The organism is Dechloromonas sp. HYN0024 (genome assembly GCF_003441615.1).
Lineage (GTDB): Bacteria > Pseudomonadota > Gammaproteobacteria > Burkholderiales > Rhodocyclaceae > Azonexus.
This window is the reverse complement of sequence record NZ_CP031842.1, coordinates 1,045,249-1,102,919: the sequence shown is the minus strand read 5'-3', so window position 1 is coordinate 1,102,919 and position 57,671 is coordinate 1,045,249. Positions and strand designations below refer to the sequence as shown.

Here is a 57,671-nt window from a genome sequence, read left to right as displayed (position 1 = left end):
AGTGCTCGATAACAGCCATCAGGCGAGGTGGCAAAACTGCTTCATGCTCGGCCAGCACGGCTGGCAAGCGTTTGATGATGGCCGGGCCTTTCGGTAAGCTGATCCCAAATTCCAGCAAGAAGGCGTGGATCTGGTTAGTCGTCGACGTCCGATCCCGCACCAGCGCCTCACGCACGCGATGCGTCGCCGAGATGGTCTGCTGGCTTTCATTGCGCGGACTCACAAAACGCATGTTCGGTCGGCTCGCCGCTTCGCAGATCGCCTGCGCGTCGGCAAAGTCATTCTTGTTGCCTTGGACGAACGGCTTTACAAACTGCGGTGAAATCAACTTCGCCTCGTGACCCATCGCCGATAGGCGCCGGGCAATCCAGTGCGCACCCGCACACGCCTCCATCACAACCCGACAAACCGGGAAATTGGCCAGCTGCGTCAGCATCTGGCTACGCGAAAGCTTCTTGCGAAATACCATGCGACCTTGGGCATCCTGCCCATGTAAATGAAAACAATGCTTTCCAAGATCAATGCCAATGAGGGTAACCGTGTTCATGATGATCGCCTCCAAAAGAAAAAATCCCCACTCAGCTTACCGCTGGTGGGGATCGGGCTGACTATCTCATTAAACCGCCGGACCAGCCGGCGGTTTTGTTGGCGACAATCAATTTCAGTGATGTTCGACGATTGGTCTGGGCGAATGGGGAATAATCGCTTCCGGCGCATCGTCAAGCACCAGTTCCGGACGATCAGCCTCGTCGCTGGTTTCATCATTGAGCACGGCCGTCAGGCGATCCGAATCCAGCGCCTTGCACCATTTGGCGACCACCAGGGTGGCCACACTGTTGCCGATGAAGTTGGTCAGCGCCCGTGCTTCGGACATGAAGCGGTCGATCCCGAGAATCAGGGCCAGCCCCGCGACCGGCACAGTACCGACGGCCGACAGGGTGGCTGCCAGCACGATGAAGCCGCTACCGGTCACCCCGGCCGCGCCCTTGGACGTCAGCAACAGGATGGCCAGCAGGGTCACCTGCTGGGTCAGATCCATCGGTGTGTTGGTCGCCTGGGCAATGAACACGGCAGCCATGGTCAGGTAGATCGAGGTGCCATCAAGATTGAAGGAGTAGCCGGTCGGGACGACCAGACCCACCACTGATTTCTCGGCACCGGCGTTTTCCATCTTGGCCATCAGACGGGGCAAAGCCGACTCGGACGACGAGGTACCGAGGACCAGGAACAGTTCTTCCTTGATGTACTTGATCAACTTGAAGATCGAGAACCCGTGGAAGGCGGCAATACTGCCCAGCACCCCGACGATGAAGATGACGCAGGTCAGGTAGAAAGCACCCATCAGGCTGGCCAGCTGGGTCAGGCTACCCAGGCCATGCTTGCCGATGGTGTAGGCCATGGCGCCGAAGGCACCGATCGGGGCGACCTTCATGATGACGCCGACGATACCGAACAGCACGTGGGACAGCTTCTCGATCAGATCGAAGACCGGCTTGCCGCGCTCGCCGAAGGAATGCATGGCATAACCGAAGAGGATGGAGAAGAACAGGACCTGCAGCATGTCCCCCTTGGCAAAGGCATCGACAACGCTGGTCGGGATGATATTGAGCAGGAAATCGGTCGTCGATTGCATCTGACCGGGCTGGGCGTACTTGGCGATGCCCTTGGTGTCGAGCGTCGATGCATCGACATTCATGCCGACCCCGGGTTGCCACAGATTGACCACGACCAGGCCGATGACCAGGGCGATCGAGCTGACGATTTCAAAGTAAAGCACGGCCAGGCCGCCGGTCTTGCCGACCTTCTTCATGTCTTCCATGCCGGCGATGCCGACAACGATGGTACAGAAGATGATCGGCGCGATGATCATCTTGATCAGTTTGATGAAGCCATCGCCCAGCGGCTTCATCGCAGCGCCGCTTTCAGGGTAGAAATGGCCAAGCGCGACACCGATGATGATGGCGACGATGACCTGGAAATACAGACTCTTGAATATCGCTTTTTTGGCCATGAAACCCAATCTCCTTTGGTGAATTTTTTCTGGAATATCTGAACTCGGCCCCGAGTATCCAGAAATTCGCTGCGGCGCACCATTGTGGTTATCCGAATTGTGGAAACCCACAATGTCAGTTCGCGCAAGGGCGTGATGTAACATTCCCGCATGATCGATGCTCGCCCCTCCCTGCCTTCCAGCGCCCGCCGACTGCGCTGGCTGCTGGCCCTGCCAAAACTGGGCATCGTCCTTTTGCTGGCCTCGCTGCTGACGCTACTCTGGCTGACCCACCAGAATGAAATCGACGAAGACCGGGCTACACTGATCAAGGACGTCCTCTGGCTGGAACAGAACATCCGCTTCCACCTCAATGGCAACGAAGAACAGTTGCAACAACTGGCTTCCGACCTGGGTACGCAGACTGACAGCAAGGGGTTATTTCAGCTGCGGGCGGCTCATCTGCTGAAAAACAACCCGGAAATCTCACAATTCCTGTGGTTCGACGCGAACCGGAAGGTGATCGACGCGCTACCGACAGCACGTCTCCCCGACCAGGAAATCGCCGCCTTCGGCCCCCCGGTCACCGACAAGGCCTTCGAACTGGCGAGTCGTCTGGGCAAACGTTTTTACAGCGAACCGTTTTTCCTCGATGGCAACCGTGCCTTTATCGAAATCCTGGTCCCGGTTTTTGCCAAACAGGAGCTGAAAGGAATGCTGGTTGCGGTCTATCCACTCGACACCCTACTCAGCAATCTGGTTCCGTGGTGGTTTACCGAAAAATATCAGGTGGTCATTGTCGACAACAATGACGTTCAATATGCCGCCAAGAGCAACATCCAGGGCAAGAGTACGCAGAGTTACGAGATTCCCTTCGACCCACCTGGCTACGGCATGGAATTACGGGTCACCAGTTATCAGAGCGCTGACAAATCCCTACCCCGACTGCTTACCCTGGCCATTATCGCGCTGGCCGCCGGCGTTTTCTGGAGCCTGTGGCTGGTTCGCGACCTCATGAAAAAGCGCTCCCAGGCCGAAGAAGCGCTCCGGGCCGAACATGCATTTCGTGCCGCCATGGAGGATTCACTGACCGTTGGCATGCGTGCCCGCGACCTTAACGGCCGGGTCATTTACGTCAATCCGGCCTTTTGCAAGATGACCGGGTTTTCCCCGGACGAACTGGTCGGCAAAACGCCGCCGATGCCTTACTGGGTGCCGGAGCAAATCGATGAAACCTTCGCCATGCACCAGATTGTCCTGGCCGGCAATGCACCACCTGACGGCTTCGAGATCAGCTTCATGCGCAAGAACGGCGAACGTTTTGACGCCCTGGTGTATGAAGCCCGGCTGATCGATGGCAACGGCCGCCATACCGGCTGGATGGCCTCCGTGCTCGACATTACCGAACGCAAGCGGACAGAAGAACTGGCCCGCCTGCAGCAGGAACAACTGCAATTCACGTCGCGCCTCGTCACCATGGGGGAGATGGCGTCGACCCTGGCCCATGAGCTGAATCAGCCACTGGCCGCCATTGCCAGCTACAACACAGGCTGCCTGAATCTGCTCGAGCGCCCCGATTGCCAGCCGCAGGATATCCGCCCCGCCCTTGAGAAAATCGGCGTCCAGGCACAGCGGGCCGGCAAGATCATCCGCCGCGTCCACGACTTCGTCCGCAAGAGCGAACCCAAGCGCGCACCTTGTGCGCTGGCCGAGGTGTTCGAGGATTGTCTCGGTTTTGTCGAGGCCGATGCGCGCAAGCGGCACATCCGCATCGCCTGCGAAATCCCCCAGCTTCCCCCCATCCCGGCTGATCGCTTGATGCTCGAGCAGGTCATGCTCAACCTCATCCGCAACGGCATGGAAGCGATGGCCCCCACGCCAGAGGCCTGGCGCGTCCTGAGCATCGACGTCGTCCCGAGCGACAACGAAGTACGCATCAGCGTCAGCGACAACGGCAGCGGCATCGCCCCGGATATCCGCGACAAGTTGTTTACGGCCTTCTTTACCACCAAGCCCGAGGGGATGGGCGTCGGCCTGTCGATCTGCCGTTCGATCATCGAATTCCATCGTGGCCGGCTGTGGGCAGAAGACAACCCCCACTCACCGAGCGGAAGCGGTACGATATTCATCTTCACCCTGCCGCTGGAAACCGAATGAGTACCCCGCAAGCCCACCTGGTCGATGATGACGATGCCATTCGCGATGCTCTGGCCTGGCTCCTGACCTCGCGTGGGATTCCCGCGACGGCTTACGACTCGGCCGAAAGTTTTCTCGCCGCCTGGACACCGGCCATGCGCGGCTGCATCGTCCTCGACATGCGGATGACCGGCATCAGCGGGCTTGACTGCTTCGATCAGTTGCTCGAAAAAAAATCAACCCTGCCGGTCATCTTCCTGACCGGCCACGGCGACGTACCGCTGGCCGTCAGCACGCTCAAGAAAGGCGCCTTCGATTTCTTCGAAAAGCCGCTCAACGACAACGAACTAGCCACCCGCATCGAAGAGGCCATGGCCCTCGATGCCCGGCAGCGGGCAGCCAACGCCTCGGTCGACTCGGTCAAGGCTCGCCTGTCGACCCTGACCACCCGCGAGCGGCAGATCATGGATCTTGTCCTGCTCGGCAAATTCAACAAGGTCATCGCCGACGAACTGAACATCAGCATGCGCACCGTCGAGGTGCACCGGGCCAATCTTTTCGACAAAATGCAGGTCAAGACAGCCGTCGAACTGGCCAATCTGCTGAAACCCTGATGCTGATGCTTCCCTACCGCTTCTTTTTTCGCTAGCATCACAGAATATTCATGTCGCCAACCAAGGCGCAATATCCCCGATTCGTTCCACCCATTCCATGAGGCAACCATGAGCGAGCATATTCATTACGTAACCGACGACACCTTTGAAGCGGAAGTGTTGCAATCGCAGCAACCCGTTCTCGTCGACTACTGGGCCGAGTGGTGCGGCCCGTGCAAGATGATCGCTCCGATCCTTGACGAAGTCGCCAACGAATATGCCGGCAAGCTCAAGGTCGCCAAGGTCAACATCGACGACAACCAGGCCACGCCTGCCAAATACGGCATCCGCGGCATTCCGACGCTGATGATCTTCAAGAACGGCAACATCGAAGCAACCAAGGTTGGCGCACTGTCCAAGTCGCAACTCGCTGCGTTTATTGACAGCAACCTGTAATCTCCGTAGTCTCCCCTCCTGAAGGTGCGTCCTGCACCTTCAGGCAGATGCCTCCAGCCAAGCGCCCAGGCATCACTCCCCACCCAAAAGCTATCCAGCTCTTGCGCCCCGGTTTCGGGCAGCAGCCCGGCCCCTAATTGACTGGCGCCACACACTCCTACATGCAACTTTCCGAACTCAAAACACTACACGTCAGCAAATTGCTCGACATGGCCACCGAACTGGCCATCGATAACGCCAACCGGATGCGCAAGATGGAGTTGATCTACGCCATCCTCAAGGCCAAGGCCAAGAATGGCGACACCATCTACGGCGATGGCACGCTGGAAGTCCTTTCCGACGGTTTCGGCTTCCTCCGTTCGGCCGACACCTCCTACCTGGCCAACCCGGATGACATCTACGTCTCTCCGTCACAAGTTCGACGCTTCAACCTGCGCACCGGCGACACCGTTGAAGGTGAGATCCGTACGCCGAAAGATGGCGAGCGCTACGTCGCCCTGACCAAGCTTGATCGCATCAATGGTTTCCCGCCGGAAGCCAACAAGAACAAGATCATGTTCGAGAACCTGACGCCGCTGCATCCGACGCGTCACCTCAAGCTCGAACGCGACATCAAGTCGGAAGAAAACATCACCAGCCGCGTCATCGACATGATCGCCCCGGTCGGTTGCGGCCAGCGCGGCCTTCTCGTCGCCCCGCCGAAGACCGGCAAGACCGTGATGCTGCAGAACATCGCCCACGCCATTACGGCCAACCATCCGGAAGTTGTGCTCATCGTCCTGCTCATCGACGAGCGCCCGGAAGAAGTCACCGAAATGACCCGCACGGTCAAGGGCGAGGTCGTTGCCTCGACCTTCGACGAACCGGCCACCCGCCACGTCGCGGTGGCCGAAATGGTCATCGAGAAGGCCAAGCGTCTGGTCGAACACAAGAAGGATGTGGTCATCCTGCTTGACTCGATCACCCGCCTCGCCCGCGCCTACAACACCGTCCAGCCGGCCTCCGGCAAGGTGCTGACGGGCGGCGTCGACGCCAATGCCCTGCAGAAGCCGAAGCGCTTCTTCGGCGCGGCACGCAACATCGAGGAAGGCGGCTCGCTGACCATCCTCGCCACGGCGCTGATCGACACCGGCTCGCGCATGGACGAAGTGATCTACGAAGAATTCAAGGGTACCGGCAACTCCGAAATCCACCTCGACCGCCGCATGGCCGAGAAGCGGATGTACCCGGCGGTCAACGTCAATCGCTCCGGCACCCGCCGCGAAGAACTCCTGCTCAAGCCCGACGTCCTGCAAAAGATGTGGGTCCTGCGCAAGCTCTGCTACCCGATGGACGATCTCGAAGCCATGGAATTCCTGCTCGACAAGGTCAAATCGACCAAGGGCAACCAGGAATTTTTTGACGCCATGCGCCGCGGCTAACAAAAAATGTTGCAAGCCGGTGATTATTCACCGATAATAACCGGCTTCCCAGATCGGCCACATCCGCCGGTCGCTTGACTAAGGACTAGAAGATGAAAGCCAATATCCATCCGGATTACAACGAAATTCAGGTGACCTGCTCCTGCGGCAGCACCTTCACGACCAAGTCGACCATGAAGAAAGCCCTTCACGTCGAAGTTTGTTCGCTCTGCCACCCGTTCTACACCGGCAAGCAAAAGATCGTCGACACCGCCGGCCGTGTTGAGCGCTTCAACCAGAAGTTCGGCGCCATGCGCGGCAAGGCCGCTGCCTGATCTGCCCGGATTACGGTATAAAAGGCAGCCTGATGGCTGCCTTTTTCATTTCTGGCCGACATGCCTGATTTTCTCGTCCTGATTCGCGACACCCTGCGCCGCGGTATTCGCCTGCCACCGGCTGGCTGGGTGCTCGCCGCCATTCTGGCTTTCTATGTCTTGGCCGGCCTGTTCGGTCGCGACCCGTGGAAGGGCGAGGACGCCATCCATATTGGTGCCGCCTGGCATATGCTGAATTTTGGCGACTGGCTGTCCCCCGACCTGGCCGGCCGCCCCTTCCACGAACCGCCGCTCTATTACTGGAGCGCCGCACTGACCGGCATGCTCTTTGGCAGCTGGTTGCCGCTGCACGAAGCCATGCGCCTGGCCAGTGGCATCTGGGTGGCACTGGCCCTGATGGGACTTTATTACGCCGGCCGCGAACTGTATGGCGAAGATCATGCCGCGGCTAGTCCGCTGCTGCTCGCCGGCAGTGCCGGCCTGCTCTTCCATGCCCACGATGCGCAACCAATGCTGATTGCGCTGGCTGCCTACAGCGGTGCCCTTGGCGGCCTTGCGGCGATTGGCCGCAAGCCCCGCCTGACCGGCATTTTCTATGGCCTCGCCATCGCCGCCTGCCTGCTCGGCACCGGCATCGCGCCGACTCTGCCGCTGCTCGCCATCGCCCCTATCGCCTGGTGGCTCTCGCCCGACCGGCCCAAGGCCTTGCACACCCTGCTCATCGGCTTCGCCATTGCGGCCGTACTTACCCTGCCCTGGCCCCTGCTCCTGCTCAACCTGGAACCGGCCCGCTTCCACGGCTGGCTGGCCACCGAACTGGCACCGCTGAATACACCATTCTCGGTAGTCGGTGGCGGCCGCTTCATCGCCATGCTGCCCTGGTTTGCCTTCCCCGCCTTTCCGCTGGCGATCTGGACGCTACGGCTGCGGCGCCGCGAGATCAAAGCGCCGGCCCAGTTGCTGCCGCTCGTCTTCCTGGTCCTCACCCTGCTATTGCTGGCCTGGGCCTTCCGCCCCCGGCAGATTCCCGCCCTGCTCCTGCTGCCGCCGCTGGCCCTGCTCGCCACGCCCGGCGCGCTGGCCCTGAGGCGCGGCGCAGCCAATGCCTTCGACTGGTTCGCCATGTCCACCTTCAGCCTGTGCATCGGCATTGTCTGGCTGGGCTGGTCGGCCATGGTCCTCGGCTGGCCGGAGCAGATGGCCAAACGGGCCCTCGTCCTGCGCCCCAGTTTCGTCGGCCACTTTGACCTACTGGCGCTGATCATCGGACTGGCAGCCACCGCCTGGTGGGTCTGGCTGATCATCACCGCCCCGCGCTCGCACTACCGCAGCCTGACGCACTGGACACTCGGCTGCACGACGCTGTGGCTACTGGCAACAACCCTGATCCTGCCGTGGTTCGACTTCAACAAGTCTTACCGCCCGGTTGCCCAGGCGATTGCCCAGGCTTTGCCGCCTGACCATGGTTGCTTGGCCGAACGCGCCCTGAACGACACCCAACTTGCCTCGCTGTCCTACTTCGTCGGCATTGAACCGGTCGCCGAAGAATCAAAGGCCGGACAGGCCTGCAACTGGCTATTGGTCGTCGGCGACACCCGGCGCGAACTGGCGGCCCCCAACAGCAAGTGGACCAAGGTCTGGGAAGGCAACCGCCCCGGCGACCGCAAGGAAACATTCCGCCTTTACCGGCACTGACCGAAGGTCCGCTGGGCCCGATATCGCTGCATTCTGATGTGACTGCTCCTCGGCCATTGCGGCCATTGGCCTAATAATCAGTGTCGGGCAGCAATCTGCCGGTAAGCCGTCCCCCATCGGCAACGTGGCTCGAAGGTCAGCTTTCCTGGCTGGCGAAGGCGAACTCTGACCCAAAGCTGAAGTACCCTTTTTGGAGCCGGCGGCAGCAGTGCAGCGAAAGCACCCATCCGGATACTATGGTGAGAACATAGGGTAAGATTGACTTGCGAAATATGGCCTCACCAACTCCCACAACTCCAATTAGCAACATGGCACACCATGCTCTGGGCTGGAGCGTTATCGTCAAGCAAATGCTCGTCGGCGGGATGGCCTACTTTCTCCTCGCCAAGTTTGGAATGGCGCTTTTCTCGCTGCAACCCAGCAATATCACCTTGTTGTGGTTGCCATCGGGAATCGGTCTCCTGATGTGCCTAGCCGGCAGAAACAGGGCGTTACCTTTCATCTTCCTTGCAAGTTTCGCCGCAAATTTCCACGGCATGGCATTGCCATCCCTGGGCCTGCAAATACTGCATACCATGATTGCAGCCTTTGCGGATTCTTTCGCTGCCTGGTTTGCGGCATTCATGTTGCGTCGCCACCTGCCATTTGGCCTGTCGAGGCCGTTTGATTTGATTCCATTTACGGTCTTTGTCTGTGTCATCCCTACGCTGGTTTCGGCTTCCTTCCTGGCAGGCAATCTGGCGCTGGGGGGCTACATTGCGTGGACGCAAACGGTGAATTTCATACTGATGCTGCTTGTGGCGGATAGCCTTGGAATCCTGCTTTGCTATCCCATGCTGGAGGCTTGGAAAAAGCAGCATCGAATTACCTCCGCTGAAATCCTGCCTTGGCTGTTGCTGACCGTCGGAATATTGACGATTGTCCATCTGGCGTTTGCTTGGATGCACGCCATGATCTTCCTGCTTATCCCGGCTTTTTTGTACATGGTTTTCAGAAAGGGCCATGTGGGAGAGCACCTGACCCTGACCATGGCCGCGTGCCTGATCGTCGCCGAAGCTTCGCACAACCTGGGCCCCTTCCAAATTGCCAATGCCGAGCTAGGCCGGCAGATGCTGGTATTTTTTCTGTTCTCTACCGCGATGACAGTGACCGGCATGTGGCTACAGCAGCAGCAACTCCTCGCCAAGCAAGCCCTGATTGAAGACCAGAACGTGCAACTCTCCCAAGCCAAGGAAGCCGCAGAGGCCGCCAACATCGCCAAGAGCAACTTCCTGGCAAACCTGAGCCATGAAATGCGCACACCATTGCACCAGATACATGGCATGGCTCAACTTGTAGGTAGGGAACCGCTGTCACAAAAGCAAATGGACAGGCTTCACAAACTGGAAGTCTCCTGCGTCCGCATGACGGATCTTGTTGATGCGATTTTGGAGTTCACGCGCATCGATTCCGGCATGACAGCCGCGCAGGAAGCGCCGTTTGCACTTGAAGACCTTTTAAGCGGCGTGGCCTCGATGGTTGAAGAACAGGCCGCCAGCAAACAGTTACGGCTCATGGTCGAAAGTACTGACTTCCCAAGCCGTATGATCGGCGATGTGCGCCTAATCAGAATGGCCTTGTTCAATTACGCCAACAATGCCGTCCGATTTACGGAGCATGGCAGCGTAATATTGCGGGCCCAACTGATTGAAGAGAACGCGCTGTTGGGGGTCGTTCGTTTCGAGGTGGAAGACACAGGCATCGGCATTTCGCCAGAGAATGTCACACGTTTGTTTTCAGTCTTCGAACAGGTTGATAACTCACCAACGCGCAAATTTGGCGGCCTGGGTGTCGGGTTGGCAATGACCCGAAAAATTGCGGTGGTGATGTCCGGCGATGCCGGTTGCGAGAGTATCCCCGGCAAGGGCAGCATATTCTGGTTTACGGTCAGGTTGCGGAGAGAGTGATTTGAGTGGCAGGCCGATTTTTTGCCTGTCATTGAACCGCGCATGATTTGAAGGGCAGCATGAGGTCGGTTGCACGCGTAGGTTGAAGAAGTTGTGACGTCTCTTCCCAGCCTATTTCCGCCATGGCCAGTGAAAACCTGACACGCGGGTCATGGCCTACAGCACGCTTAAGTCATCCTACCCCAGAGCAGCCATTCCCTTGCTGGCAGAACATATGACTCCGATCAACAACCAAGGAGTCAAAGATGGAAACCATTAACAAACGCGAAGCTTGGAACCAGGGAAAGCTCCTCGGCCAGAAGCCACCGCTTACGCCCAAGGATATCTGGGCCATCCGCCTCCACCTCCAGAATGCACATGCGGTCCGGGACCTCGCTATGTTCAACTTAGCCATCGACAGCAAGATTGCGTGGCTGCGATCTTGTCAGTTTGCGGGTGCGCGACATCACCCACGGGAACCCGGTGCTATCCCGTGCCAAGGTGATGCAGAGAAAAACGCAGCGGCCAGTGCAGTTCGAACTGACGGAGCCAACAAGGGCAGCGGTGTCCGCCTGGCTGGAAAAATCTCACCTGCGAAGCGATCAGTTCCTGTTTCCAAGTAGGGTTGCAAAGTCACCCCCATGTCTCAACGCGCCAATATGCACGGATCGTCGGCCACTGGGCAAAGTCTGCCGGCTTGGACTCGTCGGCCTACGGGACGCATTCCATGCGGAGAACCAAGGCTACCCTGATCTACAAGCGCACGAAAAGCCTGCGGGCCGTTCAGTTATGACTTGGCTGAGGTGCCCCCCATAAACAGTGCCACGGGGAATTTAGTAAAGTCCGTTTTCGAGAAGGAGAATGGACTTGAAGAAGCGGTTTTCAGAAGAGCAGATCATCGGCTTTTTGCAGCAGGCAGAAGCCGGCATACCGATCAAGGAACTGTGTCGGCAACATGGCTTCAGTGACGGATCGTTCTACAACTGGCGAGCGAAGTTCGGCGGCATGTCGGTTCCAGATGCCAAGCGTCTGAAGGAATTAGAGGCCGAGAACGGTCGGCTTAAACGTCTGCTGGCCGAATCGATCCTCGATGCGGAGGCACTCAAGGCTGCTTTAGGCCGAAAACGCTGAGCCCCCAGCAAAAGCGTGAGGCAGTCATGGTGATGCGTGAATCGACAACGATTTCCGAGCGCCGTGCCTGCCTGCTGGTGGGTTTGTCGCGCACGGTCCTGCATTACGAATCGACGGCACAGCCAGAGAATGAGCAATTGCAGGCAAGACTGGTTGAGCTAGCCAGCGAGCGTCGCCGGTTCGGCTATCGCCGTCTGCATGCCTTGGTTCGCCGTGAGGGCGTTCAGGTCAATCACAAGCGTATCTATCGCCTCTACAGCGATGCCGGCCTATCGGTTCGGCGCCGCAAGAAGCGACATGGTGTGGCCGTCGAGCGGCAGGCGCTGGAATTGCCGTCCTCACCGAACCAGGTCTGGTCGATGGATTTTGTCAGTGACGCATTAGCCAATGGCCGCCGGATCAAGGTGCTGACCATCGTCGATGACTTCAGCAAGGAGGCCATCGATCTCGCTGTCGATTTCGGAATATCGGGACATTACGTGACCCGGGTGCTCGATCAGGCTGCGCGTTTCAGGGGCTATCCCAAGGCGATCCGGACCGATCAGGGACCGGAATTCACCGGCAAGGCGTTGGACCAATGGGCCTACCAGCACGGCGTGCAGCTCAAGCTGATCCAGGCTGGCAAACCGACGCAGAATGCGTTCATCGAGAGCTTCAACGGCAGGTTTCGGGATGAATGCCTGAACGACCATTGGTTTACGAGCTTGCCTCAGGCTCGTATCCTGATTGCCGCTTGGCGCCGCGACTACAACCAGCATCGGCCGCATAGCTCACTGGATTACCTGACGCCCGCAGAGTTTGCAGCCAAGCACCGATCCAGTGATCCCGACGATCCTGTCGGGAAAGGATGTCTTTAGAAGTGCAAACCAAGGACTTTTACTAAAACGCCCTTGGCACTAAATCCGGGGGCACCTCACTTTTAAATAGCCAGGCTGCCAAATCTCATGAACATATCCGCTGACCGCCCAATCGGTCAAAAGCAGCTTGTTATAGCATTCGATGAGCCGTAATTCGAGTTGTTGTTTCACTTTTGGGTTTGGCCAGATATCTGATGCAAATTATTGCCAGAGCAAGATTGATTCATGAAATGCCGCAATGGCTGCATCCCAAGATACAAATGTTGATGTGCTGAACGGCATTTTTCTGAAGCGATTAATTCCCCCTCCGCCAGCCAGAGTTCTACATTTTCCGGAAAAATTTGCCTCAATTCCCCAATCCTCCCCGACGGGAGGTAGGATGGGTGGGCGCTTGAGTCAAACTCCTGCATTATCTAGACTTTGTATACGGAGACAGCAGTTCGAAGCTCGATAGACAAGCAGTCCAATTGTGTGGCCGTTTGGCTATTGGCGTTAGCCTCTATATTGTTGCTCTCAGTCATCTGAGCAATTTTTTCTACGCTCACTGCTATTTCCCGAATGGCTGAATCTTGTTCGCCAAGTGCGGATGAAATGTTCTGCACGTTCCCAGCTACCTCGCGTGAACCTTGTTCGATTTGGTGCAGTGCTTTCTCTGTGCGATTGACCAGAGCCAAACTTGCGTCAGCTTGTTCGTTGGCTTGAGCCATGGCACTCACTGCGCCCTCAATTCCATCCTGAATTTCGCTAATCAAACCACTGATTTCGCCCGTTGCTAACCCAGTACGTTCCGCAAGTTTCCTGACCTCGTCAGCAACGACGGCAAAGCCCCGCCCCTGCTCCCCTGCACGGGCAGCTTCAATGGCGGCATTTAGTGCTAGTAGATTGGTTTGATCTGCTATATCCCTGATGACTTGTATAATGTGACCAATCTTCTTTGAGCTTTGATCGAGTAGCTTAACGCTAGATCCAGATTCTCCAATCAAGCGTGCAACGAGGGTCATGTTATGCACTGTTTCAAGCATGACGGCGAGCGCATTTTCGGTGTCTTCGCGCGCACTATTAACTACACACGCCACAGTATGGGCATGTGTAGATGTTTCACCAATACTCACAGATGATTGCTCAACGGCGGCTGCAACTGCCTCAGTAGCACTTGACTGAATAAAAGAGCTTTCGCCGACATGTTGGCTCGATAAGGATAGGTCATGAGCTACGCGGGTAATTTGGTCGCTTGAGCGCTTAGTGTCTACAATAATGTTCCGGAATTTGCTTACAAGTTGGTTGAAAGCTTTGGCGGCTCGCACCACTTCGCTAGCACCATATTCTGGAACCGTCCCGCTAAAGTCATTATTGGCAATCGATATCTCAGCAAAGCTGGCCATTTCACGTAAAGGAACTCCTATACTACGGGCAACCCAGAGGGACACGAGGGCCGTCAAAATTATTGCTAAAATCCCAAGCGTGAGTGTCGCAAGAAATGCAGTTCGACTGGCCTGTAATAGTTCCTCTGCTTCAGCCTCAATGGCTGCAGTGATTAGTTTCTCGGTTTCATACATGCCATCAATCTTGGACGTCATAGTCTTGAACCATGCGCCAGGTTCAACGCCAAAACCACCTTGTAGCGAATTATTTATCAACACTGATCGTAATCGCGCTACCTCTTTGGCAGCATCCCCCGACATAACGGATTCCAGCGCAGCCCTTTCCGCAGCGCCCGCAATGCTCCGGAAGTCGTTTAGGTAAGCATCCTGTTGATGGAAACGGGAAAGAATCTCCATCAGTTGCGGTAGATCTACCCGATCGGCGGCGAAGGCTGCTGTTACCAGTGCTCGCTCCTGACCTGCACTTTCTTTTGCTCGAACAAAGCTCAGGTAGGCGATCATCTTCTTTGAAATCAGGGCATTATGATTAAAATCAACACCCAAATTCATGCTGCCAATCAGATTGCCAATCGCTTTCGTGTAATAGGCGATTTCATCGGGCACAGGCAACGCTAGCTGGTTGGCACTTTCTCGCAAACTGGATATGTCATACAAACTTCTTTGAGACTCGGAGAGCGATTTTGCTAGCGCCGGCATCACATTTGAATCGATGTTGTCAGCCTTTTGTTTATAGATCTCTAGAAGATTGTCGGTCTTTTCTCGGACACTTGGCAGAACATCTGCAAATTTACGCCCTTTCGATTGAAGATATCCAGCAGTCGATCCGCGCTCAACTTGAAGGGTATGGATCAGGTTACCTGCGCGGACAGAAACCTCCATGAGATGGAGCGTCTGTCGACTATTTTTATAAGCCACGTATGCCTGCTGGACTTGCAGGGCCGCCGAAAGAATCAATCCAATTAACGGCATTGCAACCAGCAAAATCATCCGCTGGAATACGGACGTTGAATTCATTTTCTGACTACCTGATTAGGATTGATCGTAATTGGTTATTGTTGAATCTCAGAATGCACATCACCAGACTACAAGAGTTCCAAGGAGATTCTTTGCTTAATATTAAAAATTCTACAAGTGTGACAAACAGAGGTGGCCCCGCGCAGTTGGACAGAAATTCGGTTTTCTTAAGTGATTTCTCTGCGGGTTAAGCCGCTGCGGCGAGCAGCGGCTGGTTGAAGTAAGCCGTATCCGGGGTGAGCCCGTCAAGGGATGAATGCGGGCGGCGCCGATTGTAGAAATCGAAATAGCGCGCCAGCGCCTGCCTGACATCAGAAACGGTCTCGTAGCCGTGTAGGTAGATCTCCTCATACTTGACCGATTTCCAGAGTCGCTCAACGAAGACGTTGTCCCGCCAACAGCCCTTGCCATCCATGCTGACCTGAATGCTGTGTTCCTGAAGCAGGCTGATGAAGGCCGAGCTGGTGAATTGGCTGCCTTGGTCTGTATTCATGATTTCCGGTGAGCCATATTTCATGATTGCTTCTTCCATTGCATCGACGCATGGATCGGCCGTCAGGCTGTTCGATAGGCGCCAAGCCAGTACCCGACGGGTCGCCCAGTCGAGCACCGCGCTCAGATAGACGAAACCCCGGCGCATGGGGATGTAGGTCGTATCCATCGCCCAGACCTGATTCGGACGGTCGATGGTCAAACTGCGCAGCAGGTAGGGGTAGATGCGGTGCGCCTGGTTGCGCCGACTGGTATTGGCCTTTCGGTAAATGGCCTGGATGTCGAGTTTCTTCATCAGCGTGCTGACATGCTTTCGGCCGATCTCATGCCCCTCCAGCTTGAGCATGTCGCGGAGCATCCGTGCCCCGGCAAAGGGATGTTCCAGATGCAGTTCATCGATCCGTCGCATCAGTTTCAGATCGCTCTCTGACGTCGGCTGCGCCTGGTAATAGACCGAGGATCGCGACAGTTCGAGCAACTGGGCTTGCCAGCTAGCAGTTATTCAGGAGCAGAAACGCGCAAGTTGTTGCTATTAGTGCGGATACGATGGAATCACAAGGATGCTAAATGACGTGAGAGTATCCCGTTCGGTTCTCAGTAGCAATTGCGAATCACACAGACCGCTTCAGTGTCTGCTAATGAGAAAATTCTCGGGTGGCCGGTCATGGCCGAAAGCTCCTATTGATGAGCCTGCCGCAAAGCGGTCGCACGTTTTAGCCGTCCGACCGCCTGGGACTGGTATTTAAATTTCAGTCTGCTCCGAGATTTCTAGCGCGTCATCCACCTCAATACCAAGATATCGAACGGTGCTCTCCAGCTTGCTATGCCCGAGCAGCAGTTGAACCGCACGCAGATTTTTCGTTCTCTTGTAAATCAGCGTTGCCTTGGTTCGCCGCATGGTGTGCGTGCCATAGACAGTCGAATCGAGCCCAACAGCAGCGACCCATTGATGGACGATTCGGGCGTACTGTCGGGTCGAAACATGGGGCGAATTGGATAGCCGACTAGGGAACAAAAAATGTTCGGACTTCAGCCCCGCTTTCGTGATCCAGGCGGCAACAGCACCCCTGGTTGGCTCTGTCAGCTCAAACTGCACTGGCCGTTGGGTTTTTCGTTGAACAACCATCGCTCTCGCGAGTATCTGATTGCCGTGTGAGATATCACGAACGCGCAAATTCACAAGATCGCAGCCTCGCAGCTTGCTATCAATTGCCAGGTTGAACATAGCAAGGTCTCGAACCTGATGGGCGTTCTGTAGGTAAATTCGGATCGCCCAGATGTCCTTTGGCTTCAGCGGTGGCTTCTGGCCGACTAGCGTGCCTTTATTCCAAGGCTCCCGGTGTTGATCGGATTCCATGTCAGACTCCTTCTGTTGTTGATCGGAGTTTGATTGTTATCCTGCGGGTCCAACGTCGGCTTACTGGCGGAGATGCGTACTCACACAATCGGCCATAACCCGCCAGTGGATTTTCTGCTCCAATCCGGCCATTCAAATTCGCAGTCGCTCCAAGCAGCCATTGGCCCGAGGGTGGCGAAATTTTCTACCTAGCTGTCAGCAATGCAGTGTCGAGCCGTTCACGGTTCCATAAGCTGGATGTTTGAGGGGCTGCATATTGAGTCAACCTGCCACTCCAACGTGGCTGGATTTTATCCATGCGCGCCCCAGACTCCGCACAAATTTGGTGTTGTCGGCACAACAACGGTGCGTAACACTTGAGTTAGATTAATTAAACACTCATGTAATCAATCTATTGTTTGCTTGGCGTGCTAATTGCTTTGTTTTAAATTAGTAGCGAAAAGCCACCAGTGAGGGTGACTTGGCCAGATAGGTCTTTTGTGACAACGATGTCATGCGCTGAAATAATTTTTGCACCTTTGGTGCGCGCAACGTTGGAGTCACACATGAGCAAACCTCGTCTCGTCCTCATCGGTAACGGCATGGCCGGTGTTCGCACCGTGGAAGAACTGCTGAAGATCAAGCCGGATCATTACGACATCACGATCTTTGGTGCTGAACCGCACCCGAACTACAACCGCATCCTGCTTTCACCGGTGCTCGCCGGTGAAATGACCATTTCGGAAATCGTCCTCAACGAACTCGACTGGTACAAGGAAAAGGGCATCAAGCTCCATACCGGCAAAAACATCGCCAAGATCGACCGCGTCAAGCGCAAGGTGATTGCAGATGACGGTACCGAGGAAGAATACGACCGCTTGCTGGTGGCGACTGGTTCGACCCCGTTCATGTTGCCGATTCCGGGTAATGATCTGCCCGGCGTCATTGGTTATCGCGACATCAAGGATACCGACGAGATGATCGAAGCCGCCAAGCTGCACAAGCATGCAGTGGTGATCGGTGGCGGTCTGCTCGGTCTGGAAGCGGCCAACGGCCTCAAACTGCGCGGCATGGATGTGACTGTGATCCACCTCGGCCCGTGGCTGCTGGAGCGCCAGCTTGATGAAATCGCCGGCAAGATGCTGCAGAAATCGCTGGAAGATAAGGGTTTGAAATTTCTGCTGCAGAAACAAACTGAAGCCTTGATACAGGGCGAATCCGGTCGCGTTGCCGCAATTCGTTTCAAGGACGGCATGCAGATTCCGGCGGATTTGGTGGTCATGGCTGCTGGCATCCGCCCGAATTACTCGCTGGCCGAAGCATCAGGTATCTATTGCAATCGTGGCATTGTGGTCAATGACACGATGCAGACCTACGATCCGAAAGTTTATGCAGTTGGTGAGTGTGTCAGCCATCGCGGCATCGCCTATGGTCTGGTCGCGCCGCTCTTTGAACAAGCCAAGGTTGCCGCGAATCATCTGGCGGGCTACGGCATCGGCCGTTACACCGGCTCGGTGACCTCGACTAAATTGAAAGTTACCGGTATCGACCTGTTCTCGGCCGGCAACTATATGGGCGGCGAGGATACCGAAGAAATCGTTCTCAACGACCCGTATGGTGGCGTGTACAAAAAACTGGTGATCAAGGACAACAAGCTGGTCGGCGGCGTCATGTATGGTGACACGGCGGATGGCCCGTGGTACTTCCAGCTGCTCAAGGATGGCCGTGATATTCACGACATCCGTGATCAACTGATTTTCGGCCAGTCATTGGTTGGCGACGTGGGCCATGCCGGCAACAGCAAGGCCGCTTCGATGGCTGACAGCGCCGAGGTTTGCGGCTGTAACGGCATCACCAAGGGCACCATCGTCCAGGCGATCAAGGCCAATGGCCTCTTTACGCTGGACGAGGTAAAGAAGCACACCAAGGCGGCGTCCTCCTGCGGCTCCTGTGCCGGCCTCGTTGAACAGATTCTGGCTTCGACCATCGGTGGTGCTTACACCCCTGCAGCTTCTGACAAGAAGCCGATCTGCGGTTGTACCGATCATTCGCACAAGATGGTGCGCGATGCCATCCTCAACCAGCACCTGACCAGTAAGGAATCTGTCTTCATGTCGCTGGAGTGGAAAACGCCGAACGGTTGCGACAAGTGCCGCCCGGCGGTGAACTACTACCTGATTTCGACCTGGCCGCACGAAGCCAAGGACGATCCGCAGTCGCGCTTCATCAATGAACGCGCCCACGCCAACATTCAGAAGGACGGCACCTATTCGGTTGTGCCGCGTATGTGGGGTGGCCTGACGACCCCAAACGAGTTGCGTGCCATCGCCGATGCCGCCGAGAAGTACAACGTGCCGACCGTGAAAGTAACGGGCGGCCAGCGGATTGACCTGCTCGGCGTCAAGAAGGAAGACCTGCCGAAAATGTGGGCTGACCTTAACGCCGCCGGCATGGTTTCCGGCCACGCTTACGGCAAGTCGATCCGCACCGTGAAGACCTGCGTCGGCATGGAGCATTGCCGTTTCGGCACACAGCTGGCGATGTCGATGGGCGTCAAGCTTGAGAAGATGTTGTTTGACATGTACGCCCCGCACAAGGTCAAGCTGGCGGTTTCTGGTTGCCCGCGCAACTGCGCCGAGGCTGGCATCAAGGACGTTGGCATCATCGGCGTCGATTCCGGCTACGAGTTGTACATCGCCGGCAACGGCGGGATCAAGACCGAAGTCGCGCAGTTCCTGTGCAAGGTGACGTCGGACGAGGAGGTGATGGAATATTCCGGCGCCTTCCTGCAACTGTACCGGGTTGAGGGCTGGTATCTGGAACGCACCTGTCATTACCTGGAGCGCGTCGGCATGGATTACGTCAAGGGCAAGATTGTTGAGGATGAAGAAGGCCGCAAGGCGCTCTACGCCAGCCTGCTCGACTCACTGAAAGATGCCAAAGACCCGTGGGCGACGTCGCGCGAGCCGGAAGCAATCAAACAATTCATCCCCATCGTGCCGGTTGCGGTCAACGCCTGAAAATTGCCAAAAATCGAGGAATAAAAATGAGTAACTGGAAACTGATTTGCCCGCTGGAAGACATCCCACAACTCGGCTCGCGCATCGTCAAGCCGGCGACTGGTGGCGACATTGCCATCTTCCGTACCTCCGATGACCAGGTCTTCGCCATGCACGACAAATGTCCGCACAAGGGCGGCCCGTTGTCGCAAGGCATCGTCCACGGCAAGCGCGTGACTTGCCCGTTGCACGGCTGGAATATCGGTCTGGAAGACGGCCATGCTGTCGCGCCGGATGTTGGTTCCTGCACCAAATTCGAAGTGAAGCTGGAAAACGGCCAGGTTTTCCTGGCGGTTTGAAGCAAACATAAAAACATAAACTTAATTAGAGAGAATAACCATGGCCTATCTAGCACCTAGCGAATTCGTCACCAAAATGATCGACGCCGGCGAATCAAAAATCTTCATGTCCACCCGCGATACCCTGATTCGCGCCTTCATGGCCGGCGCCATTCTTAATCTCGCGGCAGCCTTTGCAGTTACTGTCACGGTTCAGACCGGCCAGCCACTGGTCGGTGCGATGCTCTTCCCGGTTGGTTTTATCATGCTTTACCTGCTCGGTTTCGATCTGCTCACCGGGGTGTTCACGCTCTGCCCGCTGGCCCTGATCGACAAACGCCCCGGCGTCACCATGAAGGGTATCCTGCGCACCTGGGGGCTGGTATTTACCGGTAACTTTGCCGGTTCACTGACAGTGGCGGTGCTTATGGTGATCGTCTGGACCTTCGGTTTCTCAGAGGCACCCAATGCCATCGCGCAAAAAATCGGCCATATTGGTGAGGGTCGTACCCTTGGCTACTCGGCACACGGCACCGCCGGCATGCTGACTATCTTTACCCGTGGCGTGCTGTGCAACTGGATGGTATCGACCGGCGTTGTCTGCGCGATGATTTGTACCAATGTCTCGGGCAAGATCATGGCCATGTGGATGCCGATCATGGTCTTCTTCTACATGGGTTTTGAGCACTCCGTCGTCAATATGTTCCTCTTTCCTACCGGTTTGATGATGGGTGGTAACTTCACGCTAATGGATTACCTGATTTGGAACGAGCTCCCGACCGCGCTGGGTAATCTCGTTGGTGGTTTGTTTTTTGTTGGCCTGACGATGTATTCGACTCACGTTCGTACCGCACCGAAGCGTAACGCCTACTAATCTGTCGGCTGTATTTCAAGACCCCTGCCCGTGAAGGACAGGGGTTTTTCCATTCTTTTTTCGCTGATCTCATGAGCCGCCAACTAAAAATCACCGCCGGGCAGTATTCCGCTAAAGGTCGCAAGGAAATCAATCAGGATTTCCATGGCGTGCTCGTGCCCAGTGGGCCGCAACTCGCCAGCAAGGGCATTGCCATTGCGTTGGCTGACGGCATCAGCAGCAGCGATGTCAGCCAGGAGGCGGCGCAGGCGGCGGTTACTGCTTTTCTCGAAGATTATTACTGCACTTCGGATGCATGGTCGGTCAAAACCTCGGCTGAACATGTGCTGGGCGCCACCAATTCCTGGCTCTATTCGCAGACCCAGCAAAGCCAGCACCGCTACAACCGCGAGCGCGGCTATGTCTGCACCTTCAGCGGCATTATCATCAAGTCGCGCACGGCGCATCTGTTTCATGTCGGTGATGCCCGCATCTACCGCCTGCGCGGAACAGCGCTTGAGCAGCTGACCGAGGACCATCGCGTCCGCGTTTCATCAGCGCAGAGCTATCTGGCGCGTGCCATGGGTATGGATAAGAAGGTTGAAGTTGATTACCAGGCGATTCCGCTGGAGGAGGGCGAGCTGCTGGTGCTGGCGACTGATGGTGTTTATGAGTTCATTGATGCAGCTTGCGTCGCGGCGGCTATCGAAGGTCGTGCCGGCAATTTCGATCTGGCGGCCAAAGCCGTTGTCGAAGAAGCCTTGAAGCGAGGCAGCGGCGACAACCTGACGATTCAGATCATCCGTATCGACGAACTGCCAACGCCCGAATCCAACGAAATGTTCCGCCAGCTCTCTGAATTGCCTTTCCCGCCGCAACTCGATGCGCGGATGGATTTCGACGGCTACCGGATCGTGCGCGAAATTAAGGGTAGTGCGCGCAGCCACATCTATCTGGCGATCGATAGCGAAACTGGCGAAAACGTCGTAATCAAGACGCCCTCGGTCGACTTGCAAGCCAACCCGGCTTATCTCGAACGCTTTCTGATGGAAGAGTGGATCGCCCGGCGCATCAACAGCCCGCACGTGCTCAAGCCATGCTCGCAAACGCGCAAACGCAACTACATCTACGTTGTTACCGAATACATCGAAGGCCAGACCCTCGCCCAATGGATGATTGACAACCCCAAGCCAGACCTGCCCACCGTGCGCGGCCTCATCGAACAGATCGCCAAAGGCCTGCAGGCCTTCCACCGCCTCGAAATGGTCTATCAGGATCTGAAGCCTGACAACATCATGATCGACAGCACCGGCACGGTGAAGATCATCGATTTCGGCGCAACGCGGGTTGCCGGCGTCATGGAAATTGCCACACCCATCGAACAGATCAACTTGCTCGGCTCTGCCGCCTACGCCGCGCCGGAATATTTCCTCGGCGAAAACGGCTCGTCGCGCTCAGACATCTTCTCGCTCGGTGTCATCGCCTACCAGATGCTTTCCGGTAAGCTACCCTACGGCGTCGAAGTTGCCAAATCGCGGACTAAGGCAGCACAAAGGAAGCTCGCTTATCAAACCGTCCTCAACGAAGAGCGCGAAATTCCCGCTTGGATTGACGATGCCATTCGCAAGGCTGTCGAACCCGCCCCATTCGCTCGTTACGAGGTGCTCTCCGAATTCGTCTTCGACCTGCATCACCCGAACCAGGAGTTTCTAAATAAAACCAAACCGCCGCTGATCGAACGCAATCCGGTGATCTTTTGGAAGAGCGTTTCCTTTGTGCTGTTTTTGGCGTTGGTTGGCGTCAGCGCCGTACGTTTTCACTGAATTGACGGTTTTGCCACTGCGCTGGCAGGTATGGCTTGATACTCCATTTTGCCAACGCATGTAGCGGTGTGAGGAATCGCAGGCTATCCCGCATTTGTACTCTCACGACTCAAAAATAATTATATCGGGGTAAAACAGAGAAAATTTCCAGTACGGCATGTGCCGCGTCCCCCCGGCCATTCAAACCCTGCTAGCGACAGCAACCGCTGCGTAGGAGCTGATAAAGGGGGCGAAACCAGCAATCCCGATTCAATGGCCGCTTTCCATTTTTATGCCTCCTAGCCAAGGACTGTTTTCATTTTCGTCCAACGTCAGCTCAGGGTTGCGGATTCAACCGGTGGATGCAACGGTTTGGTAAAAACGTTGTGCCGGTGTTTCGTAGTTTAGTGTTTTCCGAGGGCGCTCATTCAGTTTCCGGGCAATGGCACTCAGCTTCGCTTGCGAATAGGGGGACAGGTCAATTCCCTTTGGGAAAAACTGGCGCAACAGTCCATTTGTATTCTCATTCGTTCCACGTTGCCAAGGGTGATGGGGGTCGCAGAAATAGACTTGGATATCCGTCGCCAGCGTGAATCGCTTGTGGCCAGCCATTTCCTTGCCCCGGTCCCAGGTCAGCGATTTGTAGAGCTCTTGCGGCAACTTACGAGCGTTTTTGATCAGGGCGTTGGTGACGGTCCCGGTATCTTTGCCGGAGAGCTTGACCAGCATCAGGTAGCGCGATTGACGTTCGACGAGCGTCGCAATCTGACTGTTCTTGCTGCCGCACAGCAGATCACCTTCCCAGTGCCCCGGCACCGCCCGATCATCAGCCGTGGCCGGCCGTTCGCTGATTGACACAGCATCGACGATTCGGCCGTGATCGCCAGTCTTTTGTGTGTGATGGCGAGAGCGGCGCATGGCTCGCGTCCGCCGCAAATACGCCAGCAACTCCTTCTTCAGAGCGCCTCGGGTTTGAATATAGAGGGTGCGATAGATAGTCTCGTGTGACACCTGATGACTCGCATTGTCTGGGTTGGTCCGCTTGAGCCAGCCAGCAATCTGTTCTGGTGACCACAGCGAATGCAGCTTGTTCGCCACTATATGCGCCAGCTCAGGGTTCTCAGCCAGTTTGCAAGGCTTGGGGCGAAGTGCCCGAGCCCAGGTTGCCTGGTCGGCTTGAGTCGCTCGGTAACACTCCCGGCCACCATTGCGGTTGACTTCACGACTGACGGTGGACGGCGCTCTCCTCAATTGAGTAGCGAGCGCACGGATGGAACAGCCCGCAACTAAACCTCGCGAAATATCTTCCCGGTCGGAAAGTGTCAATGCCCGTTTGGAGCGACATCGCAGTGCCGGAGTTATCCCGCCAGTCTCGGCCAGGATTCCCTGAACCGATGAGTGATTTCGATCAAAGAGCTGGGCGATTTGTTGTAGTGAGTCGCCCTTGCGCCAGCGTTCCCACATCAGCGCCTTCTGGCTATCCGTGTAATAGATCCGGGTTCTCTGTTTCATTGGCAACACTCCTTCTGCTTACGCAGATTCTAGTGTGTTGCATCCACCGGTTGAATCCGCAGTACGAAGCTGTCATTTACCGTCTCAGAATGGCAATGGCCGGTCTGCACACAGAACCGGCCATTTTTCATTGAGTTCACCACCGGCCGCTTTGGCCGAACAGCCGAATACCAAAAACACAAAGCCCGGCAAATGCCGGTAATGCCGTTCAGTTAAGGATCTTTTTTCAGATATTTAGCGGGATAGCGATTTGGCAGGGCTTTAACGACACGGGGGCATTGACGCCCCCGTCGTTTTTCCACGATGGCGAACTGAAGCTGTATGCGTAAGCGCAGCAGATGTGCAGGTAGTTTTCCTGGCGCCATCCCGGCAGCCCAGATCATTTCACTTTGCAGGATGTGCAAGGCGCGTAGGAAGCTGAGGCCCGTCGGTTCCACCTTGGCCTGAATGGCCGCCTTGGCCATTTCCAGACGGACGAGATTGTAAGCAATCAAAGCGCCCCAGACTTCTTGTTCAACCCCTGACGGTTGCTGGCTACGAAAGGTCAGCGCCGTGCCGAGCATGGACTGTTTGAGTTCGCGATAACTGGTCTCTATTTCCCAGCGCCGACGATAGCACTCGGCCAAATCTGTTGCCTTGAAGCGGCGTCGGTCCAGCAGGGAGGTGAGCAGAACCCGTACCTTGCCATTCGCCGAAACGATACGGATCGCACGCGCTGTCCAGTATTCGGGCAGCGATGGAGCTTGGGTTCGGGCCTGCGGCGACACCCGCATACGCACAACGCCATCCTCCGCCGTCCCGGATAGTAATTCCCACTTCGTATTGGATTTGGCGGGAATCAGGTAGTGCCGCGCTTCTCCTGCCAAACTAAGGCCCAAGAGGATTTCTGCGCTGAGAAAGCCGCGATCAAAAATGGTCAGAGAATGATCGGCGATGCGCTCGACCAAGGTCTTGGCGTACAACATCTCGTTCTGGCCGTACTGCCCGAAGGCCATATCGGCGACCAGATGCGTCGGAATAGCCGTGATGCTCACGGCCCGAACCTGCGGATAGCTGGCCACCTTGCCACTGGCGTACGACTGGGCTCCGAAATGTGCCCGGTTCTCGGCACTGTCTGGCACGCGAAAGGTGGTGCCATCCATGGCCCACAGAGAGAGCCCTTTCCAGGCATGCCGCTCGGCGTCTTGGGCACACCAGACACTGGCTGTTTGGCTGAACAAATCTTCCATCGGCGCCACACCCAAACGTTGTCTGGCCTGCGTCACCGCACTCTTGCTGACGGCCGACTCCTCCGACGAGGGGAGCGCCAAATCCAGCGTCGCCAATACTTCAGGCATCGATTGGTGTCTATACAGCGCCAGGGCAATTACCAGCCATACAACTTGTTCGGCAGGAAGTCGCCGTCGCCGGATACTGGCCGTTCCCGTCGCCTTGAGCGCCTGTTCAATCCACGCCAGCGGCAAATGTTCAGCCAGCCGGTCAAGTCCGGCTACTGGCAGAACATCCGTCGTTGCGTGAAGTTGGCTCGATAGCATCGAGCCAGAAGTTAACAGCCTTAGCTAATGTTTACAATAGCTTGCGTACAAAATAAAAATGCCGTTCAGGCTTAACTGAACGGCATTACGGCAAATGCCGGGCTTTGTTCACCTACGTGCGACAGGCTATTTAACGCCAGATCACCAAGACATTGCGCGATCAGCCCTTGAGGAAATGCTCGCGGTAATACTTCATTTCGTCGATGGACTCGTAGATGTCGGCCAGCGCGGTGTGCTTGCTCTTCTTCTTGAAACCCTTGTAGATCTCCGGTTGCCAGCGCTTGCACAGTTCCTTTAGGGTACTGACATCAAGGTTGCGGTAATGGAAGAAGGCTTCCAGCGTCGGCATGTAGCGGGCCATGAAGCGGCGATCCTGACCAATTGAATTGCCGCACATGGGCGAATGACCGGCCAGCGAGTATTTCTTGAGGAATTCCAGCGCTTCGGCTTCGACCTTGGCTTCGTCCATTGCCGATGCCTTGACCTTGTCGATCAGGCCAGAACGTCCGTGGGTTTTCTGGTTCCAGTCATCCATGCCGGCCAGCGTCTCGTCCGACTGATGGACAACCCAGGCGGGCGATTCGGCGACCATTTCCAGCTCGGAATTGGTCACCACCATGGCCATTTCGATGATGCGGTCGCCGTCCGGGTTCAAGCCGGTCATTTCCATGTCCAGCCAGACGAGGTTGTTTGCATTGCCTGCCATATAATTGCCCGAATCCTTGAAAACCGCGATTTTCGCACAGCTTTGGCCCCTCATTCGTGACTCCTGATTTCACCCTGATTTTTCTTGTTTTTTTCACCCTGACCCTGGTCACCCGGCTATGGCTGAAGATGCGCCACATCCGTTGCGTCGCAACGCACCGCAGCGCCGTACCGGCCGAATTTACCGAACGCATCACTCTGCCTGACCATCAGAAAGCCGCCGATTACACCATCGACCGCAGCCGGACAGCGATCGCCGGTCTGTTCATCGAGTCCCTGCTGCTCCTTGCCCTGACCCTCGGTGGTGGCCTCGCCGCCCTGCACGAGTTCTGGTCGCTCCGGCTCGACGGCCTGCCCTATGGTCTGGCGATGATTTTCAGCTTGACCTTCATTTCCGGCCTGGTCGACCTGCCGCTGTCGCTCTACAGCCAGTTCGTCATCGAGGCGCGGCATGGCTTCAACCGCATGACTGCGGGCCTGTTCTTCGCCGATTTGCTCAAGCAGACCCTCCTCGGACTGGTCATCGGCGCCCCGGTGATTGCCGCCGTACTCTGGCTGATGGGCGCCATGGGTCAATACTGGTGGCTGTACGTCTGGCTGTTCTGGAGCGGTTTCAACCTGCTCATCATGTTCATCTACCCGACCTGGATCGCGCCGCTTTTCAACAAGTTCTCACCGCTCGACGATGGCGAGATGAAAACGCGCATCGAAGCCCTGCTCATCCGCTGTGGCTTCCGCTCGTCCGGCCTCTTCGTCATGGATGGCTCGAAGCGTTCCAGCCATGGCAACGCCTATTTCACAGGTTTCGGCAATAACAAGCGCATCGTCTTCTTCGACACGCTGCTCTCCCGCCTCGCGCCGACCGAAGTCGAAGCCGTGCTGGCCCATGAACTCGGCCATTTCCGCAAGAAACATGTGGCCAAGCGCATGGTCCTGATGTTTGCCGGTTCGCTCGCTTTCCTCTGGCTGCTCGGTCAGTTGATCGATGCGCCATGGTTCTACGCCGGGCTCGGCGTGCCGGCCCAGAACACAACACTGGCGCTGATCCTCTTCTTCCTGGTCATGCCGGTGTTCACCTTTCCGTTAACACCGCTGATGAGCCAGCTATCACGCCGCCACGAATTCGAGGCCGATGCCTACGCCGCCCAGCATGCCGCCGCCAGCGACCTCATCCACGCTCTGGTCAAGCTTTATCAGGACAATGCTTCTACCCTGACCCCCGACCCGCTACACTCGCTGTTCCACGACTCTCACCCGCCGGCTGCCCAGCGCATCGCGCACCTGCAACTTCAGGAGAAACCTGCATGAAAACGACCATCTCGCTTCTCATTGCCGCCCTGATTGCCGGACCGGCACTGGCCGAACCCTGGGGCAGCGCCGACCCCAAAGCAGGTCACGAACACCATGAAAAAGCCTGTGTCGCATGCCACGTTCGCCTCTACGGTGGCGATGGCAGCAAGATGTATACTCGTGAAGGTCGCCTCCTGATGACCCAGCTCGATGTCCTGCAACGCGTCGCCACCTGCAATTCGCAGGTCCGGGCCGGCTGGTTCCCGGAGGAAGAAGCCGAAGTCGCCGCCTATCTGAACCAGCAATACTACCGTTTCAAGGACTAGCCTCGTGCTCACTACCTGCCGCCCGACCCCATCCGTGAACACCGCCTGATGGAAGGCCGTGTCATTGCCGCGCACGGCCGCCAGTATGTCGTCGAACTGGCCGATGGTTCCCGCCTGCCCTGTTTCCCGCGCGGCAAGAAAAGCGAGATCGCCTGCGGTGACCGCGTCGACATCAAGCAGACTTCCGATGACCAGGGCGTCATTGAAGCGATCCAGCCACGTACCAGCCTGCTCTACCGCTCCAACGAAATCCGCCAGAAACTGATCGCCGCCAATGTCGATCAACTGGTCATTGTCGTCGCCACCGAACCGGCCTTTTCCGACGAACTGATCATCCGCGCCCTGGTTGCCGCCGAGAGCGAGGACATCAAACCGCTCATCATTCTCAACAAGTGCGACCTGACCGACAAGTTGCCCGCCGCCCGCCAGCGTCTGGCCGCACTAGCCGCCCTCGGCTATCGCATTCTCGAACTCTCGGCCCTCGACCAGGCGGAAAATCTCCGCCCCTACCTGGCCAACCAGACCAGCGTCCTGGTCGGCCAGTCGGGCATGGGCAAGTCCACCCTGGTCAATGCCCTGATTCCCGAAGCCCGCGCCGCCACTCGTGAAATTTCGCAGGCCCTCGACTCCGGCAAGCACACAACAACGCACGCCACGCTCTACCATCTTGATGCCAACAGTCACCTGATCGACTCACCGGGCTTGCAGGAATTCGGCCTGGGACATCTTGGCCGCCATGAAATTGAAGCCGCTTTCCCCGAATTTCGCCCCTATCTCGGGCAGTGCCGCTTTCGTGACTGCCAGCACAACCGGGAGCCGAACTGCGCCCTGATTGCCGCCCTCGAGGCAGAACAAATCGACAAGACCCGCTTTGCGATCTTTCACCGCATCGCCGGAACTCAGCGTACCGCCTGACGCCTAATTCGTAACCACCAGACCGACGCCCCTACGGGTTTACCGCGGTAGCATTTTCATCGCCAAAAGGTGATAATTCTGTGAAATTCGCCACAAGCGACTGGAGACGAAAAAAATGAGCCGAAATCCGGCAACCATCCTCATTGTCGACGACACCCCGGAGAACCTCAGTGTCCTCGGCGAACTGCTGCAGCCCGCGTATCGGGTACGCGCCGCCAACTCCGGCCGGCGCGCCCTGCAGATTGCCCTTGGCAGCCCAACCCCCGATCTCATCCTGCTCGACGTCATGATGCCGGATATGGATGGTTACGATGTCCTCGCCGAATTGCGGGCAGCGCCGAGCACGCGGAATATTCCGGTCATATTCGTCACGGCGATGGACGGAACGGATGATGAAGAACGCGGCCTTGACCGCGGCGCCGTCGATTACATCACCAAACCGATCCGCCCCGCCATTGTCCTCGCCCGCATCCGCACCCAGCTCGAACTCAAGCAGGCACGCGATATCCTGACCAACCAGAACGCCTATCTCGAAGCCGAAGTAGCCCGCCGCATGGGCGAAAATCAGCTGATCCAGGAAGTCAGCATCCACGCCCTGGCCCGTCTGGCTGAAACGCGCGACCCGGAAACCGGCAAGCACCTGCGCCGTACCCAGGAATACGTACTGACGCTGGCCCGGGCGCTGCGCGAACACCCGCGCTTTGCCGGCTATCTCGACGAACGGACGATCAATGCCATCGCCCAGTCCGCCCCCCTGCACGACATCGGCAAGGTCGGCATTCCCGACCACATACTGCTCAAGCCCGGCAAACTGACGCCGGAAGAGTGGGAAATCATGAAGACCCATTCCGAACTCGGCAGCAAGGCCATCGGGCAGGCCGAAAGCGATGCCGACAAGCCGGTCGAGTTTCTCGCCATCGCCAAGCTGATTGCCCATTCCCACCACGAAAAATGGGATGGCAGCGGCTACCCCGACGGTCTGGCCGGCGATCACATCCCGATTGCCGCCCGCCTGATGGCGCTGGCCGACGTCTTCGACGCCCTGACCTGCAAGCGCGTCTATAAATCGGCTTTCTCACTCGATGACGCCTACGGCATCATCGTTGAAGGCAGCGGGTCGCATTTCGACCCGGACATCGTTGAGGCTTTTGTCCGGGAATATCCAAGCTTCACGGCGATTGCCCAGTCCTACGCCGAATAGACCATGTCCGCAGACCCCCTCCGTCATCATAGGAAGGCTCTTTACGGGGCGATTGCCCAGGTTGTCCTGCCCTATGTCGCGCTGGCCGCGCTATGGATTCTCATATCCGATCAACTGGTCGCCAGTCTGATTGAAGATCCGGTGAGACGGGTCACCGCCAGCATGATTAAAGGCTGGCTGTTTGTCGCCATCACCGCCGGACTACTGATGGTCCTGCTCCATCGCGTATTACGCGAAAGCCTGTCGCGCCAGACGATGGCCGAAGAGGCCCAGACAGCACTCGAGCAGGAACGCAGCCAGCTACGAAGCCTGGTCGACACCATTCCCGATCTCGTCTGGCTGAAAGACACTGATGGCGTTTACCTCAGTTGCAACAAGCGTTTCGAACAGTTTTTCGGGGCCAACGAAGCGACTATCCAGGGCAAGACCGATTTCGATTTTGTCGATCGTGAGTTGGCCACTTTCTTCCGCGCCAACGACCTCGCCGCACTGCAGGCCGACAGTCCGCGCCGCAACGACGAATGGGTCACCTTCGCCAGCGATGGCCACCGCGAATACCTGCAGACGACCAAGGCCCCCATCCGCGACCACACCGGAAAACTGATCGGCGTCCTCGGTATCGGTCGTGACATGACCGATACCCATGAATTGCAGGAACGCTTTGCCGTCGCCTTCAATGGCAGCCCGGCAGCCATCTCCCTGACCACCCTGGATAATGGCACCTATCTCGACGTCAACCCCCGCTACCAGGAACTGCTGGGCTGGACGCGTGAGCAACTGATTGGCCAACAGTCCACCAATCTGAGCTTATGGCCCGACCCCGAATCCCGACAGGTATGGCGCCAGAAACTGCTGGAAACCGGCTTGCTGCAGGACTACCTGACGGAATGGCGGCAAAGCGACGGAACCCCGATTGACATCAGCCTCTCGGCCGAGATCGTGCACCTGGGTGGCAACCCTTACATTCTTGCCTTTATTCTCGACATTTCCGAACGCAAGAGGGCGGCCGAGCAGATTAGCCAACTGCAGGAACGGCTGGCCATTGCCTTCCGTGCCGCGCCGGTCGCCGCCTGTATCACCCGCCTCTCCGATGGCAAGATCGTCGAGGCCAACGCCCGCCTGCTTGACGAATATGGCTGGCTCCACAGCGATCTGGTCGGCAAAACAACCCTTGAGGCCGGCCTATGGGGAAGCGCTGAAGACCGCTCCACGATGGTCGAGCTGCTGCGCCGCGATGGACGGATTACCGAGTTTCCGAGTGTTGGCGTCGGGCGCGATGGCCGCCGGCGGGAAATCAGTCTGTCTGCCGATACCGTCCAGATGGACGGCGTCCCGCATCTGGTGGTGTATATCGTCGATATTTCGGCCCGCACTGCCGCCGAACGCGCCCTGCGCGAGCGTGAAGAAATCTATCGCAGCATTGTCAGCAATGCCCATGACGGCATTTGCCTGATCGACCCGGAAACCCTGCGCTTCATCGAGGTCAACGATGGCGGCCTGCGCAGCCTGGGCTACACCCGCGAGGAATTCGCAGGAAAGACACTGACCGACATTCAGGCCGTTCTCACGGAAGCCCAGACGCACGATGCCATCACGCAAGCCCTGCAGGAAGGGACTGTGGTTATCGAGAACATGCACCGGCGCAAGGATGGCAGCATCCAGTTCGCCCGCATCTCGGCAACGGCGCTGACGGTTGGCGGCAAGCGACTGGTGAGCAGCATCTGGCAGGACATTACCGACGAAAAACTGATTGCGGCAGAACTGGCCCAGCATCGCGAACATCTTGAAGAACTGGTCGACGCGCGCACCGCCGAACTCGAGGCAGCCAGGCAGGTGGCCGAACTGGCCAGTCGTGCCAAGAGCGAGTTCCTGGCCAACATGAGCCACGAAATCCGCACCCCGATGAATGCCATCATCGGCCTTACCCATCTGGCCGAACATCATGCCCAGGACGCCGAACAGCTTGGCCGTCTCAACAAGGTAACCGACGCGGCGCATCACCTGCTGGCCATCATCAACCAGATCCTCGACATCTCGAAGATCGAAGCCGGCAAGCTCGAACTGGCCCCGGTCGACTTCATTCTCGCCCGCGTCCTCGACAACACCTGCGAACTGGTGCTCGACCGCCTCCAGTCGCGCGGCCTGACCTTCAAGCTCAGCGTCGATCCGGCCCTGCCACCGGTGCTCCATGGCGATCCCTTGCGGATTGGCCAGATCCTGCTCAACTACCTGGGCAATGCCATCAAATTTACCGAACGAGGCAGCATTTCGCTCGCTGTTGAATTGCTCATGGCCAAGGCCGAGACACTGGTCGTCCGGTTCACTGTCTCGGACACCGGCATCGGCATCCCACCCGAGCAGCAGGCCCGACTTTTCAAGGCTTTTGAACAAGCCGACAATTCAACAACGCGACGCTTCGGAGGCACCGGACTCGGCCTCGCCATTTCGCACCGTCTGGCCCATCTGATGGGTGGCGAAGCCGGCCTCACCAGCACCCCCGGCGAAGGCAGCCAATTCTGGTTCTCGGCCCGTCTTAAGGTCGGCACCACGGCTGGCGAGGCCCCCGCCATCACCTGTTCGGCCGGAGAGGCCGAACGCCTGATCCGAATACATCGCCCCAGGGCCCGCCTCCTGCTGGCCGAAGACAACCCGATCAACCAGGAAGTAGCCCTCGACCTGTTGCGTGGCATCGGCCTCGAGGTCGATCTGGCGGGCGATGGCAAAAAGGCCGTGGCGATGGCAGCCGAAACGGCCTACGACCTGATCCTGATGGACATCCAGATGCCGGTGATGGATGGTCTGGAAGCCACCCGCCAGATACGCCAGAGCGAAGGTGGTCGCCAAGTGCCGATTCTGGCGATGACCGCCAATGCCTTCGGTGAGGACCGCAAGCGCTGCCTCGAGGCAGGGATGAGTGACCACATTGCCAAGCCGGTCGACCCGGGCAGTCTCTATGCCGCCCTCATCAAGTGGCTGACGCCGGCCATCGTCACCAGCAGCAGTCCGCGCCTGCCGACCACACCGGCAGCCACACCCGACGACGCGATGCAGGCCACACGAGCCACCCTCGAACAGATTCCCGGCCTCGATGTCGCCTATGGCCTGAGCGCACTGCGCGGCAAGCTGCCCAGTTATCTGCGTCTGCTCGGCATTTTCCTGTCCACACATGGCAAGGACATCGAAAAAATCCGGCAGGCGCTGAACAATGATGATATCGCCCAGGCCGAGCAGATCACCCACGGGCTCAAAGGCGTTTCCGGCACCCTCGGCCTGACTGGTATCTATGAGTCGGCACGTCAACTTGACGAAGCACTCCGCCAGCCCGATCTGACGCCCGAGGCTGCCCGGCTTCTGGCCGAATGGCCGGCACTGAGCGAACGCCTCCAGACGACCTGCGACGCCCTCGCGGCAACGCTTCCGCCACCGCCTACGGAACCCGAATGAGCCCGACGCCGACGGTGACGCTACGCGACATCATGACCAGCACAGTGAGCAGGCTGCCGCCTGACGCCACATTGCTTGAGGCAGCACGGTTGATGGCTGGGGAACACATTTCCAGCCTGCTCGTCATGGACGACCAGACGGCCCTCGGCATCGTCACCGAAAGCAACATCCTGAGCGCACTGCAGGCGCACCCGTCGGCAGATGTCCGGATCGACGCCATCATGTCGCATCCCCTGATTACCGCCCCGGCCGATCTCGACCTGGAACAGGCTCGCCGCCTGGTTGAGGCCGAGGGCATCCACCACCTGGTGGTTACCGACGCCTCGGGCCGGGTCTGCGGCATTGTCAGTGACACCGATTTCCGTCTGCGCCTGGTCAGCGAGACCGTGGACAACCTGCGTACCCTGGAAGGCATCCTCGACCGGAACATCCCCAACCTGCCGCCCGAAGCGACGCTGGGCGATGCCATGGCGAGCATGATCGGGCATGGTGCCGACTACCTGATCGTCAGCCAGAATGGCCGCCCGGCCGGCATCATTACCGAACGCGACATTCCCCGACTGATCAGCACCGCGGCCCAGCCGCAGGCCCTCACCCTCGGTCAGGCGATGAGCGCCCCCCTGCACAGCATTGATGCCACGGCGACAATGAGCGTCGCACTGGAAAAAATGAACCGCTTGCGCCTCCGGCACATGCTGGTTCTTGCCAGTGACGGCAGGGCGCTTGGCGTTATCAGCCAACGCCGTCTGTTCGAACAGATCGCAATCGAACGCCATGAAAGCGCCAGGCAGCACGCCCGTCTTGAGCGTGAGCAGACACGCCTGGAAGCCTACCTGCGACTGGCGCTCAACAGTGCCGCGGGGAGTTGGGAATATCACCGGGAGACCGGCCGCCTGATCGCCAGCGACGGGCTTCTCGCCATGCTGGGTCTGGTCCGGGAGGGTGCGCCGGCAACCCGGAGCGAATGGATGGCGCGCATTCATCCCGACGACCAGCATCTGCTGATGCCCGACAGCGGCCACCAAAATAACCCGGACGGCACATCGCGAATCATCGAATACCGCATCCTCCACAACGATGGACACTGGCTCTGGGTCGAGGATCGCAGCTGCGTCGTCGAAGCCGGATCAGCCGAAGGTGACCCGCTACGGGTCGGCGTAGTCAGCGACATTTCCGACCAGCGCGGTGCCCGCCGGCAGATCAGCCGCCAGAACCGCGCCCTGCGCATGATGAGCGGCGTCGCCCAGGCTCTGGTGCGACACAAGGACGAAAAGGAGATGCTGACGGAAATCTGCACCGTCGTCGTCGAGGTCGGTGACTACCAGATGGCCTGGATTGGCGAGGTTGTGCATGACGCCAGGAAGAGCATTGTTCCAGTCGCCTTTTCTGGAATGGCCGATGACTACCTGCATCAACTTGAGGTCACCTGGGACGACACCCCGAATGGTCATGGCCCAAGCGGCCGGGCCATTCGCAGCGGCGTCCCGGCCATCGTCCGCAACATCGAGGCCGACCCGAACTACCAGCCATGGCGCGATGGCGCCCGGCAGCAGGGATTTCATTCGGCCATTTCGCTCCCCTTGCGGTTAGATGGCCGCATCGTCAGCATTCTCAATCTCTATTCCGCAAGCATTGATCCTTTCGACGACGAAGAAATCAACCTGCTCGGCAATCTCGCCGGTGAACTCGGCCTCGGCATGAGCATGCATCGCTCGCGAAAAACGCTGGCACAAAGCGAGTCGATGCTGCTTCAGGCCCAGCGCCTGGCCCGCCTCGGCCACTTCACCTTCGATGCGGCCATTGACAGCCTGAGCGGATCGCCGACTCACAACGAAATATTCGGTCTGGCCCCGGAAGAACGCCTGGACACCGAGGGTTGGCGGCAACTGATCCACCCCGACGACCGGCAGCGAATGAGCGACTACTCACGCGATCACGTCTTTCGCGGCGGTCAGCCTTTCGACAACGAATATCGGGTAATCCGCGGCAACGATGGTGAGGAGCGCTGGATACACACCGTCGGCCAGGTCGTCTATGGCAGTGAGCACCGGGTCAGCCAGCTCTTCGGCACGAGCCAGGACATCACCGAACGCAAGCAGTTCGAGCAGCGCCTGCGCCAGAGCGAGGCGGCCTTGCAGGAAGCCCAGTCGGTCGCCCATCTCGGCAGTTGGCGGCTTGACATCGTCAACGACCGACTTGACTGGAGCGCCGAGGTTTACGCAATTTTCGGCCTGCCCGACAATCACGTACGGCGCCTCACCGACTTTGTCGAACTGATACACCCGGATGACCGCCAGCGCGTCCTCACCGACTGGCAGACCGCCCTCACCGGCACGGCCTACGACAGCGAACATCGCATCATTCGTCAGGGTCAGACACGCTGGGTGCGGGAACGGGCCCATATCCATTTTGATGCTTCAGGCCATGCCATTTCGGCCGTCGGTACGGTACAGGACGTGACTGAACGGCATGAGGTCGAGCAGCAGTTGCGCAAGCTGTCGCTGGCAATCGAGCAGAACCCGCATAGCATCCTGATCACCAATACCCGGGCCGAGATCGAATACGTCAACAATGCCTTTGTCCGCAATACCGGCTATTCCCGCGAAGAAGCCATCGGCAACAATCCCCGCATGCTGCACTCGCAACTGACCGGCACGGACACCTATGCCGAACTCTGGGAAACGCTCAACCGGGGGGAAATCTGGCGCGGCGAATTTATCAATCAGCGCAAGAATGGCTCGCAGTATTCGAGCTTTGCGATCATTTCACCGGTACGCCAGCCGGATGGCCGGATTACCCACTATCTCGGCATCCAGGAAGACATCAGCGAAAAGAAACGCATTCAGTCCGAACTGGACAGCTACCGCCACCACCTCGAAGCCCTGGTCGCCGAGCGCACCGAACAGTTGATCCAGGCCAAGGAGGAAGCAGAATCGGCCAGTCATGCCAAGAGCGCTTTCCTGGCCAATATCAGCCACGAAATCCGGACCCCGATGAATGCCATCATCGGCCTCACCCACATCGCCCAGCGCAGTGCGGGTGATGCGGCGCAGCACGAACGCCTGGGCAAGGTGGCCGAGGCGGCACAACACCTGATGGGGATCATCAACGACGTCCTCGATATCTCGAAAATCGAGGCCGGCAAGCTGCAACTTGAAGAAACCAGCTTTTCGCTCAATGCCATCTGTGCCACCACCTGCGCCATGGTCGCCGATCGGGCCGAGGCCAAGAGCCTGCCAATCCAATGCACGATCGATCCGACCTTGCCGGAAAAGCTGCTGGGTGACCCGCTGCGCCTCCAGCAAATACTCCTCAACTTCCTCTCCAATGCCATCAAGTTTACAGAGCATGGCGCGATTCAGGTGCGGATGCACCTGCTGACGCGCGGCGACAACAGCGCCACCATCCGCTGCGAAGTGGCCGACACCGGCATCGGCATCGATCCGGCGACGCTCGGCAAGCTGTTCCTGCCCTTCGAGCAAGCCGACACCTCGACCACCCGCCGCTACGGCGGGACCGGTCTCGGACTGGCGATCTGCCGCCGGCTGGTCGAAGCCATGCACGGCGAGATCGGCGCCGACAGCGAGGCCGGCAGGGGAAGCACTTTCTGGTTTACCGCCCGCGTCGGTCTGATCAACGACCATAGGCCCATGCCGGCAGCCCGGGTCGCGGCAGCAAGCGGCTTTCAGCGCGGGGCGCATATTCTGCTGGCCGAAGACAATGCGATCAACGCCGAGGTCGCCAGCGAACTGTTGCAGAACGCCGGGCTGCATGTCGATATCGCCATTGATGGCAGCAAGGCCGTGGCCCTGGCCCGTCAGCGACATTACGACCTGGTCCTCATGGACATGCAGATGCCGGTCATGGACGGCCTCGAAGCAACCCGGCAAATCCGCGCCCTGCCCGGCTGGGGAAAAATCCCCATTCTGGCGATGACGGCCAATGCCTTTGACGATGACCGCGATACCTGCCTGGCCGCCGGCATGAATGACCACGTCGCCAAGCCGGTCGCCCCGCAGGTTCTTGATGCGGCGCTGGCGCGCTGGCTGCCGACGGCACCGCCCCAGGCCGCCACAGTCAGCCCGACCGCCGCCGGCGATCAAGATCTGTCGGCCATTGCCGGACTCGACAGCCAGCTGGGCCTGCGCGCCGTGCGTGGCCGGGTGGACAGTTACCGCCGCCTGCTCGGCAAGTTCTCACAAACCCACGTCGACGATTTCACCCAAATCCGCAGCCAACTGGCCGCCGGCAACCGCGACGAAGCCCGACGCCTCGCCCATTCGCTCAAAGGCGTCGCGGCGACGCTCGGTGCCACCCGCATCAATCAAACCTCGGCCGATCTGGAGATGGCGATCAAGGACGGTCATGAGATACCCGTCATCACCCGGCTTATCGACGAAACCGAACAGGCCTACACCGAACTTTTCGAGCAATTGGGCCCCTTCGTCATGCCGGCCGCAGGCAGCAGCGATACGGCCGACGCACTGGCCACCGGCGCCCTGATCGAGCGTCTGCGCCGGGAACTGCAACAGGGCGAAATGAGTGCCCAGAGGCTCGCCCGGGACCAGGCTGGAACGCTCAGGACAGTGCTCGGCGACGATTACCCAGCATTCGACAAATGCGTCGGGGCTTTCGAATTCGAAGGCGCACTGACCCTGCTCGACGCCGCCAGTCCCCTCCCCCCACCCAATTAAGCCAGGGGCTCCAACCAGCCAACGGCCCCCAGTCCCGCCACCCGGCCACTGGCCAGACAGCCGGTCAGCAGGTAGCCGCCGGTAGGCGCTTCCCAGTCGAGCATTTCACCGGCACAAAAGACACCCGGCGCGGCGCGCAACATGAGATGCTCGTCCAGCCCTTCGAAAGCGACGCCGCCAGCCGTACTGATCGCTTCATCGATCGGCCGGGTAGCCTTGACCGGCAAGGGGAGCGCCTTGATCACCGCCGCCAGAGCGGGCGCTGCATTGAGGATGTCAGGTGGACAGAATTCGCGCAGCAACCCGGCCTTGACGCCATCAATGCCGGCATGGCGGCGCAAGTGGTTGGCCAGCGAATCGCGCCCACGCGGCCGGGCCAGGTCGGCCGTCAACCGTTCGAGGCTGCGCCCGGGAGCCAGATCGAGGGTCAGCTCGGCCTTGCCGTGGCGGGCCAGCGCATCGCGCAAGGGGGCAGACAAGGCGTAGATCAGACCACCTTCGATACCGCTTGCCGTAATGTTGAATTCGCCCTGCTTTGGCGGCTGTTGCGCCCACCTGGCGGTGACTGCCTTGACCGGCGCGCCGGCAAATCGCTCGCTGAAATAAGGGCTCCAGGCGACATCGAAGCCGCAATTGGCCGGCTTCAGGGGAGCCACCGGGATACCGCGCTCACTCAGCACGGGAACCCAACTGCCGTCGGCACCAAGTTTAGCCCAGCTACCGCCGCCCAGCGCCAGAATGACGGCATCAGCCTTGAGCTCGACCGCGCCAGCCGGCGTCGCGAAGCGCAGGCTGCCATCGGCGGTCCAACCCAGCCAGCGATGCCGTACATGAAACTGCACCCCCGCGCCGCGCAGGCGATGCAGCCAGGCCCGCAGCAGGGGAGCCGCCTTCATGTCCGTGGGGAAAACCCGGCCCGAGGTGCCGACAAAGGTGTCGATACCCAGTCCATGAATCCATTCACGCAACTCGGTTGGCCCGAAAATATCGAGAAGTGGGGCGATCTGCGCGGCCCGCTCGCCATAGCGGCTGGTGAAATCCGCCAAAGGCTCCGAATGGGTGATGTTCATGCCGCCCTTGCCGGCCATCAGGAACTTGCGCCCGACCGAGGGCATGGCATCAAAAATATCAACTTTTCGGCGGCTGCCGCCCGGCGCCGCGGCGAGAACTTCTGCCGCCATCAGCCCGGCCGGCCCGCCGCCGATGATGGCGACGCGCTGCATTATTTCTTGTCCGTGTCCGTGTCCGTGTCCGCGTCGGCTGGCTTGGCGGCCGCAGCCTCTTCCGGGTCAAGCAATTCGCAGGGAATCTCTTCTTCATCGAGCGGAATCACCGTCACCGCCACGTCCGGTTCGGTGCCGCCACCGCCGAGAATGATGCCGCGCAGCGGTGAAATGTCCGAGAAGTCGCGGCCGAAGGCGAGCGTGATGTGTTCGGTATTGGGCAGCAGGTTGTTGGTCGGATCGAAATCGACCCAGTCGTTCTCACTGCCCGGCGCATAAACGGAGACCCAGGCGTGCGAAGCATCGGCACCGATCAGGCGGGGTTTGCCGGGGGGCGGCCGGGTCAGGAGGTAGCCGCTGACATAGCGGGCAGCCAGACCGAGGGCGCGCAGGCAGGCGATCATGAGGTGGGCAAAGTCCTGGCAAACGCCGCGCTTTTTTTCCAGCACTTCGAGGACCGGGGTCGACACTGTGGTGGCTTCCGGGTCGAAGGTGAATTCCTCGAAAATCTTCGCCATCAGCGCCTGTGCCCCCACCAGAACCGGGGTATCGGGCGGAAAACAGTCGGCTGCATAGGCCGCCAGTTCGTGCTTGACGCGAACATGCGGGCTTTCGAACAGGAAGCGCGTGGCATCAAGGTCGGCCGGAACAGGGTCCGTCGAATCGTAAGCCAGCCGGTCGCGCACCTGCTCCCAGGGCAACGATTCCTCGATATCCTTGGGCAGGTGTGGCTTGACGGCAACGGTCATGACCGAACGGATAAGCAACTCGTCATGCGGCACATGAAAAGCCATCCACGTCACCGGATTGCCGAAGGCGTCGCGCCCATCGCGTCGCCAGGTCGGAATGGGCAGGATGTCGATGCGCTGTTCCTCGACCAGTTGCCAGTCAAGGACACGCGGCGACAGGTGAAGCTGCTGCTGCGACAGCGAGACATTGCTGCCGTAGTCGTAACGGGTTTCGTGCAGGACGCGGTAACGGATGTATTCCATACTCAGACCGCCATGGTCTGCCGGCTGACATCGCCAACATGGGTGAAGTAGCGCATGCCGAGCGATGCGGAAAGGTGATTGGCAGCCGTATCGAGGTCTTGCAGCAAGTCGGCAAGGGCTTCGCAGTGCGAGTAATCGCTACAATCGTCGAACTGGACATGTTCCAGCCGCTTGAGATCGAAGGCCAGCAAGCGGTCGAGCGCTGCCGTCAGATCGGTATCAAAATCGGCATCCAGCTCGCGCCCCATGCGCTCGAGGTAGCGACCGAGCACGGCGGCCTGGAAAACCACACCGTGCGGGTTGCTGTCGTCGAAAACCAGCAGGTCGACCACCGGCAGCAGTTCCGGCTGGCGCGAATAGCGGGAACGATAGGTAATGATCGAATCGGACAGTTCAAGCAGCCACTCCAGCGAACCGGGGCCACGGGCCGACGGCATACGCAGGAAATGGGCCACGGTCATGGCCAGGAAGGACAGGCGTTCGAGACGCCGGCCGATAATCAGGAAGCGCCAGCCATCATCACGCGTCATGTTGTCCATGGCGAAACCGGTGAGCGACGACGAAACGCCAAGCACGCGGTCAAGGAAGGCAATCGCTTCAGTCAGTGTCGGATGCACCTTGAGCGCCGCCTGCTGGTCGCGCTGCAGGCGGTTGAGCGAATGCCAGTGGTCGAGCGACAGCCGCTCGCGGACATGCGTCGCCGACCACATCAGGGAACGGATGTTGCAGGCCAGGCTGCCCGGCTGCTCCGGATCGTAGATGGCTTCGAGCAGTTCATGCTCGCTGCCGGGCTTGATTTCGCTATCCTCATCCAACTCGGGCAGGACACCGAGCCGGCGCGCCAGATCCATCGCCGCGATGACGACATTGGTCTTCTGGCCACCACCGACGACGACGCGCGACAAGGCGACACGCAGCATGCGGGCGCTGTCGTCGAAACGTTCGGAATAACGGCCGAGCCAGAACAGGTTTTCAACCACCCGCGAGGTCAGGTTGGCACCAGCCCGTACCAGATCACGCACGCCAACCGAGGGCTTGAGCATGGAGAACTGGCTGACCGGGCCGTTGGTCAGCACCCAGGCATCCTTCGAGGCGCCGCCGCGCTGCATCGAAATGATCCGGGCGCCAGCGCCGGTGGTGACCCGGGCGAGTCCGCCCGGCATGACCGAGTAACCATCCGGCGTCGTCACCGCATAAGCACGCAGGCCAACCGGCCGGGCGAGCAGGCGGCGTTCATGGGCCTTGCTCCAGGTTGGCGCCTGCGACAGGTTGATCATTTCCTGGGCGACGTAGGCATGCGGCCGCGCTTCGATGCGCCGCAGCATGTCGGCCCGTTCCTCGCCCTTCAGTTCATTGCCGAAGACCGGCTCCATCTGCTGGGTCGGGTAGGCCGGCTTGATGACCAGGTCGTCGAAGTTTTCCTTGACGTAGTCGAGGGCGGGTTTTTCGCCGCACCACCAGGTCGCCACCGAGGGCATGGCCAGTTTTTCACCGAGCAGGTGGCGGCAAATGGCGGGCAGGAAACCCATCAGCGCCCCGGAAGCGAGGAGGCCGCTGCCCAGGGCATTGGCGATAACCACCCGACCGGCCCGCGCCACGTTGAGCAGCCCGGGAATGCCGAGGGCCGATTCGCCGCGCAGTTCGAGCGGATCGCAATAGGCATCGTCCTGGCGACGCAGGATGACGTGGACGCGCTTGAGACCGCGCAGGGTTTTCAGATAGACCGTTTCGCCGCGCACCGTCAGGTCCTGCCCCTCAACCAGTGGGAAGCCCAGATAGCGGGCCAGGTAGGCGTGTTCGAAATAGGTTTCGTTGTAGGGACCGGGGGTGAGCAGGACCATGTGCGGCTGTTCGTCACCCTCGACCGGCGCAAGCGCGGTCAGGCCATCGAGCTGGTCGCGGAAGAAGTCGGCCACATGCTGAACGCGCAGGTCGCGGAACATTTCCGGGAAAACGCGCGAGACGATGAGCCGGTTTTCCAGCGCATAACCGGCCCCCGAGGGGGCCTGCGTGCGGTCGGCAATGACCCACCAGCGGCCGTTCGGCGAACGCGCCAGATCGACGGCGTAATTGTGCAGCCAGACACCGCCCGGCGGCTTGACGCCCCGACAGGGCCACAGGTAGCCATGCTGGCCGTACACCAGGGCTGGTGGCAGCAAGCCTTCGGCAAGCAAGGTCTGCTCACCGTAGAGATCGTCTAGGATGGCGTTGAGCAGGGTGGCGCGCTGGGCGACGGCGGCCGACAACTCGGCCCACTCGTCAGGGGGGATGATCAGCGGCAATGGATCGAGCGCCCACGGCCGGTCGGCCCCGTTGGGATCGGCGTAGACGTTGTAGGTGACGCCGTTTTCCTGGATGCGCTGCTCGGAAAAGTCGAGGCGACGCCGCATTTCCTCTGGCGTCACGGCATCGAGATGGCTCAGGAACTGCTCCCAGTGCGGGCGCACCGACCCATCTGCCGCCAACATTTCGTCGTAACGACGGGGGCTATGGGGATAGATTGCAAGGAGGGTGCGCGCCATTTCGTCTTTTTCTAGCAGAAACAGGCCGCTTCCGGCCTGTTTCTGTGGTCAAACCGAGTTGATGATTAAAACCGGCGCAAGTCTAGCGTAAACGGGTGCTCGGCGCTGATCTCCGGGGCCTTGACCTGCATCTTGCCCGGCGTGTGGCCGAAGCGGAAGAAGCGGGCAAGACGGCGGCTTTCAGCCTCGAAGGCATTGACCGGGAAGGTGTCAAAACTGCGCCCGCCCGGATGCGCCACATGGTACTGGCAACCACCCAGCGAACGCTGCATCCAGGTATCGACGATGTCGAAAACCAGCGGCGCATGGACGCCGATGGTCGGGTGCAGGCAGGAGGCTGGCTGCCAGGCGCGGTAACGCACGCCGGCGACGAATTCGCCGTTGATACCGGTGTTCTGCAACGGCACCGGAACACCGTTGCAGGTCAGCACGTAACGGTCGGGGGCCATGCCCTTGATGCGGACCTGGACGCGCTCGACCGACGAATCGACGTAACGCACGGTGGTTCCGGCCCCGCCCTCCTCGCCCATGACGTGCCAGGGTTCGAGGGCGTGGCGCAGCTCGAATTCCATGCCCTTGACGGCGAAATCGCCGTATTTCGGGAAGCGGAACTCGAAATGCGGGGCAAACCATTCGGCCTTGAAGGGATAGCCGGCCTCGGCCATTTCCTGCATGACGTCCTTGAAGTCCTGCTCGGCATAGAAAGGCAGCATGAACCGGTCGTGCAACTCGGTGCCCCAACGGGCCAGGCGCGCCGGCTCGTAGGGGGTTTCCCAGAAACGGGCGATCATGGCGCGGAGCAGCAGTTGCTGGGCAAGCGACATGCGGGCATGCGGCGGCATTTCGAAGGCGCGCAGCTCAAGCAGGCCGAGGCGGCCGGTCGGGCCATCCGGCGAGTAGAGCTTGTCGATGCAGAACTCGGAGCGGTGCGTATTGCCGGTAACGTCGGTGAGCAGATTGCGCAGGATACGGTCGATCAGCCACGGCGGTACGATGCCACCCGGCTGAGGAATCTGCTTGAAGGCAATTTCCAGCTCATAGAGGCTGTCGTTACGGGCCTCATCAACGCGCGGCGCCTGGCTGGTCGGGCCGATGAACAGGCCGGAGAACAGATAGGAGAGGCTGGGGTGATTGTGCCAGTAGGCGATCAGGCTCTTGAGCAAGTCCGGCCGGCGCAGGAAGGGCGAATCGTTCGGCGTCGCACCACCAAGCACAAAGTGGTTGCCGCCACCGGTACCCGTGTGGCGACCGTCGACCATGAACTTTTCGGTGGTCAGGCGCGAGTAGTAGGCCGATTCGTAGAGGTGGGTGGTCTGGTCGACCAGTTGGTCCCAGCTCTTGGCCGGGTGGATGTTGACTTCGATGACGCCGGGGTCGGGGGTAACACGGAAGTGCGTCATGCGCGGATCGGACGGCGGCTCATAGCCTTCCATGATCACCGGCATCTTCATCTCTTCCGCTGTGGCCTCAACGGCGGCGACGATTTCGAGATAGTCGTCGAGCTTTTCGGTCGGCGGCATGAAGACGTAGAGGCGGCCATCGCGCGGCTCGGCGCACATGGCCAGACGGGTGATCCAGCCGGCCGATTCCTTGAACCGGGGCATCGTCTCGGTCGGCTTTTCCCAGGCGCGCAGCTTGCCGTCGCCGGTCGCCGCGGCGGCGGCAGAGCCGGCTACGCCCGCCCCGGCCTTGCCATGACGGGTCTGCATCTGCGGCTCACGCGCCCCGGTTTCACCGCTGACGCGGGAGCGCAGGGCAGCGTAACTGGCCAGCGGATCAGTCGCCGTTTCGGCATCCGGCACATTGACGTAGGGATAATCGCTTTGCGCCGTCCACGGTTGCGAATCGAAGGGCAGGCGGTAGCCCATCGCCGAATCACCGGGGAACAGGTAGCAACGCTCCGAGCGCAGGAACCACGGGCCGGTCTGCCACTGGTTCCAGACGTTCTTCATGATCGGCAGGACGTGGCCGACGGTGTAGGTCATGCCTTGCGTAAACACCTTCATCAGGCGCTCGCGCTCCAGGGCATCGTCGACGCGGGAATCGAAGGGATCGACGTTGCCCGGCAGGCGGCGCTCGCGCCACATGTAGTAATAGACATCCTCGAAAGCCGGGAAGACATAGTCCGAGGTCATGCCCAGACGTTCGGCCACACGCTTGAGGAAGCGCTGGGCGTGTTCACTGGTCGCACCGTAATTGACGCTCTCGTTGGCGTACAGTTCGGGCGCATTCCAGATCGGCTCGCCGTCCTTGCGCCAGAAGCAGTTGAGGCTCCAGCGCGGCAGTTGCTCGCCGGGATACCACTTGCCCTGACCGAAGTGCATGAGGCCGTTGGGGGCGTATTTGCTGCGCAGGCGATGGAAGATGTCGGCGGCGAAGATACGCTTCGTCGGGCCGAGGGCAGCGGTGTTCCACTCGGCACCATCCGGGTCGTCGACGGCAACGAAGGTCGGCTCGCCGCCCTGCGTCAGGCGCACATCGAGCTTGCCGAGGGTGTCGTCGATCTGGTGACCGAGGCCTTCGATGGCCAGCCATTGTTCGTCGGTGTACGGCTTGGTGACGCGCGGCGCTTCCCAGATGCGGGTGACCTGCATGTGGTGCGAGAACTCGGTTTCGCACTCGTCGAGGCCGCCGGTGACCGGTGCCGCCGAACCGGGTTCGGGCGTGCAGGCAAGCGGAATATGGCCTTCGCCGGCAAACAGACCGGAGGTCGGGTCGAGACCGATCCAGCCGGCGCCGGGCAGATAGACTTCACACCAGGCGTGCAGGTCGGTGAAGTCGGCTTCCGGGCCGGAGGGGCCGTCGAGCGATTTGACGTCGGCCGTCAGCTGGATCAGGTAGCCGGAGACAAACCGGGCGGCTAGCCCCAGGTGGCGCAGGATCTGGACGAGCAGCCAGGCGGAGTCGCGACAGGAACCGGAACGCTTGGTCAGCGTCTCTTCCGGCGTCTGGACGCCGGGTTCCATGCGGATGGTGTAGCTGATGGCCTTTTGCAGATCGGCATTGAGCGCAACGAGAAAATCGACGCTGCGTAGAGGCTCACGCGAAATGCCAGCCATGTACTTCTTGAGTTCCGGCGTTCCCGGCAGCTTGTGCAGATAGGGCGTCAGCTCGTGGCGCTCCCAGTCCTCGTAGGCAAAGGGAATTTTCTCGGCATGTGGCTCAAGGAAGAAGTCGAAGGGATTGATGACCGACATTTCGGCCACCATGTCCACCTCGATGCTGAACTCGCGGGTCTTCTCCGGGAAAACCAGGCGGGCCAGGTAATTGCCCTGTGGGTCCTGCTGCCAATTGACGAAATGCTTGTCCGGCCCGATCTTCAAAGAGTAGGACAGGATACGGGTGCGTGAATGGGCACAGGGACGCAGGCGAACCACCTGCGGACCGAGATTGATCAGGCGGTCATAGTTGTAACGGGTAACGTGATTCAGCGCGACATGGATCGACACAAGCTTGCTCCAGACAGAATGATTGCTAGCTTAAAAGCAAGACGCGAACCAGCTTGCAAGTCATTGTTTTTCAATAAACCAGATCTTTGCACGCACCCGATGAAAGCCTGATGACAAGCGGCGCGCGCCAAATTGGTGCATGACCGATAAACCGGCGCAGGCAGATACCTCATGGAAGTTTAACCAAGCCCTCGCCATCGAGCGGGATTAACGGGTTGAAACAGACTTCCCAGAGAAAGCCATCCGGATCAGCAAAATAGCCACGAAAGCCGCCCCAGAAAACCTTGTCAGCCGGCCGAACCAGTGTTGCACCGACCGCCACGGCCTCTTCCAGCGTGGCGATCACCGCCGCCTCCGAGTCCACGTTATGGGCCAGGGCAAAACCGGGAAAGCCGCTGCCGACTGGCGACACCGCCGCATCCTCGGCCAGCGCCTCACGCTGAAACAGGGCAAAAGCCACCGAACCCGCCTGAAAGAAGGCAACCGCCTCCTGACTGGCCGATGACTCCCGCCAGCCCAAGGCCAGGTAGAACGCCCGGCTACGGGCCAGATCGGTGACGCCGAGCGTGATGAAACTGATGGTCTGGCGCATGGGCTTTTCGCTCCGGCCTGAAAACAGCCATTTTAAACGGGCCCACTTCAAAATCAGGAGAAAGCGCAACCACCCGGCAGCAAAGATTTCGACAAATGTAGCCAAACCGTGAATTTCTCACGGTCGCCCCGAAATCGCCGTGGAACAATGGATATCAACAAAACTCTGCGCCTATTAACAGGTGCAAATTTCTTTGAAACAGGGGTGTGCTGTGAAGACTAGTCGAGGAAATCGGTCCGTATTTTTAACGGCTGCAGTAGTCATTGGGCTAAGTGCCTGCAGTACTCAGCCAGTGCCTGTAACGCGGGAAGAAATTACCGCCCAGAGCAAGCTTGACCGCGCCCAGGCGCAGCTCGGCGTTGACCCGGTCAGCAACGCCATTACGCTCGAAGAAGCGATTTCGCGAGCCCTGAAGTTCAACCTGGAGCGCCGTTCCAAGATGATGGAAGAGGCGCTGGCCCTGAAACAATACGATGTCAGCAAGTACGACATGCTGCCCAAATTCATGGCCCAGGCGGGCTATGGCTATCGCAGCAACGACCGCACCGTTTACAGCAAGGATTCCGTGACTGGCGCGCCATCCCTCGCCAACCCGGCGATTTCCAGCGAACGCGAGCATTACACCGGGGATCTCGGCCTGACCTGGAATCTACTCGACTTCGGAGTCAGTTACATCACCACCAAACAAAACGGCGATCGCGCCCTGATTGCCAGTGAGCGCCGGCGCAAGGCCATGCATTTGCTCGTTCAGGACGTGATCGGGGCCTTCTGGCGCACGGCCAGTGCCCAGAAGCTGAAGGGCCAGGTGAGGAGCGCCATTGTTTCGGCTGAAGGCGCCCTCGCCGACTCCCGCAAGACCGAGCAGGAAGGCTTGCGCTCGCCGATTGAGGCGCTCAAGTATCAGCGCCAGTTGCTGGAAAACCTGAAACTGCTCGAAGGTGTGGACCAGGAACTCGCATCAGCCCGCATTGAACTGGCCAACATGCTCAATGTACCGCTGGCGGTCGACCTCAAGGTCATCGAGCCAAAAGAAAACCTGGCCACCAAAGTGATGGCCCTGCCCATCGAACAGCTCGAAGAAGTCGCTGTGATGCAGAACGCTGATTTGCGCGAGCACTACTACAACTCGCGCATCGCCGCCGAAGAAGGCAAGAAGGTCATCCTCCGACTGTTCCCTTCCCTGTCGTTCAGCTACGCCGGAAAATATGACAGTGACCGCTACCTCATTCACAACAACTGGAATGAGGCCGGTGCGCAGATTTCATTCAACCTCTTCAATCTGCTTTCGGCACCGGCCCAGTCTCGCCTGGCCGAAGCCGGGGTAGCCCTGGCTGACCAGCGCCGCATCGCCACCCAAATGGCCATCCTGGCCCAACTGCACGTGGCTCGCCTGCAATACGCCTTCGCCATTCAGCAATTCAATCGGGCCGATGCGATCTGGGTGGTCGACGACAAGATCAACATGCACACCGCCAATCGCGAAAAGGCTCAGGCGCAAAGCCGTCTGGAAGCGGTTGCCAACAACACGGCGGCCATTCTCAGCCTGTTGCGTCGCTACCAGGCGCTGTCGCAAGTCCATGCCGCTTCTGGAAAGCTGCAGGCAACCTTGGGCATGGAGCCTGAAATCGGCAGCGTTCGCGAGCTTTCTCTGGCCGAACTGACCGCCGCAGTCGGTGGTGCCATGAAGAACTGGCAGGCCGGCACGCTGCCCGAGCTGCCGAAGTTTCCCTTGCCGCTTGAAACGGCGACCCCCACCCCGGCCCCGGCCGCCACCACGCAGAACTGACATGATGCCCGGATACCTCCTCATCCTCGGCGCACTGGTCGGACTGCCGGCCATCGCCGGCGAACCGGCCAGACCGGCCGCTGTCTTGCCGACCCCATCGGCAGCTGTCGCCCCTGCGCCGGCAGCTGCACAGCCGGCAGCAGCAGCGACCAAACAGGCCGAGCGGCAGGAGATCCGGGCTCAGTTGTCGCCCCGCCGTTACACCACCCTCGCTGCCGAAATCGGCGCCAAGGTGAATCGCCTGCCCATCCCCGAAGGCGGCTCCTTCAAGCAGGGACAGCAACTGGTCGCCTTCGACTGCTCCGTCCAGCAGGCACAGCTCAATAAGGCTCGGGCCGCGCTTTTCGGTGCCGACAAAACCTATTCTGCCAACAAGCGCCTGGTCGAACTCGGCTCGGTCGGCAAGGTGGAAATGGATGTTTCAGCCGCTGAAGTCGGCAAGAATCGCGCTGAAGTCGAATCGATGGCCGCCATTCTCGCCAAGTGCAATGTCGGCGCCCCCTTCGCCGGCCGCGTTGCCGAGCAGAAAGTCCGCGAACAGCAGTACGTTCAGCCTGGCCAGGCCCTGCTCGAAATCATCGACGACAGCGTCCTCGAGCTTGAATTCATCGCCCCTTCCCGCTGGCTGGCCTGGCTGAAGATGGGCCATGGCTTCCAGGTCAAGATAGACGAGACCAACAAGAGCTATCCGGCCAAGGTCCTGCGTATCGGCGCCAAGGTCGACCCGGTCAGCCAGTCAGTCAAGATCGCCGCCGCCATCGACGGCAAGTTTCCCGAACTCATTGCAGGCATGAGCGGCAAAGTACTGCTCGCTCCTCCCCCCGGCCAATAAGGCCATCGTTCCAAAGAGGCATCGTATGAACCACCATCGCTCAAGCGCCAAGCTCTCGCCGACCTCCCAGCTGCGCAAGTCCGGCCTGCAGCGGCGCAAACCTTCGCCACTGGCTTTGGAACAGCGTTTGATGTTTGACGGCGCTGCCGTAGCTACCGCTGCCCCAGACCCGATTGCCGATACCTCGGGCGCCAGCACGGTCATCGACAAGGGCATTGCCAGCACAACTGACACCAGCCGCGAAGGGGCTCTTGCAGCTAGCCAGACACCCTCCCGGGAAGTCGCCTTCATCGACACCACGGTGGAAAACTGGCAAGCCCTGGCGGCCGGCGTCAAGTCGGGTGTTGAGATCGTTCTGCTGACGTCCGGCACCGATGGCATTGAGCAAATTGCCAACTTCCTCGGTGGCAAGACAGGCTTCGACGCCATCCACATCCTTAGCCACGGCACCAGTGGCGAACTGCTGCTCGGTGGCAAGGGCTATACGGCCGACATGCTGAGCCAGTATCAGCAGCAGTTTTCAGCCATCGGCAGCGCCTTGTCCGATAGTGGCGACATCCTGCTTTACGGTTGCGACATTGCCCAGGGAACGGCTGGCGAAGCCTTCATCAATGCCATTGCCAGCGCCACCTCGGCCGACATTGCGGCATCAACCGACGCGACCGGCAATACGGCGCTCGGCGGCAACTGGACGCTGGAAGCCACGGCCGGCACCATCGAAAGTAGCGCCCTGGCCGATCCGGCAGCGCTGGCTGCCTTTGACGGGCTGCTGGCACCGCCAGTCAACAGGGCTCCGGTTGCGGTTAGCGACGCAAATGTAACGACCCAGCGAAATCCAGTATCAGGCTCTGTTCTGAGCAACGATACGGATGCCGACGGTGACACGTTAAATGTCACCAGAGTCGATAGTAGCCGGGACCAGAAAAATGTCAGTCAAGGCGTCGGCACCACCACCGTTGAGGGCGTCTATGGCAACCTCGTAATAGACAAGACCGGCGGCTATACCTACACGCCCAATTCCCTCACGGCAGGAAGCTACACCGACACCTTCACGTACACCGTGACTGATGGGAAGGCTCCCGTCACGGCCAATCTGGTCATCGACATTACGGTAAGCGCCCCGAATAGTCCGGCCAACATTACGGCATCAGGCAGCGAAGACACCAGGGTCATCGAGGCTGGCTCGCTGGTCGTCGGTGACCCTTCGGCCGGCGGCAAATTAACAGTCAGCGACCCCGATGCCGGGCAAAGCAAATTCCAGACACCGGCCCTGCTCCAGGGCACTTATGGCACCTTTACCTTCGCCACCGACGGCACGTGGACCTACGCCCTCGACCCGGCGCTTTCCGACAAGCTCAACAGCGGGCAATCGGCCAGCGACAGCCTGACCGTCAAATCCTTCGATGGAAGCGCGCAACGGACCATCACGGTCAACATTACAGGCAGCCAGGACATCGCCAGCCTGACCAGTGCCAGCACCGGACTGACTGAGACCAATGCCGAGCTCAACACCGGCGGCACACTGACCGTCACCGACAAGGATGCCACGGCAGCAACGGTGGTTTCCCAAACCGGCAAGATCGGCACTTACGGCAGCTTCTCGGTGGCCGCCAACGGCGTATGGACCTACACCACGAATAGCGCGCTCGACTCGCTCAATGCCGGCCAGATCGTCACCGACAATTTCACCGTGGCCACCACCGATGGCGGCACTGCTACGGTCAGCATCACCATCACCGGCAGCCAGGACGTCTCGACACTGCCCAGCGCAACGGCGGCACTGACAGAAATGGATGCAGCACTGACCACGAGCGGCAAGCTCAACCTGGCGGACAAGGATGCCACGGCCGCGACCGTCGTGGCCCAAGCCGGCGCCCTCGGCAACTACGGCACCTTCTCGGTGAATGCGAGCGGAGACTGGAGCTACACCACGAATGGCGCGCTCGATTCGCTCAATGCCCGCCAGGTCGTGACCGATACCTTCACGGTTGCCACCACCGATGGTGCAAGTGCGCAGGTAACGGTCAACATTACTGGTAGCGAGGACCGGTCTACCCTGGCCAACGCCACCGTGGCGCTGACCGAGGCAAATGACGTACTCAGCACGGGCGGCACACTGACGCTGACCGACAAGGATGCAACGGCAGCCACCGTCATCACCCAGACCACCTCGGGCGCCTACGGCACTTTCGCCATCAAGGCCGACGGCAGCTGGACCTACGTGACCAATAGCGCGCTCGATTCACTCAATGCCGGCCAGAACATCGCGGACATCTTCACCGTCGCCACCACCGACGGTGTTTTCGCCCAAGTGACGGTCAATATCGCGGGCAGCCAGGACATCGCCACGCTGACCAGTGCGACGGCTACCCTGATCGAATCGAATGCCACACAGACCACCGGCGGCAAACTGGTCCTCACCGACAAGGATGCCGCGGCCGCGACGGTCATTGCCCAGACGGCCAGGGTCGGCACCTATGGCAACCTGACCGTCAAGACCGACGGCACCTGGACCTATACCACCAATGGCGCGCTTGATACGCTCAATGCCGGCCAGCTTGTCACGGACACCTTCACCGTCGCCACCACCGATGGCGGCAGCGCACAAGTGATCATCAACATCACCGGTAGCGAAGACATTGCCACCCTGAGCGGCGCCACCCCCAAACTGACCGAAACCAACGCTGTGCGAAGCGCCAGCGGCAAGCTCGTCGTGACCGACAAGGATGCCACCGACGCAACCGTCGTCACCCAGACCGGCACGGCCGGAACTTACGGGAGTTTCTCGGTACAGTCTGATGGCAGCTGGACCTACAACACCAATGGGGCGCTTGATTTTCTCGACGCCGGCCAGAAGGTGACCGACAGCTTTATCGTCGCCACCACCGATGGCGGCAGTGCGACCGTTCTGGTCACCATCACCGGCAGCCAGGACAAAGCGACCCTGAGCAGCGCCGCCGTCGCCCTGACCGAGACGGATGCCACGCAAAGCACCGGCGGCAAACTGACGGTAACCGACAAGGATGCCACCGCCGCAACGGTCGTCGCCCAGACCGCCAAGGCCGGGACTTACGGAAGTTTCTCGATACTGGCTGATGGAAGCTGGACCTACACGACCAATGGTGCCCTCGATACGCTCAACGCCGGCCAGAAAGTCACGGATACCTTCGCCGTGGCGACCACCGATGGCGGCACCGCCACCGTCAAAGTCACCATTACCGGTACCCAGGACGTCGCCAGCCTGAGCAGCGCCACAGTTAACCTGACCGAGACCGACGCCGCCCAAAGCACCGGTGGCACGCTGACGGTAACCGACAAGGATGCCACCGCCGCCACCGTCGTCGCCCAGACCGGAAAAGCCGGACTCTACGGCACCTTCTCGGTCAAGGCTGATGGAACCTGGACCTATGCGATGAATAGCGCCCTCGACGCGCTCAATGCCGGCCAGAAGGTGAGCGATTCCTTTACCGTCAAGACCACCGATGGCGGCAGCGCCACCGTGGTCATCGACATCACCGGCAGCGAAGACATCGCCAGCCTGAGCAACGCCACCGTCGCCCTGACCGAGACCGACGCCGCGCAAAGCACCGGCGGCACGCTCACCCTGAGCGACAAGGATGCCACCGCCGCCACCATCGTCGCCAACACCATCACCAGTGCCTACGGCACCTTTGCCGTCAAGGCCGACGGCAGCTGGACCTACGCCACCAATGGTGCCCTCGATGCACTCAATGCCGGCCAGAAGGTGAGCGACTCCTTTACCGTCGGAACCAGCGATGGCGGCAGCGCCACCGTGCTCATCGACATCACCGGCAGCGAAGACGTCGCCAGCCTGAGCAGCGCCACCGTCGCCCTGACCGAGACCGATGCGACCCAAAGCACCGGCGGCACGCTGACCGTGACCGACAAGGACGCCACGGCCGCCACGCTCGTCGCCAACACCACCGCCGGCACCTACGGCACCTTTGCCGTGCAGGCCGACGGCACCTGGACCTACGCCACCAATGACGCTCTTGATGCGCTCAATGCCGGCCAGAAGGTAAGCGAATCCTTTACCGTCAGAACCAGCGATGGTGCCAGCGCCACCGTGAGCATCGACATCACCGGCAGCGAAGACATCGCCAGCCTGAGCAACGCCTCCGTCACCCTGACCGAGACCGATGCCGCCCAAAGCACCGGCGGCACGCTGACCTTGACCGACAAGGATGCCACCGCCGCCACCATCGTCGCCAACACCGCCGCCGGCACTTACGGCACCTTTGCCGTCAAGGCCGACGGCAGCTGGACCTACGCCACGAATGGTGCGCTTGATGCGCTCAATGCCGGCAACAACGTTGTGGACAGCTTCACCGTCGCCACCTCCGACGGCGGCACCGCCACGGTAACGGTCAACATCGCTGGCACCAACGACGCCCCCGTGGCCAAGGACATTGCCGGCGCAGTGTCCGAGAACGGCGCAGCGATCACCCTGAAGGCCGACTACACGGATGTCGATGCAGGCAGCACCGCCACCTTCACGATGGACACGACGGGCACCAAAGGCACGGTCATCAACAACGGCGACGGCACCTTCAGTTACGACCCGAATGGCCAGTTCGAAACCCTTGCGGCTGGCGAAAAAGCGACCGACAGCTTCACCTACACGGTGAATGATGGTCAGGGCGGCGTGGCCACCAGGACGGCCACCATCACCCTGACCGGCGAGAACGATGCCCCGGTTGCCAACGGCACCATCGCCGATCAAGCGACCATCGCCGGCGATGCCTTCACTCTGCAATTGCCGGCTGACCTGTTCAGCGATATCGACCGTGGCGACCAGCTGACCGTCAGCGCAAGGCTGGCCAATGGCGATGCACTGCCGACCTGGCTAAAATTCGATCCGGAAACGCAACGCTTTACCGGCGTGGCCAACAACGCCGATGTCGGCAAGCTCGATATCATCATTACGGCCACCGACAAGAGCGGTGCCACCCAGACTCTGTCGTATGGGCTGAACGTTTCCGGCCGCAATGCAACAGTGGCTGGCACCCAGACAACGGGCACCGCGGCCGACTCGAACGGGACCAGCGGCATCTCCGGCAGCGACGTCCCGAAAGTCACCGGGCTGCGCGGAAACTTTGCCAGTGGCCGGGTACCGGGTGCCAACGACAACGTGACCGGTGAAACGGCCCCGGTGTTCGATCCGAATGCCCTGATCAATGCCGCGCCGACAGCGGCCGGACCGCAGGATCTGGATGCCGGTGATTACCTGCGCTTTGAACTGGCGGCCCTCGACACCAGCGTCGAACGAAGCGATTTCGTCCTGTTTGTTCCGACCGGTGGCAAGTTCACCTTCACCTTGCCGGCTGATTTCGTGCAAGGCCCCGAAAAGCCGGACTTTTTCGCGGTTCAGAACAACGGCGAACCACTGCCGGAATGGCTGAAATTTGACCCGGTTACCGGAAAATTCATCGGCAAGGCCCCGAACGATCTGCAAGGCAGCCTCCGTATCCAGCTCACGGGCAAGGATGCACAGGGACGCGACCGTGTCATCCGCATTTCGCTGACGGTGGAAAAGCCAGTGATAGCAGACGTTTCGGGTGATCATGATAAGCTCCCAGCCGGCAAGTCAGCCGAACAGGATCTACCGCGTGGTCGTACCGGTTTGTCCGAGCAGATCAGACTGGCGGCCAAGCGTGGCGTTCCGGCCGAGCGACTGGTCCGGAGTGCCGTATCAGCAACGGAACGTGCATCGGTAGTGGCTTGATCGTACCGAACGCGGCAACAGGGTGAGGTAATGCGTGGCAGTTCAGGATTTATATACCGCGTTTCTCGATCTCTCGCGCCGTGCACGCCGGGCAAATGATGTCATCGAACTGGGCTTCATTGCAGTCAATGACACGCATTTGCTTGCCCCCTACCGGCAGGCCGCCCTGTGGTTCGACGATGGCGGCGTCCGCATGCTGTCCGGCGTGCTGCAACCGGAAGCCAATGCTCCCTACGTCCATTGGCTGAAACGCGTCTGCCGGCACCTGCTGGACCAACAGGTGGGGTGCCGGGAGATTCAAGCCAATGACTTGCCGGGTGAGGAAGCCGACGAGTGGAGCGAATGGTTGCCGGCCTTTGCCTTGTGGTTCCCGCTGGCGGCCGGGCAGGAGGCTCATTCGCCCGGCCCCGGTGGCCTTTTGCTGGCCCGCGACACCCCCTGGCAAGCCGATGAAATTGCCCTGCTGACCGAATGGATCGATGTCTGGCGTCATGCCTGGCACGCCCACTTTCGCCCTGACCCGTGGTCGTGGCGCCGCTGGCGCGACCAGACCAGAGCCTACTTCCAGCCCGGCGACGGGCAAACCTGGTGGCAGCAACGACGTATCCGGTGGGCTGCCGTCGTGGCCATCGTCCTGTTGCTGCCTGTACGCCTGACTGTCCTCGCACCGGGTGAACTGGTGCCATCGAATCCGGCCATGATTCGCGCCCCGCTTGATGGCGTGGTCGGCACCTTTTTCGTCAAGCCGAACGAAAGTGTCAAACAGGGGCAGGCCCTGTTTGATTTCGACCAGGCCCCGCTGGTTGCCCGCAGCGAAGTAGCGACCCAGTCGCTGGCAACGGCCGAAGCCGAGTACCGGCAATTTGCCCAACAGGCATTGTCGGATGCCAAATCCAAGGCACAGTTGGCCATCGTTCAGGGCAAGATTGAGGAGCGCAAGGCAGAAGCCAACTTCCTGCACGGACAGCTTGAACGATCCCACGTCACGGCCCCGCAGGATGGAATCGCCCTCTTTGATGATCCGACCGAATGGATCGGCAAGCCGGTAGTCACCGGCGAGCGGATCATGCGCATTGCCGCCCCCGACGATGTTGAAATCGAAGCCTGGTTGCCGGTCGGTGATGCCATTCCGCTCGAGCCGGAATCAGCGGTCAGCCTTTATCTCAATGCCAGCCCGCTGTTTGCCGTATCGGCTGCCGTCCGCTATGCCGCCCATGATGCGGTGCTCAGACCCGATGGCAGTTACGCCTACCGCGTGCGCGCCCGGCTGGATGGACAGACGGGGCATCGCGTCGGACTGAAGGGGACGGCAAAACTGAGCGGCGGCTGGGTCCCCTTGTTTTACTGGGTCCTGCGCCGGCCGCTCGCCTCCTTACGGCAGATGGTGGGGCTGTAGTGGCCTGGCCCCGCCTGCGCGAAGAACTCGCCCTCTACCCCGGACCGGACCTGCCGGATGGCCAGCCCAGCTGGACCATCCACGACCCCGTCCGCAATCTGTTTTTCCGCCTCGACTGGCTGACATTTGAGATCCTGAGCCTGTGGGCACTGGCCGACCCCGAGGCAATTGCCCATGAAATCAGCGCGTCAACCACGTTGCATCCGGACAGCGAAGACGTCGAGGCCGTGACCCGCTTCCTCTCGGAAAACCAGCTGCTGGTCCCGGAGGGCGAAGAGATGTCGGCCATGCTGGCCGAACGCTATCGCAAAAAACGCGGTTCAACCTGGGAATGGCTGCTGCACCACTACCTGTTTTTCCGCATCCCGCTGGTCCGGCCTGACCGCTGGCTGAGCCGGCATGTCCACCATGTGGATGTCTTCTACCAGCCGCTGTTCCTCAAGCTGACCCTGGCTGCCTTGCTGCTCGGCCTTCTGGAAGTGTATCGCGACTGGACACACTTCTCGGCGACACTGGTCGACACCCTTTCCTGGCAGGGCATGGTGGCCTACGGGGTGACTCTGACGGCGGTCAAGGTCATCCACGAACTTGGCCATGCCTTTACGGCCAAACGCTACGGCTGTCGCGTCCCGGCCATGGGCGTCGCCTTCCTGGTGCTATGGCCGGTGGCTTATACCGACACCAATGAAGTCTGGAAGCTGTCCGACCCCAAGCAACGCCTTGCTGTGGCGGGGTCCGGCGTTGCCTCGGAACTGGTCATTGCCAGCTGGGCAACAC

The 57,671-nt window shown here is 59.6% G+C and carries 36 protein-coding genes and 1 pseudogene (2 of these 37 only partly in view); 24 read left to right on the top strand and 13 right to left on the bottom strand.

Annotated features, from left to right (window positions below; translation table 11 throughout):
- Together HYN24_RS05265 and HYN24_RS05260 are read right to left on the bottom strand one after the other, a co-directional pair.
- Positions 1–547 carry the 5' portion of an IS110 family transposase gene (locus HYN24_RS05265; RefSeq protein ID WP_117610214.1) on the bottom strand. Its footprint begins 485 nt before the window's first position, so 547 of the gene's 1,032 nt are visible here — the first part of the coding sequence; the start codon lies at positions 545–547; its stop codon lies off the left edge, out of view.
- Between the two features lie 114 nt (positions 548–661).
- Positions 662–2,011 (bottom strand): dicarboxylate/amino acid:cation symporter, encoded by a 1,350-nt coding sequence (locus HYN24_RS05260; RefSeq protein WP_117608279.1) that lies wholly within the window; start codon positions 2,009–2,011, stop codon positions 662–664.
- A 150-nt stretch (positions 2,012–2,161) separates the two neighbouring features.
- On the opposite strand from HYN24_RS05260, the gene HYN24_RS05255 reads away from it, so the two are divergent.
- From HYN24_RS05255 to HYN24_RS05215, 9 genes are all read left to right on the top strand, one after another.
- Positions 2,162–4,147 carry a PAS domain-containing sensor histidine kinase gene (locus HYN24_RS05255; protein WP_117608278.1) on the top strand — a complete coding sequence of 662 codons (1,986 nt, stop codon included), beginning with the start codon at positions 2,162–2,164 and terminating at the stop codon, positions 4,145–4,147.
- A complete protein-coding gene (locus tag HYN24_RS05250; RefSeq protein WP_117608277.1) occupies positions 4,144–4,740 on the top strand; it encodes a response regulator transcription factor in 597 nt (198 codons plus the stop codon). Before HYN24_RS05255 ends, HYN24_RS05250 begins: the two co-directional genes overlap by 4 nt.
- 108 nt (positions 4,741–4,848) lie before the next feature.
- On the top strand, positions 4,849–5,175 hold the full coding sequence (trxA, locus tag HYN24_RS05245) for a thioredoxin TrxA (RefSeq protein WP_117608276.1): 327 nt from the start codon (positions 4,849–4,851) through the stop codon (positions 5,173–5,175).
- A 161-nt stretch (positions 5,176–5,336) separates the two neighbouring features.
- A complete protein-coding gene (rho, locus tag HYN24_RS05240; protein ID WP_117608275.1) occupies positions 5,337–6,596 on the top strand; it encodes a transcription termination factor Rho in 1,260 nt (419 codons plus the stop codon).
- Between the two features lie 92 nt (positions 6,597–6,688).
- Complete coding sequence (gene rpmE, locus HYN24_RS05235) at positions 6,689–6,910, top strand: 50S ribosomal protein L31 (protein WP_117608274.1); 222 nt, start codon at positions 6,689–6,691, stop codon at positions 6,908–6,910.
- A gap of 60 nt (positions 6,911–6,970) precedes the next feature.
- Entirely contained in the window at positions 6,971–8,605 is a 1,635-nt protein-coding gene (locus HYN24_RS05230) for a glycosyltransferase family 39 protein (protein ID WP_117608273.1), read from the top strand.
- A gap of 308 nt (positions 8,606–8,913) precedes the next feature.
- Positions 8,914–10,551 carry an ATP-binding protein gene (locus HYN24_RS05225; RefSeq protein ID WP_162888598.1) on the top strand — a complete coding sequence of 546 codons (1,638 nt, stop codon included), beginning with the start codon at positions 8,914–8,916 and terminating at the stop codon, positions 10,549–10,551.
- A gap of 245 nt (positions 10,552–10,796) precedes the next feature.
- On the top strand, positions 10,797–11,153 hold the full coding sequence (locus HYN24_RS05220; protein WP_240327738.1) for a hypothetical protein: 357 nt from the start codon (positions 10,797–10,799) through the stop codon (positions 11,151–11,153).
- Between the two features lie 244 nt (positions 11,154–11,397).
- A protein-coding gene (locus HYN24_RS05215) for an IS3 family transposase (RefSeq protein ID WP_371413211.1) occupies positions 11,398–12,518 on the top strand; the annotation gives its coding sequence in 2 pieces (ribosomal slippage) (positions 11,398–11,655 and positions 11,658–12,518; 1,119 coding nt in all).
- A 413-nt stretch (positions 12,519–12,931) separates the two neighbouring features.
- Here HYN24_RS05215 and HYN24_RS05210 read toward each other — a convergent pair.
- The 3 genes and pseudogenes from HYN24_RS05210 to HYN24_RS05200 form a co-directional block, all read right to left on the bottom strand.
- Complete coding sequence (locus HYN24_RS05210) at positions 12,932–14,914, bottom strand: methyl-accepting chemotaxis protein (RefSeq protein ID WP_117608271.1); 1,983 nt, start codon at positions 14,912–14,914, stop codon at positions 12,932–12,934.
- A 187-nt stretch (positions 14,915–15,101) separates the two neighbouring features.
- Positions 15,102–15,893: pseudogene (locus HYN24_RS05205) on the bottom strand (IS3 family transposase); the annotation flags it as partial.
- A gap of 255 nt (positions 15,894–16,148) precedes the next feature.
- The gene (locus HYN24_RS05200; protein ID WP_117608269.1) at positions 16,149–16,763 is read right to left on the bottom strand and encodes a tyrosine-type recombinase/integrase; all 615 of its coding nucleotides are present in this window, start codon (positions 16,761–16,763) and stop codon (positions 16,149–16,151) included.
- A 545-nt stretch (positions 16,764–17,308) separates the two neighbouring features.
- Here HYN24_RS05200 and nirB point away from each other — a divergent pair.
- From nirB to HYN24_RS05180, 4 genes are all read left to right on the top strand, one after another.
- Positions 17,309–19,762: a nitrite reductase large subunit NirB gene (nirB, locus tag HYN24_RS05195; protein WP_117608268.1), complete on the top strand. Its 2,454-nt coding sequence runs from the start codon at positions 17,309–17,311 to the stop codon at positions 19,760–19,762.
- Between the two features lie 26 nt (positions 19,763–19,788).
- Positions 19,789–20,100 (top strand): nitrite reductase small subunit NirD, encoded by a 312-nt coding sequence (nirD, locus tag HYN24_RS05190; RefSeq protein ID WP_117608267.1) that lies wholly within the window; start codon positions 19,789–19,791, stop codon positions 20,098–20,100.
- Positions 20,101–20,140: 40 nt separating this feature from the next.
- The gene (locus HYN24_RS05185) at positions 20,141–20,953 is read left to right on the top strand and encodes a formate/nitrite transporter family protein (RefSeq protein ID WP_117608266.1); all 813 of its coding nucleotides are present in this window, start codon (positions 20,141–20,143) and stop codon (positions 20,951–20,953) included.
- 71 nt (positions 20,954–21,024) lie between these two features.
- Positions 21,025–22,755, top strand: a complete 1,731-nt coding sequence (locus HYN24_RS05180; RefSeq protein WP_117608265.1) for a bifunctional protein-serine/threonine kinase/phosphatase — start codon at positions 21,025–21,027, stop codon at positions 22,753–22,755.
- Between the two features lie 330 nt (positions 22,756–23,085).
- Here the strand turns inward: HYN24_RS05180 and HYN24_RS05175 are convergent, their stop codons facing one another.
- From HYN24_RS05175 to orn, 3 genes are all read right to left on the bottom strand, one after another.
- Positions 23,086–24,246 carry an IS30 family transposase gene (locus HYN24_RS05175; protein WP_117608264.1) on the bottom strand — a complete coding sequence of 387 codons (1,161 nt, stop codon included), beginning with the start codon at positions 24,244–24,246 and terminating at the stop codon, positions 23,086–23,088.
- A gap of 212 nt (positions 24,247–24,458) precedes the next feature.
- Positions 24,459–25,781 carry an IS4 family transposase gene (locus HYN24_RS05170; RefSeq protein WP_117608263.1) on the bottom strand — a complete coding sequence of 441 codons (1,323 nt, stop codon included), beginning with the start codon at positions 25,779–25,781 and terminating at the stop codon, positions 24,459–24,461.
- A gap of 160 nt (positions 25,782–25,941) precedes the next feature.
- On the bottom strand, positions 25,942–26,487 hold the full coding sequence (gene orn, locus HYN24_RS05165) for an oligoribonuclease (RefSeq protein ID WP_117610213.1): 546 nt from the start codon (positions 26,485–26,487) through the stop codon (positions 25,942–25,944).
- A gap of 56 nt (positions 26,488–26,543) precedes the next feature.
- Here orn and HYN24_RS05160 point away from each other — a divergent pair, with 56 nt between their 5' ends.
- The 6 genes from HYN24_RS05160 (at position 26,544) to HYN24_RS05135 (ending at position 38,356) form a co-directional block, all read left to right on the top strand.
- On the top strand, positions 26,544–27,794 hold the full coding sequence (locus tag HYN24_RS05160) for a M48 family metallopeptidase (protein WP_117608262.1): 1,251 nt from the start codon (positions 26,544–26,546) through the stop codon (positions 27,792–27,794).
- The gene (locus tag HYN24_RS05155; RefSeq protein WP_117608261.1) at positions 27,791–28,102 is read left to right on the top strand and encodes a cytochrome c; all 312 of its coding nucleotides are present in this window, start codon (positions 27,791–27,793) and stop codon (positions 28,100–28,102) included. The genes HYN24_RS05160 and HYN24_RS05155 overlap by 4 nt, the downstream gene beginning before the upstream one ends.
- Before the next feature lie 48 nt (positions 28,103–28,150).
- On the top strand, positions 28,151–29,017 hold the full coding sequence (gene rsgA, locus HYN24_RS05150; RefSeq protein WP_117608260.1) for a ribosome small subunit-dependent GTPase A: 867 nt from the start codon (positions 28,151–28,153) through the stop codon (positions 29,015–29,017).
- A 115-nt stretch (positions 29,018–29,132) separates the two neighbouring features.
- Positions 29,133–30,218 (top strand): two-component system response regulator, encoded by a 1,086-nt coding sequence (locus tag HYN24_RS05145; protein WP_117608259.1) that lies wholly within the window; start codon positions 29,133–29,135, stop codon positions 30,216–30,218.
- Between the two features lie 3 nt (positions 30,219–30,221).
- On the top strand, positions 30,222–33,662 hold the full coding sequence (locus HYN24_RS05140) for a PAS domain S-box protein (RefSeq protein ID WP_117608258.1): 3,441 nt from the start codon (positions 30,222–30,224) through the stop codon (positions 33,660–33,662).
- The gene (locus tag HYN24_RS05135; protein WP_162888596.1) at positions 33,659–38,356 is read left to right on the top strand and encodes a PAS domain-containing protein; all 4,698 of its coding nucleotides are present in this window, start codon (positions 33,659–33,661) and stop codon (positions 38,354–38,356) included. Before HYN24_RS05140 ends, HYN24_RS05135 begins: the two co-directional genes overlap by 4 nt.
- Here the strand turns inward: HYN24_RS05135 and HYN24_RS05130 are convergent.
- The 5 genes from HYN24_RS05130 to HYN24_RS05110 all read right to left on the bottom strand — a co-directional run bounded on the left by HYN24_RS05130 (position 38,353) and on the right by HYN24_RS05110 (position 47,134).
- Positions 38,353–39,579 carry a TIGR03862 family flavoprotein gene (locus HYN24_RS05130; protein ID WP_117608256.1) on the bottom strand — a complete coding sequence of 409 codons (1,227 nt, stop codon included), beginning with the start codon at positions 39,577–39,579 and terminating at the stop codon, positions 38,353–38,355. The two genes, HYN24_RS05135 and HYN24_RS05130, sit on opposite strands and share 4 nt — an antisense overlap.
- Complete coding sequence (locus tag HYN24_RS05125; protein ID WP_117608255.1) at positions 39,579–40,571, bottom strand: transglutaminase family protein; 993 nt, start codon at positions 40,569–40,571, stop codon at positions 39,579–39,581. Before HYN24_RS05125 ends, HYN24_RS05130 begins: the two co-directional genes overlap by 1 nt.
- Positions 40,572–40,573: 2 nt before the next feature.
- Positions 40,574–43,093, bottom strand: coding sequence for a circularly permuted type 2 ATP-grasp protein (locus tag HYN24_RS05120; protein WP_117608254.1), 2,520 nt, complete (start codon positions 43,091–43,093; stop codon positions 40,574–40,576).
- 65 nt (positions 43,094–43,158) lie between these two features.
- Entirely contained in the window at positions 43,159–46,542 is a 3,384-nt protein-coding gene (locus HYN24_RS05115; RefSeq protein ID WP_117608253.1) for a DUF2126 domain-containing protein, read from the bottom strand.
- A 169-nt stretch (positions 46,543–46,711) separates the two neighbouring features.
- Positions 46,712–47,134 carry a VOC family protein gene (locus HYN24_RS05110; RefSeq protein WP_117610212.1) on the bottom strand — a complete coding sequence of 141 codons (423 nt, stop codon included), beginning with the start codon at positions 47,132–47,134 and terminating at the stop codon, positions 46,712–46,714.
- 292 nt (positions 47,135–47,426) lie between these two features.
- Here HYN24_RS05110 and HYN24_RS05105 point away from each other — a divergent pair, with 292 nt between their 5' ends.
- The 5 genes in view from HYN24_RS05105 to HYN24_RS05085 are tightly spaced (at most 34 nt apart) and all read left to right on the top strand, a layout consistent with a single transcriptional unit that may run on beyond the window.
- On the top strand, positions 47,427–48,920 hold the full coding sequence (locus tag HYN24_RS05105) for a TolC family protein (protein WP_240327737.1): 1,494 nt from the start codon (positions 47,427–47,429) through the stop codon (positions 48,918–48,920).
- Between the two features lies 1 nt (position 48,921).
- On the top strand, positions 48,922–49,752 hold the full coding sequence (locus HYN24_RS05100; RefSeq protein ID WP_205421445.1) for an efflux RND transporter periplasmic adaptor subunit: 831 nt from the start codon (positions 48,922–48,924) through the stop codon (positions 49,750–49,752).
- A 25-nt stretch (positions 49,753–49,777) separates the two neighbouring features.
- Entirely contained in the window at positions 49,778–55,498 is a 5,721-nt protein-coding gene (locus HYN24_RS05095) for a VCBS domain-containing protein (RefSeq protein WP_117608252.1), read from the top strand.
- A gap of 34 nt (positions 55,499–55,532) precedes the next feature.
- Entirely contained in the window at positions 55,533–56,894 is a 1,362-nt protein-coding gene (locus tag HYN24_RS05090) for an efflux RND transporter periplasmic adaptor subunit (protein WP_117608251.1), read from the top strand.
- Positions 56,894–57,671: the beginning of an HlyD family efflux transporter periplasmic adaptor subunit gene (locus HYN24_RS05085; protein WP_117608250.1), read on the top strand. The gene runs 1,325 nt beyond the window's last position; only the first 778 of its 2,103 coding nucleotides appear in the window; the start codon lies at positions 56,894–56,896; the stop codon falls past the right edge of the window. Before HYN24_RS05090 ends, HYN24_RS05085 begins: the two co-directional genes overlap by 1 nt.

Bases quoted from the DNA above. Each gene is read 5' to 3' on its own strand.
- HYN24_RS05185 (WP_117608266.1), top strand. From the start codon at position 20,141: ATGGCCTATCTAGCACCTAGCGAATTCGTCACCAAAATGATCGACGCC.
- HYN24_RS05200 (WP_117608269.1), bottom strand. From the start codon at position 16,763: ATGGAATCCGATCAACACCGGGAGCCTTGGAATAAAGGCACGCTAGTC.
- nirB (WP_117608268.1), top strand. From the start codon at position 17,309: ATGAGCAAACCTCGTCTCGTCCTCATCGGTAACGGCATGGCCGGTGTT.
- nirD (WP_117608267.1), top strand. From the start codon at position 19,789: ATGAGTAACTGGAAACTGATTTGCCCGCTGGAAGACATCCCACAACTC.
- HYN24_RS05170 (WP_117608263.1), bottom strand. From the start codon at position 25,781: ATGCTATCGAGCCAACTTCACGCAACGACGGATGTTCTGCCAGTAGCC.
- HYN24_RS05225 (WP_162888598.1), top strand. From the start codon at position 8,914: ATGGCACACCATGCTCTGGGCTGGAGCGTTATCGTCAAGCAAATGCTC.
- HYN24_RS05125 (WP_117608255.1), bottom strand. From the start codon at position 40,571: ATGGAATACATCCGTTACCGCGTCCTGCACGAAACCCGTTACGACTAC.
- rsgA (WP_117608260.1), top strand. From the start codon at position 28,151: ATGGAAGGCCGTGTCATTGCCGCGCACGGCCGCCAGTATGTCGTCGAA.
- HYN24_RS05180 (WP_117608265.1), top strand. From the start codon at position 21,025: ATGAGCCGCCAACTAAAAATCACCGCCGGGCAGTATTCCGCTAAAGGT.
- HYN24_RS05255 (WP_117608278.1), top strand. From the start codon at position 2,162: ATGATCGATGCTCGCCCCTCCCTGCCTTCCAGCGCCCGCCGACTGCGC.
- HYN24_RS05230 (WP_117608273.1), top strand. From the start codon at position 6,971: ATGCCTGATTTTCTCGTCCTGATTCGCGACACCCTGCGCCGCGGTATT.
- rho (WP_117608275.1), top strand. From the start codon at position 5,337: ATGCAACTTTCCGAACTCAAAACACTACACGTCAGCAAATTGCTCGAC.
- HYN24_RS05130 (WP_117608256.1), bottom strand. From the start codon at position 39,579: ATGCAGCGCGTCGCCATCATCGGCGGCGGGCCGGCCGGGCTGATGGCG.
- HYN24_RS05120 (WP_117608254.1), bottom strand. From the start codon at position 43,093: ATGGCGCGCACCCTCCTTGCAATCTATCCCCATAGCCCCCGTCGTTAC.
- HYN24_RS05220 (WP_240327738.1), top strand. From the start codon at position 10,797: ATGGAAACCATTAACAAACGCGAAGCTTGGAACCAGGGAAAGCTCCTC.
- HYN24_RS05100 (WP_205421445.1), top strand. From the start codon at position 48,922: ATGATGCCCGGATACCTCCTCATCCTCGGCGCACTGGTCGGACTGCCG.
- HYN24_RS05140 (WP_117608258.1), top strand. From the start codon at position 30,222: ATGTCCGCAGACCCCCTCCGTCATCATAGGAAGGCTCTTTACGGGGCG.
- HYN24_RS05110 (WP_117610212.1), bottom strand. From the start codon at position 47,134: ATGCGCCAGACCATCAGTTTCATCACGCTCGGCGTCACCGATCTGGCC.
- rpmE (WP_117608274.1), top strand. From the start codon at position 6,689: ATGAAAGCCAATATCCATCCGGATTACAACGAAATTCAGGTGACCTGC.
- orn (WP_117610213.1), bottom strand. From the start codon at position 26,487: ATGGCAGGCAATGCAAACAACCTCGTCTGGCTGGACATGGAAATGACC.
- HYN24_RS05250 (WP_117608277.1), top strand. From the start codon at position 4,144: ATGAGTACCCCGCAAGCCCACCTGGTCGATGATGACGATGCCATTCGC.
- HYN24_RS05175 (WP_117608264.1), bottom strand. From the start codon at position 24,246: ATGAAACAGAGAACCCGGATCTATTACACGGATAGCCAGAAGGCGCTG.
- HYN24_RS05260 (WP_117608279.1), bottom strand. From the start codon at position 2,011: ATGGCCAAAAAAGCGATATTCAAGAGTCTGTATTTCCAGGTCATCGTC.
- trxA (WP_117608276.1), top strand. From the start codon at position 4,849: ATGAGCGAGCATATTCATTACGTAACCGACGACACCTTTGAAGCGGAA.
- HYN24_RS05210 (WP_117608271.1), bottom strand. From the start codon at position 14,914: ATGAATTCAACGTCCGTATTCCAGCGGATGATTTTGCTGGTTGCAATG.
- HYN24_RS05135 (WP_162888596.1), top strand. From the start codon at position 33,659: ATGAGCCCGACGCCGACGGTGACGCTACGCGACATCATGACCAGCACA.
- HYN24_RS05155 (WP_117608261.1), top strand. From the start codon at position 27,791: ATGAAAACGACCATCTCGCTTCTCATTGCCGCCCTGATTGCCGGACCG.
- HYN24_RS05095 (WP_117608252.1), top strand. From the start codon at position 49,778: ATGAACCACCATCGCTCAAGCGCCAAGCTCTCGCCGACCTCCCAGCTG.
- HYN24_RS05145 (WP_117608259.1), top strand. From the start codon at position 29,133: ATGAGCCGAAATCCGGCAACCATCCTCATTGTCGACGACACCCCGGAG.